Below are 57,671 nucleotides of genomic sequence, written 5' to 3' on the forward strand. Positions count from 1 at the left end.
GTTTTTTCTTTTTCTTCTTTTTATCGAGTGTGTTGTAAACCTCCGCAGGGACAGTACCATGAGTCTGGAACAATCCCAATCCTCCTTCGATGAGGTCGTTGGTAATTTCGCTCGTAACACTTACAACATTAGATATGAGGTTTATCATTCCTTGTGTCTGCTGTTCGTGTTCCCTGTTATTCTGTTGCAGAGCAAAGTCTATTTTAGAATAGCTGAAATTCCTATCTACCTTAGAGCCATTGAAATGATAGCCATTCTTTTCAAAGATGATACCCTGCACTTCTTGCGAGTTACCTTTATACTTAAAGTGGACATCAATATCTTGCTTTTTCAAGTGAGCAAGAAGATCTTTCCAATTCCTGCACCGAGCAATTTCTGCTTTCAATGCCTGATAGATTTCATATTTGGTCTTATCGGGTTCTTTCAAGCGGTGTTCCTTGACTTTCTCCTTGCCATCGGCAAAGTATAAACTGTATTTTGTGGTCAGTTCCTTACAAATCATCTCGCTCCTGAATCTGTCGTTACGGTCAGAGATAGTCTTGCCGTTGTTATCTATCCGATTAAAAGCGATATGAATATGTGGGTGCTCCTTATCGAAATGGCGACCGATAATATACTGCGTATCTTTTATCCCCATCTTCTCCATATACTTACGAGCCGTCTGTACCATGAACTCGTTGCTTAATTTGAAAGAATCCTGCACAGAGAAACTCAGAGAGATATGGCCAACAACCTTACCCACTCGTGGATTAAGTTTCGTCTGATCAATGAAACTTTGGACAATATGGTTGATACTGTCTATTCTCACTCCGGAACTGTCTATAAGTTCCGTTCCTTTCTTCGGGTCAAGGATGTAATTGATTACACCCTTGAAGCCCGAACCTTTCATTATCTTTGCAATCATCTTCGTATCAGATTTAGGATTTCATCAATCTTGCCAATAATGGTTTTATGGAAAGGAGCAACTGAATGAAACCCTTCCGCATTGGCACGATGTGCCAACTGATTGAGATTATTTGCCATTCCACACAGCTTGCGGATGAAGTCTGCTTGCTCTACGGTCAGTCGTTCAATGACATTTCCTTTATCAAGAACTTTTCTTACAAACTCACTCATGGTTACTCCTGCGTTTTTGGCTTTGCCTTTGAGCGTATAGTAATCCTGCGTATTCAGTTTCACCGTGATACGATATTTCTTCTTTTCGGCTACGCCCTTGGTTGGACGACCACCTTTTTTATATTCTGTTTTTATCATACTTGTTTCTTTAATTTGATTTGATGGAGACCAGCGGGATAATCTTCTGCAACGACTGTCAGGAGGTGGAGCAAGTGGTTTTGGTATGCCCAAAACATAAACTTGCTCCCCGAAAAACATATCATGCAAAACAATTCCCGCAATCATAGCTTAATCCCTTTGGCTTTCTTGACTTCTGCTTTCTCTGAATGCTTGGCTTCGGCACACAGATACTCATTTAAGTCCTTGTAGCCATTGTATAAAGTTGAAGCATCCGCAACAGAATTTTTTAATTCCATTGATAATTGCAGATAGGCATTTCTTCCTGCATCGTCATTGTCCAAGAAGCATTGAACGCTGTCATAGCGTGATAATCTTTCTACTGCCTTATGAATATTCGTCACAGAATTGAGTACCAAACAATCCTGTTGCCTTAGACTTGTATTCTGTGGATCCTCTTTCTTTTTCAGTGTCATGAATGAGAGGAAGTCCACGAAACCCTCGAAAAGAAAATATGCTTTCTTTGGCTCGTCGGCATAGAAGTGGCTGATGTCTTTCGGTGCAATGCAGCCTTTAAAGAATGGATTGCGCAATTCATAGCCACCTGCTATGTTGGGAAAGCCTATACCGAAGTAGTGTCTGCTATTGGAATCATAATGAAGTTCCTTACATACAGAGGCAGCCACCTCTATGTCAATACACCTGTCCTGAAGATACCTTGTCAAAGCTGGGTGAGATAAAGGAAGTATTTGTAAATTCTCAAAAGAGCTTGTTCGCTGTCCAGCCTTAATGTCTGCAAATGATGTAGAAAATGTGGACGTACAGTTGGGAACATTATCCTCTATCTTGCGAATGAGATACGACACATCAGAGGATTTGTAGAATAGTTCTGCCAAATCTATGATGTTTCCTCCCTTACCAATACCGAAATCGTACCATAGGTTACGATCGGTGTTTACCTTGAATGAAGCATGGCTCTCCTGACGAAAGGGAGAAAGATACCACAGCTTGTTGCCTTGTTGCTTAGTGGGAGTATATCCCAGACTTGCAAGAAAATCCTGCAACTTTATCGTTTTAATTTCTTGTATGTTCATATTACAACGAAGTTGGATGGTTTGAAAAATTGATGATTTGATGAAAATGCACGTAACCATTTCATAACAAATAAATTACTTGCTCATCATGGTTTCATCACCGGACTTACCAAAAGAAAAATATGTATTTCTCTTTTGGCCAGTATCGTCTTTTCCTATCATCATTTTTTCATACTGATGAGTGGAAAGATGAACCAAATAGGCATTGACAATCAATCTGTTATATATACCTTTCATCATTTCATCAAAATAATGATTAAATGTCTGTGAGTTGTTCTTTGGTTACGGTATAGTACCTGCCTGTGCGCTTGATGGGTGAGTAGTTTCGCAAACTGTTGTAGTCCATCTGGTAGGTGAGATAAGTCAGCGTGTTGGAAGCAGGGGAGAGTTTCCATATATCCTGCACAATCCTGCGGACTTGGCTTTTGTCAGCCTTGCATCCTGTGTTGTTCAGCAAGCACACCATATCATTGATACAGAATGAAAGTTCGGCAACAACCATCTACTCCATTATCTCCAAACAGAGTTCGGACATTTCCAACTCAATCTTATTGCGGTTGCTGCGGATAATGCGCTGCAAGGCTGGCGTAAAGGTCAGCTGGGGCGCAAACCACATACGGCTCTCTTTGTTAGTAGATAATGTGCGGTGCTGTAGGAAATAGAGAAAGGCTGGAATTTCGGCTTTCAACTTTTGTAGAAAGTCAGTATCGTCGCTTTCCAGACGATTTATCTTCCTGACCCAATATCGGGTTTCTCCCACGTCAATGATAACAGGGAGTAACTCGTTATTGGAACATAGCACGAACTTGGCAAAGAAGGAGATTTCATCTCGGTCTTTACCCTTTGCTTCCACCTTATAGGAAAGTGTTGTGCTAAGGTTTTTCAATCTTTCACTATCTTCTCTACGGTTAAGCAATACTTCATCCACCACAATAAGTAGTTTACCTGCCGAGTCTGCGTTAAACTGACTGCGAAAATCCTCGTTGGTATTAAACGTTACATTGTTTTGGAAAACAGCTTTGAGAAAATTAAGGAAAGTACTCTTGCCCGTATTACGTTCCTCTGATACCATTAGGAGAATAGGAAGTTTCTGCACTGGTTGGAGATAGAGCAACTGCAAGTAGTCCATGCCCAACTCATACTGCTCACCGAAGATATGTCTTATCAATGATTCAATATGCAGAAAATCTCCTTCTTTTGGCTGATGCTCTATCGGTTCATAGAGATTTAGGAACTTGTCAACCACTGGTTGGTAGTTGACATGATTAGGAACTGTGCAGAAACCATCGTACTTTGGAACAGTAGCCAGAAAATCCTTGCCATAGTCCTGGCGTAGCGTTTCATTATTCCACACTATACGCTTCTTGGCAAAGCCGCCATTGATGCGTGGTTGATTCACAATCTTGTACAATGTTGTACCAACACGAATGAAATTCTCGTTTTCCATAGCCTTACTTCTGCATTAAAGGTTTGCTACCCATAATATATCTCTGTGCTTCTTGGGCTATTTGCGCAGAAGTCTTGATTGGATTCTGACGCAGCCATGCTTCGAGTTCTGCTTTCTCAAAATAAAGCATCTTACCTTGTGGCTTATAATGAGGAATCAGATTGCCCGATGTGAGTTTGTAGAGATAACTCTTTGAGAGGTTTAAAAATCTGCTGGCTTCTTCAAAACTCAACACATTCTTATTCATGAATACCATTTGTTCGAGTTCTTCAACTCGAGTTTCTAATGTCTTGTTCATATTGAAAACATTTTGAATTAAACAATATGAAGGTGCACCTTCGTTAATTATTTGTTAACGAGGGCAAAATTAGAAACGATAAAAGTAAATGACGTTGAGCAATGTTTGAGGTATCAACCTATGCTCAACCTTTTTTCAGTTGTTTGATGTATTTATCAATGGTTTCCCATCCTTTCGGCTGCTTCATATTGATTTGGTCTGTTGCAGTGGAAAGGTCGGTGCGTGTCAGTGTCGTATCTTTTGTTTTTCCCAAGACAAGTTCATTACGCGCAATCGCAGATTGCCATTCATCAGTAATGAATCCTCGAAGATTAAGACTTTGCATAAGATATGCCAGCTGGCGATTGTTGTTTGATTTCAAAACACCTTTTAGTTTACAAGCAAAAAAGTCTTTGAGTATCTTGGCAGATATGTGGGTCGTGAATAATTGGATTTCGTTGATGCAAGCGGTAAGAATCTCAATTTGCTCATCTGTAAAATCGGATTGGAATGGATTTGTTCCTTTACCAACGATGACAGGTTTCTTTTTCTGCTCACATGGTTCATCGTTTACCAAGACAGAAGAGCGAGACCGATCAGTTTGTACCTCTGTCAATTCAATTCGTTCTATTTCTGCCATGAGATATTTTGCGTATCGTTCATATAGAATTGCATCAACAAGATACGAGAACATCGGCAGGACATCATTATATAAGGTGTGTGTCTCAATGTATTTCGCATATTCAAACGAAGATACAGAGAATGAGGCATATTTCTGTTTTTGTTCTTTGGTCAGTGATTCAAAGAAGGAGCTTTCCCACAAAAAGTCATCATCGTTGTAATATTCCTCTACACATGCAAGAGCAGGAAAATTCAGATAAATAGAAGAAAGTTCATCAGTTACTCTGATATATTCTTTTTGCAAAATCTCTTTGAACTGTATATTGTTGATGCAACCTTTCTTCCTCAGAATATTTCCAATGAGCACATTGTAGGTTTGAGTAATGCAATAGCTTAATATTCGTTGAATACTGTCAAGCTGTATCTTTAGATTGTCATTTTCCATTTTTGCAATTTTCTAAGATAGGTATTGTTTACAAAGATAGGGCATTCGTTGGAGAAAAAGCCAAGAAAGGGAATGAAACAGAATAAAAGGGAAGAATTGTTGTTAATTAAATATAAATCTAAGTGGCGATAAACTATAAAAATACAGCTTTCAAATGGTTTTGTTAGAAAGTACACTTTTAGTACATGCCGAAAAAGAAAAATCCCTTGCAAATCAGTAATTTACAAGGGATTTGTAGTACCCAGACCCGGGATCGAACCGGGATGGATTGCTCCACTGGTGTTTGAGACCAGCGCGTCTACCGATTCCGCCATCTGGGCATAACGCTTTTTCAAAGTTGTTGCAAAGGTACAACTATTTTCTGAACTGCCAAATATTTAGAGAATAAAAGTGTTCTTTTTGTGTAAGGTTTCCATAAAAAAGCAAAAAGACTTTGATTTTACGTTTTTAATATCTAACTTCGTTAAATAAATAAGGAACTTACAATGAACAAGACCTTAACCAACTTTTACTGTGTGATTCTTGCTGGTGGAAAAGGGCGCCGACTCTGGCCATGCAGTCGAGAACATTTTCCCAAACAGTTCATCGATTTCTTTGGCGTGGGATGCACACAGCTTCAACAGGCCTTTGAACGTTTTGTGAAGATTCTTCCCAAGGAGAATATTTACATCAACACTAACGAAACATATCTTGACTTAGTTCACGCACAGTTGCCAGAAGTGGCTGATGACCATATCATGGCTGAGCCTATCTATCGTAACACAGCACCAAGCGTAGCCTGGGCCACCCACCGCATTGCCCACATCAATAAAGATGCTTGCCTGATAGCTGTACCTTCCGACCAAACCGTTCTCAATGAAGATGTGTTCCGAAGCGATTTATTGGAAGCTCTTGAGTTTGTGAGTGACAACGATTGTCTGCTCACCATGGGCGTCAGGCCCACACGTTCTGAACCGGGATATGGCTATGTGCAGTTAGGCGAACACAGTGGAATTGATGATATTTTCAAAGTTCAGTCGTTCATAGAAAAGCCCAAACGCGAATTTGCACACATGCTCATGGAGAGCGGAGAATGGTATTGGAATACGGGCATCTTTCTTTCCAATGTTCATTTCCTCAAAGAAAGTCTCAGTAATCAGCTCCCCCCTGTGCTGCGAACTTTCGATGACAGTAACCCCGAATGGACCATTACTGCTGAAGAAGCCTTCATGAAAGAAAACTTTCCTTCCTATCCCAACCTCTCCATCGACTTCAGCATACTCGAAAAGTCCGACCATGTCTATCTGAAGAAATGCGACTTCGGATGGGCCGATATGGGTACATGGCATGACATCTACGAGGCCTCTCAGAAAGGAGATGACGACAATGTAATCATCAATTCCGATGTCTATATAGAGAACTCCCACAACAACATCATCAAAATCCCTAAAGATCGTTTAGCGGTCATCAACGGGCTGGATGGCTACATCGTCGCCGAAGAAGGCAATGTACTGCTGATTTGCAAAAAAGAAGACTCCTCGGCACTTATCCGCAAGTATGTGGCCGAAGTTCAGATGAAGAAAGGAAACGATTTTGTTTAATATCACGCCATTACGCTTTATTAATAAATAATCGATGCTAAGAAATTTCTTCAGCGATATCGTGTTCCGCATGATAAGCCTGTTGTTCCTCCACACGGGAGCTATTCTGCAGTGTACTTTTATTTGACAACGTACAGATCGCCAAGGCCGTTAGAATTGTTTACATACTAAAGTTATTCAGAACAAGCGTATGTGTAATGTGCTCAAGAAGACGCTGTCTACTACTCCCCTCTCCTTGGAGAGGGGTTGGGGGTGAGGCTTCTCTTCACCGGATACCACACTGCTACCCAGCCCACAACAATCACTGTGAGGAAAATCAGCGCCACATCATCATAATGAACGCTGACAGGATAGGCGTTAATAACAAAACTCCCACTGCTACTGCCGAGCGATACAAGCCCATATTGCTGTTGCAACCAACAGAGTAGCAACCCCAATCCAATACCGATAATTGCCCCGAAAGCCGAAATCAAACGGCCTTCGAACAAGAAAATCTGTGAAATCTGACGGTCATTGGCACCGAGATTACGCAGTGTAACCACGTCTTCTTTCTTGTCGATAATCAACATCGAGAGTGAACCGATGATGTTGAAGCATGCCACAATAAGAATGAATGTAAGGAAGATATAGGCGATATATTTCTCAATCTGCATGATCTTGAAGGTGTCGGCCTGCTGCTCAAAGCGGTCCATCACCTTATATTTTGTACCTCCAATCTCCTGCATTTCCTTCTTCACGGCATCAAGGTCGCTACCATCTTTGAGTCTGAACTCAAGCGAGGAAAGACGTCCTTGCTGCCCGAAGAGGTTGCGGGCAAAGGCTATCGGTGCAATGATATAGTTCTTGTCGTACTTGCTTTGATTGACCGAGAACACCACACCAGGCGACAACAGTGAGTCAACAACAAAGGCTTCGCTTGGATTAGTGGCGTCAAACTGCCCCTCTTTCTGTGGAGCATAGATGCGAAGATAGTCTCCAAAGCGTGCACCTGTGCCCAAAGCAGCAGCCAATCTGATGCCCATGATGCCGTATTGCAGGTTGCCTGCGTGCAGACTATACGTACCGTCGCCAAACAAGATGTCTTTAATGTGGGTCAACTGATCGAAGTTATCGTCGACACCTTTAACGATAACCATCGCCTGATGGTCTTGATAGATAGCCAAAGCCTGGTCTTCCACACTCTCTGTCGCCACATCAACCTCGGGCAAAGCCTTCATCTTCGCTAATAAAGGGTCGTCACTCGGGGCGGTTTTACCCTGCGTAGGCACCACTTCGAGCTGTGGATCGAAGTTTGTGAAGAACGTAGCAACGAGGTCGTGAAATCCATTGAAGACGCTAAGCACTATCACGAGTGCCATTGTAGCCACAGCAACTCCAATCACCGAGATAACAGATATCACGTTGATAGCATTCGTACTCTTCTTCGAAAAGAGATAGCGTCTGGCAACATATAAAGGGAAATTCATAAAAGAAAAACTCGCTTAACCTCCTCTTATACCCTTAGTTTACTTTTTCAGCAATTCATCTATCCTCTCAATATAATCCAAACTGTCGTCTATGAAGAAGCGAAGTTCAGGAATGATGCGCAGTTGATTGTGGACACGGCGCCCCAGTTCATAGCGTATCGTCTTCATGTTGGCCGTGACATTCCTGACGATTTCTTCGCCCTTCTCACTTGGAAAGACACTTAGGTAAGCCGTACAGATGCTCAAATCGGGACTGATTTTCACACGCGTAACACTCACCATAACGCCATGCATCATACGAGTTTGCTCCTGAAAGATTATTGCCAATTCTTTCTGAAGGAGTCTTGATATACGATTTTGTCTTGTTTCTTGCATAATATCATGTATTTTTTCCTGTTATATGGAAATTGTTGACAGGCCGCTACGACAGTTTGATTTCATACTGACAAAGGCCGTTATATCTTCTGCAAAGATAATTATTTTTCTGTTCACTCCATGTTTATCCCTCAAGTTTTTGCATGTAACGCATGAAATAGAAACTATAAGAACAAAGATTAAAGAGGATTTTAAGGTGAGGAAAAACAATCATGTTGCATTGCTTTTTTGTAAACTTTCATACACATAAAAACAGCCTTTGAAAAATCATCAAATAGAAAATCAAAAGCAAGAAAATGGAGTAAAAAAGAGGATTTCATTGACAATGCGATCCAATATTCAGCAGATTGCACTGCAATTTGCGTCATTTCACACGCTCAGATGCATCATAATACCGTGCGACATGACGCAAAATAGGCCGTAAAATGCGTCAAAATACAGCGTTTTTCTATGTCGAAATTACAGTCGATTACATTCAAATTGTCTTATCTCTTTGATTATCAGAGATATCCTTAAAGGGCTCAAAACTCGGCTGTTTGCGTCCTGCTGTTTTTTATTTTCCAGCAAGGCCACTCTTAAAAGGGTGTTTGTAATAAAAACAGATGCTTTTAGTCAGTGAGAAACCATAATATTTACATCCTTTAATTCCTACGCCTTTGCGTGCCATTTTCATGGGAAAAACAAAGGTTCGAGCATTGTGTGTTCTCTGTAGAAAAGGATAATAAATAGCTTCTCGAAATAAAACTGAACAGAAAAACACAATGCTGAAAGGTGGATTGCAATATATGATGCAGTTCGATTTGAACCTTATTCTATACCATTTCCCCAGAAATTATCTTCGGATTCCCCAGAAATCATCTTCGGGAAAAATTGTATAGAGGCTGCAAGGATTTGTGGGTAGCCTTACAGTTTCTCGCCGTAGCACAAGTCGCCGGCGTCACCAAATCCGGGAACGATGTATTTGTGTTCGTTCATTCCAGGGTCTACGGCTGCACACCAAATCGTGGTCTTATCCTCGGGGAAGGTTTTCTTGATATGGTCAATGCCTTCAGGAGAGGCGATGACACAGCATACATGGATTTGCTTCGGCGTGCCTTTGGTGAGGAAAGCCTTATAGCCTAATTCCATACTTCCACCCGTGGCAAGCATCGGGTCGGCAATGATGAGCGTCTTTCCATCGATATTCGGTGTGGCAAGGTATTCGACATGAATGCCAACCTCATGGTGCTCGGCATCCTTATATTCGCGATAAGCGCTCACGAAAGCATTGCCGGCATGGTCGAAAATGTTGAGGAAACCATTGTGAAATGGCAGGCCGGCACGGAAAATTGTGGCAAGAACAATCTTGTCGGTAGGCACGTTAATGCGTGAAACACCTAATGGAGTTGTGACATCCTTGGCTTCATAACTGAGCGTCTTCGATATTTCGAAAGCCTCGAATTCGCCAATGCGCATAATGTTGTTTCTGAAAAGAAGACGGTTTTTCTGATAGTCAACATCTCTCATTTCGGCCAGATACTGATTGATGATGCTGTTTTGCTCGGAGAAATTTACAATTTTCATAGATCGTATTAAATGATTTGTGCAAAGTTATGTAATTCTCTCCGCTTTTGCAAAGTGAGTTTTGCAAATGTGTTTTCAGGGCTGCTTTTTTTTATATCTTTAACCTAAAAAGGATGCAAAAGCGCTTATTTTTCGAGATTGAATGTTGGCATATATTCTTTTTTTCTTTAACTTTGCGGTGATAAAATTCAAAGATAAAATCATTCACAAACTTAATTTCATAACTTAAATACATTTTAGAAATGGCAAAGTTTGACAAGTCTGTACTTGAAAAGTACGGTATCACAGGTACTACAGAAGTACTTTACAATCCTTCTTATGAAGTGTTGTTCAACGAAGAGACCAAAGAAGGTCTCGAAGGTTTTGAGGTAGGTCAGGAAACAGAGCTTGGCGCAATCAACGTTAAGACAGGTATCTACACAGGTCGTTCTCCTAAGGACAAGTTCATCGTTGATGATGAGACTTCTCACGATACAGTATGGTGGGACTCTGAAGAATACCACAACGACAACCATCGTGCAACTAAAGAAGCATGGGCTGCTGTTAAGGAAATCGCAAAGAAAGAACTTTCCAACAAGCGCTTGTTCGTGGTTGATGGTTTCTGCGGTACACACAAAGACACCCGCATGAAAATCCGTTTCATCGTTGAAGTTGCATGGCAGGCTCACTTCGTTACGAACATGTTTATCCGTCCGAAGAATGAGGCTGACTTCGATCAGGAGCCTGACTTCATCGTTTACAATGCTTCCAAGGCAAAGGTTGAGAACTACAAGGAACTCGGTCTGCACTCTGAGACAGCTGTTGTCTTCAATGTAACTTCAAAGGAACAGGTAATCATCAACACCTGGTATGGCGGCGAAATGAAGAAGGGTATGTTCTCTATGATGAACTACTTCTTGCCATTGAAGGGCATGGCTTCTATGCACTGCTCTGCCAACACCGACATGAACGGTGAGAACACCGCTATCTTCTTCGGTCTCTCAGGTACCGGTAAGACTACGCTTTCAACTGATCCTAAGCGTAAACTCATCGGTGACGACGAGCACGGATGGGATGACAAGGGCGTCTTCAACTTTGAAGGTGGCTGCTATGCAAAGGTTATCAACCTCGACAAGGAGTCTGAACCAGACATCTATGGTGCTATCACCCGCGACGCTCTTCTTGAGAACGTAACCGTTGACAAGAATGGCAAGATTGACTTCTGTGATAAGAGCATCACCGAGAACACTCGTGTTTCTTATCCTATCTACCACATCAAGAACATTCAGCGTCCTGAGTCTCAAGGCCCAGCTGCTAAGCAGGTTATCTTCCTTTCAGCTGATGCTTTCGGCGTATTGCCTCCAGTATCCATCTTGAACGCAGAGCAGACGAAGTACTACTTCCTCTCTGGTTTCACAGCAAAGTTGGCTGGTACAGAGCGTGGTATCACAGAACCTACACCGACATTCTCTGCTTGTTTCGGTCAGGCTTTCCTCGAACTGCATCCAACAAAGTATGCTGAGGAATTGGTGAAGAAGATGGAAAAGAGTGGCGCTAAGGCTTACTTGGTTAATACTGGCTGGAATGGTACGGGCAAACGTATCTCTATCCGCGACACACGTGGTATCATTGATGCCATCTTGAACCACTCAATTGACAACGCTCCTACAAAGACTATTCCTTATTTCAACTTTGTAGTTCCAACGAAGTTGGAGGGTGTGGCAACTGAAATCCTCGATCCTCGCGACACTTACAAGAATGCTTCTGAGTGGGAAGAGAAAGCTAAGGATTTGGCTGCCCGCTTCATCAAGAACTTCAAGAAGTATGAAAGCAACGCAGCAGGTAAGGCACTCGTTGCTGCAGGTCCACAGCTGTAAGATTAAAGTTGAAAGCCTCTTTTGCTCTTCCATAGAAGAAGAAGCAAGAAAGCTGACTATATTTGACCTTGCAATGGTTCATCCATTGCAAGGTCTTTTTCGTATCAAGGGGGATCTCTTTCCTACCTAACCCAATAGAAGGTGATTGGAAATCATTGAATAAAAAAAGTGCCAGACAATAATCTTGTCTGGCACTATGTATTTTTAGAAAGTAGAGGTCGTGTCCCTACTCCTATTTCATAATGAAGATGAAAGAGAGAAAGAGACTGACCTATAAGGATGAAACTTTAGAATACGAACTGCAAACGGGCCTGGACTTCGTGGAAGTTCTTGTCGTGAGGCAGGAAGTCTTTGGTGAGATGATGATAGGTATAGTCGACCATCACCTGTGCAAACTTGTTGAAACTATAGTTCAAGCCAAGGGTATAAGAACGCACTGTGCCACCGCCAACACTGGTAGATTTGTAAGGCCAGTCGGCCATATAGCCGTCCGGATAGTACTGGTTGCGGCCTGCAGAGTAGTATTCTCCCTTCACGATATCGTTCAGACCAGTGTAGTTGAAACGGCCGACAATCTCGAGTGAGCGGCCACTCAATCCCCGAAGTACACCCTCGTTCTTGTCGTAGCTGTAAGGATTGCCAAAGACCATATAGCCTGCTTCGATATATCCCCCATGGAAGTTGTTGGCGCGGAGAGGATTGGCTGCAATCCAAGCATCAAGTGTTCCCCAGGTGTCAATGTTGTTGTTGCTCGCATCAAAGAGTGTCTTTGAGTCGCGTTTCTTCGTAACGTGCTTGTACATATACTCACCACGGACGAACATCTTCTGGTTGTGATAGAGTGCTTCCACACCTGCATCAAGCACATTCTCGGCCCAAGGCAGTTCGCAAGAGACAAACTGTTCGTCTTCATCAACAAAAGTTTCCATGGTCTGTCCGAGTTTCAATGTCTTCTTCAGCACATTGTTTTCAGTGACACCGCCACCCACATGCTGATAGCGAATGTTACCACCTACGGCTAAAGTCTGGTTCTCATCGATGACAGGACGATAGAGATAGCGTCCTGCAAGCACGAGTCCATTGTAGCCTGCGTCAATCTTGTTATATTGGTTTTCGGTAAATACACCCTGATAGGCAAAGAAGTGATCATTGGTATATTTATAGGTGATACCAAGCTCACGGCCTTCACCGAGTGCATTGGCTGCACCGGCACGCGAGATGAAATGATAGCTGCCGAGTGACGTGTTGCGTGCCATTGAACCTGCGGGGTCGTTATAATAGCCACCTTTTATGGCGTGACGACCACCGTTATTATCGTCCTTTGCATACTGCAGGAAGATGTTTTTCTGGCTGAACTTACCGCCCCCGAAGCCGAAGTCAGCATAGAAATACCAGTTTTGGTAGGTCAACGAGGTGCGGATACGTGCGTCGGTGATAGCTGCTCCGCTCTGCATTGGGGTGAAGTCTGTATGATAATAGGCAGCATCGGCCATGAAGCGAGCTCCTACTGTGAAATGAAGGTCTTCGGTCTTATTGTCGATAGTAACGGTCGGTTTAGAGTCGAAGTCCTGTGCGTTTGCTGACAATGCAGTGAAAGCCAGCAGAGGCATCAATATATATTTCTTCATATTCGTTTCTTACTTTGATTGTTTGATGGTATTGTTGTTCCTGTTTAATAGCCTAAAGCATCGAGTACAGCATCGGCATTCGGAACCTTTGAAGGTGCCTGCGAGTTGTCGTAAAGCTGTCCGGGGTGGAAAGGATTAGTGAGTTTCGCATTGCAACGGAAGCCGTTTTCAATCATATAATGGAGTGAAATCTCAGAGCGATTGGTGAAATACCCGTCCATATAGACCGGATGTGTGTCGGGTTCCTTGAATGTTGTATAAGCAGTGGGCTGCACAGTCACATTGAGCAGATCGTCAAATTCTGTTGGGTTCTTTCCCCAGAAGTTTACGTAATAGCCCATGTTGCGCTTCATCTGTGCATCCGAATCAAACGAATAAGGATGGTTAAGCATGCCCGCCTTGCGAATCATATAGGCCTGCCAGGGCTTATTCATTTCGGGATAGTTGTTTGGTGCGCCCGAAATTGCCGGCCCGATGATGTGTGCACCATTGTCTTCGGCATACTTGATGAAGTCTGCATAGCCTGTAGGAGTGTCGTAAGCAATATCAGTTGCATAAGGAGGCTTACTTATCCAAAGCAGGAAACACATAGGCACTTTTCCCTTGAACACACCGTAAGCGCGATGCAAGGCATCGAAAGAGAAGGTCTGAAGAACAACCTTTCCATTGGTGTTGCCCACGTTAACCTTACCGCCTACATAGAATTGATTGCCGGCACTCTCAGGTTTAGTGATAATGTTCCAACCCCACTCATCAAGAATGTTATAAACGCGAATCTCGATATCTTTAGGGTTAAGCCACGACTCCTTGAATTCAGGATAGATGCCAGGACGGTTGCCGTTGTCGGCCGGGTCATTCATATAAGCCGCAGAACCGTTCTTGTCACCGAAGCTATATTCAACGAAGTCCATGTATTTGGCAGCCTTACTGCCCACTACACTTGGCTCATCACATTTCACAGCAGCCTTGGCCGCTTTGTATATTTCGCCCAAGGTCATGTTCTGATATTCCGCTTTGACCTTGTACGTAAGCACGCGACGGCCATTGGCATCACGTTTGAGTTTCTTACCCATGGCATAGTTAATCTGATCCTGCAAAGCAGAAACATACAGACCATCTGAATACTGGATAGAAGGAACTCCGTTGGCATCGTATATCACTTTGCCGTTATGCTTTGCCGCAAATGAAGCACGTTCCTGTTCAGGTGTAGCGTCATTGAACCACTTACCGGCATCAAGCATCAGCAATTCTGCATAATAATAAGATAAGGTGTAGTTCGAACGGAAGTCCTTCTTGTCGCGCTGATACTGCTCTTCAATATCCTGCTCCGTGAAATGCTGAGTGCCGTCGGCATTGCGGAAGCTGCGATAGAAGTCCTTACGGATAGTCGGAACCTCATCAGAGAACACGTCTTCGATGTTTGTAGTGCGCTTCAAATTCTCATCATGGTTGGCAAGTACCACTCCGTCCTTTGTGGCCTGCAGGTCACTTTCCAAATAGTCTGCGCCCATGTTTCGTGCCCATCGCCACGCAGCTTCGGTCTCTTCAGGAGCCCAATAGGTGGAACCACGGTGTGCCATACAAGCATAAAGAGGCACATAGTCACGAACTTTAGCCATCTCCGGAGAAATCTGCTGCACTGCAATACGCTTTGCATCTGTGTTCTCATTGGTGAACTCCTGCTCATCAGAACAAGAGGACAGGACTGATACGGCTGCTACTCCCAAGAGTCCTAATCTGTAAAGAGTCTTCATCTTTCTTTTGGTTTTAGTTGTTTATTGTTTATGATAATGTCAAATTTACTTGTCTTCTTTCTGTGTTTTCTTTGCTAAATACTGTTCCTCACGATAGGTCAAGCCCATGAAAAGGATAGAGAACAGACAGGCAACTATCAGAAGAATGAATGTCCAATTCCACCCGGCAGCCTCTGCCACATAGCCAATAACGATGTTGGCCAGCAGTGCCGTACCGAGCACATAGCCCATGAAGCCCGTCAATCCGGCTGCTGTGCCAGCTGCATTCTTGGGTGCAAGGTCAAGCGCTTGTACGCCAATAAGCATCACGGGGCCGTAAATCAGGAAGCCGATGGCAATCAGACAGCCGATAACTACATTCACATTGTCAATGTTCTGCCAATAGACTACGATTGCAACTGCCACGAGAATCATGAAAAGAATCGTGGGTAAAGCACGGCGACCATGGAACACTTTATCTGAAAGCCAACCGCAAATGATGGTTCCGGGAATAGCTGCCATCTCATAGGCAAAGTAGGCCCAACCTGCACTCTTGATGTCGATGCCGCGCTCGGTAAGGATAGTCGGTGCCCAATCTAAACAGCCATAGCGCACCATATAGACGAAAGCGTTGGCAAAAGCTATGTACCAAAGGAACTTATTACTCAATACAATCTTGAAGATTTCCTTTGTAGAGAGCACTTCTTCAGCTTTTTCAGAGTAGTTCTTTGAAGCCGAACCACTCCATTTCTCAATGGAAGGCAGACCGCAAGACTGTGGTGTATCGCGTATCATACTATAGGCTAACAAGGCTATCAGAATAGCCACAGCAGCTGGGAATGCATAAGTTCCGATAAGGAAATAACGCTCTTGGTCAGCACCATAGAAGCAGGAACCGAACCAAAGTGCACCATAAACGGCCATCGGTCCTACCAATGCACCGCCCACATTATGGGCACAGTTCCAGAAAGACATCCAAGTGCCGCGCTCTTTAATCGAGAACCAGTGAGTCATCACACGTCCGCAAGGGGGCCAGCCCATACCATTAAACCAACCGACAAGGAAGTTAAGCACAGCCATCAGCAGGATAGCAAGCGACTTGTGATCGGCACCTATCCATTGAATTGGTACAATCATAAAGAGCATTGAAACTGCTGCCATGATCAAACCCAATGGCAGGAACGTGCGTGCATTACTGCGATCGGAGATGCTCGCCATAATAAATTTCGAGAAACCATAGGCGATAGCATTCATCGAAAGCACGATACCAAGCTCTCCTTTGTCAAATCCAAAGTTGGCAAGCATTGGGATTGCCATTGAAAAGTTCTTGCGAACAACGTAGAATCCGGCATATCCAATGAATATACCTAAAAAGACTTGCCAACGCAGCTTCTTGTATCTGGCGTCAGCTTCCGGGCCTGTCTGCTCTGCTTTATAGGCCGGTGGGGTTAATAGTTTCCACATAATCGATTTTTATTGTTTTTGGTTTTATTGCTTTGTACTCACTGTCAGCCGACAACACCTTCAGGGAATTCATCACCCCTTAACGGCAAGTCATCTGCACATTAGCTGTTCATGTCAGAGCCGTTTGCTTTATTTGTTTTTGCCAAGTATTATCTAAGTCAGACAGTTTCTTTTCTCACAGCATGATGGTTTCATTTCGGAATAATCTTAAAGACTTTCGCTTACACAAATAAGTACATATGTTTCATATGAAAACAAAGATAAAGTATTTATATTAATAACATGTAATTCCTTAACATTTTTTATGAAGTTATTCAGTAAAACGCGTTCTTTCTTCCTTCAAGATACCATAGGAAAGGGCTGAACAACAGTTGACAAACCTCTTTGAAGCAATAAACAAACTCTGGATTTCTGCATAAAATATGCTGCGTACACCTATCTTAAGGAAATCAAAATGGTGTTATTGCTCTTCTTATAACACCTATAAACAAAAAATGTGTAAATATTCGTTGCAAATATTTACACATTATCTTTGTGAAGCTTTCAATTCAAAACTAAAGTCATTCTCACTTCAAATCCGTGCTTTCTTTCAGCAATCAGCAACGCATTGACTAACAAGATGTTACGAGAAAAGCGCTTAGTTACAATGTAAAATCACGTAGAACGGCATTGTCATCTGCGTCAAATGACCACGCAACTTGCGTCAGATGAGCCTGCAACTTGCGTCATATTACCGTGCATTTTGAGTCAAATGACCGCGCTTGTCCAGTCATTTCATCTTGGCTTTCCGCGCCATTTCAAACAGGCTTTGAGGCAAATGGCAATAGCCTGTGGGGTTTTTGTCGAGATAATCCTGATGATATTCCTCGGCCGTATAGAAGTTCTTCAACGGTAACACCTCCACTCTGAGCGGCTGCTTGAAATGTTTTTGCTGTTCCTTCATCACTGCTTCGATGGTTGGAAGATCGCTTTTGTCGACATAATAAATCCCCGTTCGGTATTGTGTTCCGCGGTCGTTTCCCTGCTTGTTCAGTGAAGTGGGGTCAATAGCCTTAAAATAAAGGTCGAGCAAGAACGTCAGACTCACTACTGTCGGGTCGTATTCCACATGCACAGCCTCGGCAAACCCCGTTGCATCTGTACACACCTCTTTATATGTAGGATGAGTAGTGTTACCGTTGGCATAGCCTACTTGCGTAGCCTTCACACCCTCTATCTGCTTCAGGAAATGCTCTGTTCCCCAGAAACAACCGCCGGCAAGATAGATGTTTCGCAACGGATGGAGCAACTTCAGATAGGCACCATAGCCTGCTTTTTCCATTTCCTGCTCAGGAATGAAGCGCAAAGCACCGCTGTTGATGCAATAACGTTGACCGCCTTTTTCGCGTGGGCCATCGTTGAACACATGCCCCAAATGGGCATTGCCAAGTTTACTCTTCACCTCCGTACGCGTCATTCCATGCGATAGATCCGTATGTTCGGCTATCAAATCATCGCTGATAGGCCGCGAGAAGGCAGGCCACCCACAGCCTGAATCATATTTGTCAGAAGACAGAAACAAGGGTTGTCCCGTGGTGATATCCACATAAATTCCCGGTCTGAACTCGTGATCGTAGGCATTGATAAAGGGGCGTTCGGTTGCAGCCTCTTGCGTAATGGCATACTGTTCGGCTGTGAGCATCTTACGAAGCTTTGCTTCATCTGGTCTCACGTATTGGTTGGTGTCATCAATTTTCATAGACTTCGTTTTATGATCTGTTGGGTTCTGCCCATTGCTTTGGCAGGAAAAGAACGTCAAGGCAAATATTAGGAAAAGGAAAAAGCTTGGCTTCATTATTTTATGTATTAGTGGGTGGATACTTCTAAACATTGCAATTTATTCGTTATGGACTTGCCTTTGAAAACGTAATAAAAAACAACTACAATACATTAAAAGTAATACGTCTGCCTAATCCGGCAAAGATACGAAACAAAGTTGAAAGTTGTATGTCGGTATGTCCGTTTTCGATACGTGAAATATAACTCTTTTTTGTCCCGATACGATTAGCTAATTCTTCCTGTGTAAGACCGGCTTTGCGTCGTTCCTCCTTAAGTTGTTCAGCAAGACAAAAGGCTTGAGCCCTACTTTCAAATAAGTCTCGCTCCTGTGTACCCTCATGTCCATACTCTTCATTCAATAGTTCATCAAACGATGTACAACTCATAATCCTCTCTTTTTTCCCCTTTTCCATCTTATTACTCCTTTTTATCTTTGAAATATTCTTTCCTTAATCGCTCTGCCATTTTAATCTCCTTGGCCGGAGTTTTCTGTGTTTTCTTTTGGAAACCTTGGAATAACACAACGATAGAATCTACATCCATGCAGCAAAACACCCTGTATATATTCCCACCATATTCAGTACGTATCTCATAAAGACCCTCTGAACCTTCTATGTTTCTAAAGAACTTTGAAGGGATAATCTTCATAGTTTCAACCATATATAAGGAATAGTTAATCTTATCTCGCACCCCTTTTGATTGTGCAATATAAAAATCCTTGAAATATGATTTATATAATTTGATGCTCCGTATCTTATCCAAAATGTTGATAGCTTATGTGGCAAAGATAAGTAATTAAATCACAAATCCCAAATATTTTCTTATAAATTCACATTTCAAAACAGCATTTTCCTTACAAATTCCCACATCACAATACCCGCTGTAGTGCTGACGTTGAGACTGTGCTTCGTACCGAATTGTGGGATTTCCAGGCAACCGTCGCTCATGTCTATAACCTGTTGTTTGACGCCTTTCACCTCGTTTCCCATGATGACGGCATAGCCCTTGGAAGTCAACGGTTTATCAATTGTAAGTTCTTGCAGCATCGTACTGCCCTCCACTTGCTCTATGCTATAGACAAAGTAGCCGTCATGATGCAATGCTTCCACGGCCTCTTCTGTGCGTTCGAAGTATTTCCAAGCCACACTATCCTCGCCTCCAAGTGCCGTTTTATGAATTTCGGCATTCGGCGGAGTGGCAGTAATTCCACAGAGATAGACAGCCTCTATGCGGAAAGCATCACCCGAACGAAACACACTCCCCACGTTATACAGACTGCGCACATCATCCAGAACAACTACCAACGGCAGCTTTTCGGCCTCTTTGAACTCGTCGATTGAGAGGCGTTTCATCTCTATTGTGCGTAGCTTCCTCATGCGTTTGCGTAAACCAAGGCATAGGCCTTGATGCGTTTTACCATTGCCAAAAGACCGTTACTGCGCGTTGGACTGAGGTGTTCGCGTAAACCAATACGGTCGATGAAATACAGGTCGGCATCGAGGATTTCCTTTGCCTTGTGCCCGCTGAGCACCTGTATCAGCAATGCAATGATACCCTTCACAATGAGTGCATCGCTATCCGCCGTGAAGAAAAGTCGCCCTTCTTTCACGTCACATTGTATCCAAACACGACTCTGGCAGCCGTCTATCAGGTTGCTGTCATTCTTATGTTGCTCATCAAGTGCATCTAATTCGCTGCCCAAGTCAATGAGCATCTGGTATTTATCCATCCAATCGGTGAAGTCATTGAACTCTTCAATCACTTCATCTTGAGCTTCGTTGATTGTCATAATATATAACTCTCTCCTCCGATCCCTTCCCGAAAAGGGAGGGAGTGATATGCTTAGGAAGGAGAAAAACGTTTATTTGTTTATTTAATTGCTTTAATGTTTCCTATTTACAACTTTCACAAGCGTAAGTCAATCTATCCCTTTTTCTTTCAGGAGAGTAGGTAGAGAGAATCCCACCGGGATTGTTATGCTTGCGCAGTCTGTATTAATTTATAAATCTTATCACTCGGCCTGACTTTCCCCGTGACAGGAATTGAAACTCTTGTACCTTGTTCTGCTTTCTCTACAGGCAGTAGATCGTAGCGGATTTCATCGGCCGTGAGATACATTACTCCCGTTGTAGGCCCTGTGATAAGCAGCTTGTCGCCTTTCTTGAAATCGGTAGCTTCAACGGCAACTTCAGCCACACCAAGTTTTGAGAAGTATTTCATGATCTTGCCGATGAGCACTTTCTTCTCGGTAGCTGCACTGCCATAGTTTCGGTTCCACTCACCAAGTCTCTTCCCTTGATAGTATCCATCCCAGAAGCCTCGATTGAAAACCGTAGACAACCGCTCATCCCATTCGTCTTTCTTTGCTTCTGTACATGTGCCATTGAGCACTGACTCAATAGCCTCTTTGTAACATCTGACAACGGTATACACGTATTCCGGGCCACGCGCACGCCCCTCTATCTTGAACACTCTGACGCCCGCTTCCATCATTTTATCTATGAATCGCACCGTCTTCAAGTCCTTAGGACTCATGATATACTTATTGTCTATCTCCAATTGATTGCCTGTTTCGTTATCCGTTACGGTGTAGGAGCGACGGCATATCTGTACACATTCTCCGCGATTAGCCGACCGATTGGCGTCAGCAAGACTCAAATAGCACTTCCCGCTCACGGCCATACACAGCGCACCATGACAGAACATCTCTATCCGAACCTGCTTTCCCATTGGCCCACAGATGTTCTCTTGCACAATAGCTTCATGGATTTTCTTCACCTGTTCCATGTTAAGTTCGCGGGCAAGCACACTGACATCAGCAAACTTACTGTAGAACTTCAGCGCCTCGATGTTCGATATATTGAGTTGTGTCGACAGATGAACTTCCTCGCCTACCTCGTTGCAATAGGTCATAACAGCCACGTCACTGGCAATCACAGCACTGATACCTGCGTCCTTTGCTGCATCGATAATCTCGCGCATCGTGGCCAGATCATCGTCATAAATCACCGTGTTGACGGTCAGATAAGTCTTGATGCCGTGAGCATTACACGTGGAGGCAATCTCTCTCAAATCGTCTATCGTAAAGTGATTGGCCGAATGGGAGCGCATATTCAACTTGCCGATACCGAAATAAACGGAGTCAGCACTGGCCTGAATTGCAGCAGAAAGACTCTCACGTGAGCCTACCGGAGCCATTACTTCAAAATCAGTTATTTTCCCTTTCATGCCTGCAAAATTAATCATTTTCTTCGTAACTTTGCAGCATATGAAGAAAATAGTTGGTTATATAATATGTAGCGTGCTGCTGTTCTCGACCTGTTCGCAACCGAAGAAAACGCAAAAGCGAAATCCATTCGTCACGGAGATATGTCTCAAGACAACGCCCGTGAAAGACCAGGGACGCAGCAGTCTGTGCTGGCTGTATGCCATGTTAGCTACCATTGAGACCAATCATCTCATGCAGGGCGACTCGGTCAACCTCAGCACCGATTATGTTGCACGCCAGCTTCTCATGGAAAGTGCACGCCGTTATTACCTCTCACGCGGCACAACTCCAATCAATATGCGTGGCATGGGCACGCGACTGCTCACGCTGATCCAAACCTACGGAGCGGTTCCTTTCGATGCCTATCACGCCTATCATCCTGTAAACTACAACGTCGTTGCACGCAAACTGCAACTCGCTTCGCGCTCAACCACCAACTTTAACCACCTTGACAGTCGCGCGAACAGCATTCTCGACGAGGCTGTCGGCTATCTGCCGGGACCGAAAGTCTACATGCTCGGCGCCGCATATACGCCTTTGGAATTTGCCCACAGCGTATGCCAGGAGGATGAATATCAGGCTATCACGAGTTTCACCCATCATCCTTTCGGCAGTCATTTCGTGCTCGAAGTGCCCGACAATGTGAACAACGACCGCGTACTTAACGTGCCCTTAGACGCGATGATGCAGTTCGTCGTCACCCGACTGCGCAACGGAAGAGCTGTGTTTTGGGAGGGCGACGTCTCTTCTCCGGGCTTCGATGCGGCCTCGGGAATAGCAAAAATAGCATTGAGAAACGTCACACAACAGCAGCGCCAGCGTGCTTTCGAGCAACGACAGACCACCGATGACCACGCACTTGCACTCATCGGAATTGCTCACGACCGTCAAGGTCAGCGCTATTTCATTGCGAAAAACTCCTGGGGTACAGCCAACCGCTTCCATGGTTTCCTTTATCTCAGCGAGGATTATCTTCGAATGAACACGGTGCTGATTGTAGGATGAGCTCCCAAGAACTCTTTTTGCAAATTGGCAGATGACATGATTTCAAGTAGCACTTAAACCTGTTTCTCGCATTAACTCCTACCGTTTCACGTGCTCATCTCTACCATTTCATGTGCTCATTTCTATCACTTTACAACCCCATCTCTATCACTTTGCAGGCTCATTCCTATGTAATTACAAGGCTGTTTGCAATTAGATATGAAAAAAGGAAAGGCCCGAACGAACCTTTCCCTACGGCAAAGATAATGATTTTCAGGGGCGAATGCAAATTCAACAGGAAAGAAGTTTACAGATGATTACAGTTTTCTTCTTGCGCTGTTGCTATCAACAAAGGGCAGAGATGATTTCAAATGAGGAGTGTTATTTACGGATGATGCATGAAATACAAACATCTTATGCAGTGCTGTTTCATGAATTTTCCATATCTTTGCAACAGCTTTTAACAACTAAAACCCTGATGAACGACTAATGACAGATGTGACATAAAACCTAATATAACCTGATTATGAATATTAAAATTTTAGCATTTGCAATGACAATGAGCATTACTGCAACGGCACAAACACCGAAATTATCGAAGAACAACATCGACGAGGTGCTGCATGCCATGACTCTTGAAGAGAAAGCTTCACTGCTTATCGGTGGTGAATACGATTTCTGGTCGACCACAGCTGTGGCAGGAAACTCCTCACGTACAGTGCCCGGGGCAGCCGGTTCGACTATCGCTATCCCACGGCTTGGTATTCCTGAGACCATTCTTACCGATGGGCCGGCAGGTGTCCGCATTAATCCTACGCGTCCGGAAACCGACAAAACATTCTATGCAACAGGCTTTCCTGTAGGCTCATGTCTGGCTGCAACCTGGAACACCGAGCTTGCGTCAAGAGTCGGAAAGGCTATCGGCAACGAGGTGAAAGCGTATAATTGTGACGTGATTCTCGGCCCGGGAATGAACATTCACCGCAATCCTTTGTGCGGAAGAAACTTTGAATACTACAGCGAAGACCCACTCTTGACGGGGAAGATTGCTGTAGGCTACGTCAATGGAGTGCAGAGTGAGGGTGCAGGTGTAAGCATCAAGCACTTTGCCGTGAATTCCCAGGAGACCAACCGAACGGGAGTTGACGAGCAACTGTCACAGCGTGCAGCCCGCGAAATCTATCTGCGTGGATTTGAAATTGCCGTGCGCGAAAGTCATCCTTGGACGGTAATGTCGTCGTATAATCGCATCAACGGCGTATTCGTTCAAGCCAACTACGACCTCTTGACGAAGATACTTCGCGATGACTGGGGCTTCAAAGGCATCGTCATGACCGACTGGTGTGGCAAGCGAGAGCAGGCAGGGCTCTACACCATTGATGAGGTTAAGGCGGGCAACGACCTTATGGAACCGGGCTGTAAAGAGCAGGTTGATGATATTGTTGCAGGCGTGAAGAGTGGCAAGCTGCGTATGGAAGATGTGGATAAGTGCGTGCGCCGCATCCTTGAATACATTGTGCTGACCCCTCATTTCAATGGCTATAAGGGCAATAATGCCCCTGATTTGAAAGCACATGCAGTCGTTAGCCGCGAAGTGGCAGAAGAAGGTATGGTACTTTTGAAGAACAATGGCGTGCTGCCTTTAGGCGCCAAGGGCAGTCTCCCGAAGCGTGTGTCGCTCTATGGCACGGGTTCCTACAACTTCCTTTCAGGCGGTGTAGGCTCCGGTTGCGTTCATACACCTTATATTATAGACCTCGTCCAGGGGCTGAAGAATGTCGGTATCGAAGCTACCGCCGACCTGACAGAGATTTATAAGAAGTATATTGACTATGCAAAACTAAAGTTTGAAGCCGACCGTTCGGGTTATCGTTGGTTTGAAGCACCGTTGATGGGCGACCAGAAGATGCCCGAGATAGATATTACTCAGGAACTTCTCAAGAAGCAATTGAAGCAGTCTGACATGGCCGTTATCACCATTTCGCGTCAGGCCGGAGAGGGAATTGACCGCAAGATTGACGGCGAATTCAACCTCACTCCGCAGGAAATGAAGATGATACAAGACGTAACGGCGGCCTATCATGCCGAAAACAAGCCCGTCATTGTAGTCATCAACTCGGGTTCGGTGATGGAAACTACCAGTTGGAGTGCCTATCCCGATGCCATTCTTTTGGCTTGGCAACCGGGAGAAGAGGGTGGAAATGCCGTGGCAGATATACTGACAGGAAAGGTTTGTCCATCGGGACGCCTCTCTATGACATGGCCTCTTGCAGCCACAGATCACCCTTCAACGAAGAACTTCCCGCAGGACATAGACCTTTTCACCTATGAAAATCTCGGTGCAGGTGGTGCTCCAATCCCTACACGCGACGTCACCAAGCACGAAGAAGACATTTGGGTTGGCTATCGTTTCTTCGACACCAACCGTCGCCAGGTGGCTTATCCCTTTGGCTTTGGTCTTAGCTATACGACCTTTAATTTCAGTGCTCCTACGGTGAAACGCAGCGGTGATAAGATTACGGTTTCAGTGACTGTGAAGAACACCGGAAGCGTAGCCGGAAAGGAAGTTGCCCAAGTTTATGTGGCAGCTCCAAAGGGAAAACTTGAAAAACCGACTAAGGAACTCAAGGCGTTTGGTAAGACGCGCATGCTGAAGCCTGGCGAAACACAGACTTTGCAGATGACGCTCGCTGTGCGTGACCTTGCAAGTTACGATGAAAAGAGCAGTCAGTGGTTGGCCGATGCAGGCACTTATACGTTCCTTGTAGGCAGCAATGTCGAGGCTGTCAAGGGCAAGGCGACACTCACTTTGCCACAATATACAGAGAAGACCAGTAACGCTTTGGCGATGAAGAAATAGAAATCTGCTGTTGATTTCAAACAGAAGGCAATCCTTCACTCCGCATTTTCCTGAGCAATGAGACAGGGAATGCGAGGTGAAGGATTTTCAGTTTCGTAGTAAAATCAATAAAAAAATGATAAAAAGTGAACAAAGATACATTATTTATATTACCTTTGCATTATTCTTAGGCTATATAGTCAGTTTGCTGACTGATGCTTATCAGTTCGCCTGTTGGTTTACAAGGACGAATATTTATTAACAAATTTACTTATACATGAAACTTAGAAATTTATTGGTTGCAGCTCTGTTGATGCTTGCCGGAATGGTTCAAGCACAGCCGCAGATGACGATTCCAGTAGACAAGGACGTGAGAATAGGTAAGCTTTCGAATGGTCTTACCTACTACATCCGCCACAACAACTGGCCCGAAAACCGTGCAAACTTCTACATTGCACAGAAAGTTGGCTCTATTCAAGAGGAAGAAAGCCAGCGAGGTCTGGCTCACTTCTTGGAGCACATGGCTTTCAATGGCTCGGATCACTTTAAGGGAAACAACCTCATTGAATGGTGCCGTGCCAACGGAATTGCATTCGGTGTCGACTTGAATGCCTATACCAGCATCGACCAGACCGTCTACAACATCAACAATGTGCCTACACAGCGCCCGGGAGCTATTGACACCTGTCTCATCATTCTGCGCGACTGGTCAACCGGTCTGACGCTCGATCAGAAAGAAATCGACAACGAACGTGGTGTTATCCATGAGGAATGGCGTCTGCGTACGAGTGCTTCAAGCCGCATGTTCGAACGCAATCTGCCCGCACTCTACCCCGGAAGCAAGTATGGTTTGCGTTATCCTATCGGTTTGATGAGCGTCGTAGACAACTTCAAGCGCAAGGAACTTGTCGACTATTATCACAAGTGGTATCACCCTGATCACCAAGGACTGATCATCGTTGGTAATGTTGATGTAGACAAGGTAGAAGCACAGATCAAAAAGCTTTTCGGCGATATCAAGAACCCCGAAAACGAGGCTCCGATTGTTGATGAGCAAGTACCTGACAATGCAGAACCTATCGTTGTCATCGACAAGGATAAGGAAGAGCAAAGCTCAAGTGTAGAAGTGATGTTCAAACATGACGTGTTCCCCGACTCCCTGAAGAACACTATCAACTATCTTATCTATGACTATGTGAACGATGCCATAGCCAATATGCTCAACAAACGCTATACAGAAGCAGCTCAGAAGGCCGATTGCCCATTTGTGAACGCCATGGCTTACGATGGAAACTATATCTTTGCAAAGACCAAGGATGCCTTCTCTATCGATGCTTCTCCAAAGGATATGAGCAAGACTGCAGACGCTTTGAAGGCCGCTTTGATTGAGGCTCGTCGCGCTGCAGAGTTTGGTTTTACCGCAACGGAATACAGTAGGTTCCAGCAGGACTATCTAAGTGGACTCGAAAAGCAGTACAGCAATAAGGACAAACGCTATAATGCGCAGTTCTATCGTGAGTGTCTTGGCAACTTCCTCACTAATGAACCGATGCCTGGAATAGAATATACTTACCAGACGATGAAGCAACTTGTGCCGATGATTCCACTTGAAGCTGTCAATCAGCAGATAAAGGAATTGGTTCCGGCCAACGACAGTAACATGGTCATTATCAACTTCAACAACGAGAAAGAAGGTAATGTTTATCCCACAAAACAGCAGTTGCTTGATGCTGTGAAGGCTGCACGCACGGAACAGATCACGGCATATGTTGACAATGTTAAGAACGAACCGCTCATCAAACAAATGCCCAAGGCAGGCAAGATAAAGAAAGAGACCAAGAGCAAGAAGTTTGATTACACCACATTGGAACTCTCCAACGGTGTGAAAGTCATTCTGAAGAAGACCGACTTCAAGAAAGATCAGGTGCTCTTGAATGGCAATGGAGGCTGTGGTTCGACCGCCTATGGCCTGCAAGACTTTGCAAACTTCAACACATTCGATGATGTTATCGGCATCAGCGGCCTTGGAGATTTCACAAGTACTGAGCTTCAAAAGGCCCTCGCAGGTAAGATTGCAAATGCTAATCTGACCATGGGCGAGCGCAAGATGGGCATCAATGGCAATGCCACTCCAAAGGATGTAGAAACCATGTTGCAAATGGTTTACCTCTATTTCACCAACATCAAGAAAGACAATGACGCCTTCAACAACCTCATGCAGCAGTATGAAGTGTCGCTGAAGAACCGTGAGCTCTCTCCCGAAACAGCTTTCAGCGACTCTCTGACGGCTACACTCTACGGCCATAATCCACGTGTTGCACCGCTGCTTCTTAAGGATTTGAAGAATGTCAACTATGACCGTATCCTGCAAATGGCCAAAGAACGCACCGCAAGTGCACGCGGTTGGGAGTTCACCATCATTGGTAACTTCGACGAAGCAACCATTCGTCCTCTCATCTGTCAATATCTCGGTGCGCTGCCTGCAAAGGCAAACAACGTGGCTTCAAAGCGTATGAACAAGATGGTTACCGGCCAGATTGAGAACATCTTCAAGCGTAAGATGGAGACGCCGAAAGCCAATGCTTACATGGTATGGCACAACGAAACCCTGCCTTACACCCTTGAAAAGAGCATCCAGATGGATATGGCCGGTCAGGTGCTTTCCATGATCTATCTGAAGCAAATCCGTGAGGAAGCCAGTGCAGCTTACTCTTGTGGTGCCTATGCCGGTGCTTCTTTGGCCGATGACGGCTATAAGGTTTACAACATGATTGGCGTTTGTCCGATGAAGCCCGAGAAGCGAGAAATCGCCTTGAAGATTATGACCGACGAGGCCAACAAGCTTGCAACAGCCTGTGATGCAGAGATGTTGAGTAAGGTAAAAGCCTTGATGTTGAAGCAGATTGACGACAAGGCAAAGACCAACAGCTTCTGGAATAACACCATTTATCAGTTTGATAAGCTCGGCATTGATACCTATACCGACTACAAGAAGTTAGTAGAGGCACAGACACCACAAAGTATCTCTGCTTTCGTTAAGGATTTCTTAGCTTCTGGAAGCAAGATAACTGTTGTGATGTTACCCCAGGAATAAGAACTCGTTACATTCATACATCAAAAAGCCGGATGCCATTGCGTCCGGCTTTTTTTAGTGTATAATCTTTCATTCTTCAGGTAATGTGGAACTCATACACATCAAAATCAAAGCTGAAGTCTAAGATAGGAACATTGAATACCAACTGTATGCGAAAAGGTTACAAATGAACTCAAATAGTACTTAAAAAGTATTTAGAATGAACAATATGTAAGATTAAACGCTTACCTTTGCGACCAATTTAATGTTAGCCATTCCGATAATCGCACTTCAACACCTTTTTTATAGCGTTATATAATACAAGGTAATCGGGGGATAACACTCTTTTATAGCAACTCACTAAACATTAACAAAAGGAAAATGAAAAGAATGAATTTATCAAAATGGACGATTTCGCTGCTTTGTGTATGCTTTATTTCACTTACTTCGTGTGATAAGACAGATTTTGATGCAAAAGAACGACAGGAAATGAAGCGCAAGGAAAGCGAGAAAAAGAAACAAGAAGAGGAAAAGAAAAAGCAGGAAGAAGAGAAGAAGAAAAAGGAAGAGGAAGAAAAGAAGAAGCAGGAGGAGGAGAAAAAGAAGCAAGAAGAAGAGAAAAAGAAAAAGGAAGAAGAAGAGAAAAAGAGACGAGAAGAGGAGGAAAGAAAGAAGACTCAGCTTATTCTTGACCCTTCCACACTGACGCTCTCACCTATAGAAGCAAAGAATGTCTATATAAAAAATGGTACAGCTCCATACGAAGTGAATGCGTTGGATAAAAAGATTGCCTTGATAACTCTTCATAATGACAGAAATTTCTTTGTCGTTACAGGAGGCTATAGCGGTGAAACAGAGATTGTTGTCACTGATAAAAACAAGAAGACTGCAAAGATTACAGTAAAGGTTAAAGGACAAAAGCTGTCGGCACTTAAATTCAGTAAGGCCAGCGTTGGCCTCTCTGTTGGGCAGATGGAGAAAGTAAACATCCAGTCAGGAGCCTATCCCTATAAGGCAAGTGCAGAGGACAACAATATCGTAAAGGTAGATGTTTCAGACGCTACTATTACAATCAAGGCTTTGAAAATTGGCACAACCGTCATTAATGTGTCTGACAGAGACGGAAGAAAGGGGCGTATTTCTGTCACCGTAACAAAGTAAAGAAAAACATATAGCATTCTAAAGCATGTATAAAGTAAACTGTGTCAGGTTACTTTACACTATTTCTTGTTGGGCAATCTCAGTCAGTTTATCGTGTAATATGACTGAGATTGCCTTGCTTTTTGAGTCATATTGCGCAGTAATTTGATGCAAATCTCAACGCGTTTCAGCGGTATCTTTCTCATTTTTCAATTCAAAGGTCATAACGATTAGCTTATCAATGCATTCAATACTGCTAAAACATAGCACATATTTTAACTGAAGACTGCTTTTCTTCTGAATTTCGTAGTCGTCAATTGAGGCTTATCTTATTCTGCACATGGCGTGCTTCGATTAATAAACTGCAGAACTTTCCGCCTTTCAATTGATAGTGCTTACTGCCGATAACAAGTTCTTTTTCGTTGTGGATAACTGTTTTGTTCAGCGTGATTTGACCGCCGTCGTTGATTTTGAAATGCAGATAGCTGTTGTCTTCCTTACCTTTCCACCTTATTGTCCGAGCCATATAGATGAGCAATTTATCGGTAAGTTTGTTGTTCTTATCCAGCGAACAGAGGAAAAATCGCCCTTCCCCAATCTGATCTCTGCCACAGATTATGAACACACGATAGCCATCTACCGTTAGCAGTTGAGCCACATGGCAGTCCATAAGGTCTGTTTCGCTATCCACACAAGACTCCAGGAACGGCATAAGCGCCTTGTCGGGAACTGCTGTTCCGCCCATGTCCATGATAAAATCATAGCTGTATTCCAAGGGCAGAGGCAGCATGGGGAGCTGATAAAGCAGGTCTTCCACACTTCCATGTTTGGCAGAAAAGCCCTTTATTCCTAAGCAATTCGCCACATAGTCCTCATATTTTCCCTCGTCATAACGCAATATAATCGGCGCTTCGGGGTCGAAAGTCACATCTTTCAACAGTCTGTTTTTCGTGTCAAGCAGCAGCCATCCCTGTGTGCTTTCACTGTTTGCACCATGCTCTTTCGCATACAAACGAATGGAGTAAACACCATTCTGCCGCTTTTCTTCTATTTCCGCACACATCGTCTTCCTATTGAAAAGCGTCTTGAAATTTGCACATGAGAGAACCAATTGCCTCAGCTTTTCGTCACATGAAAGATGCTTTGTTGCGTTATCATTACTTTTTGCCACGGCAACAGCAGCGTATTTGCACGGCTGTCCCACACCAGAAATACCCACCATAAGTAGTGAAAGAAAAATTATTTTCCTCATTCTATCGCTTATAAAAAGTTTATTTTATTCTTCAATAGCTATTCCCGATAAGCCACTCTTGGGCCTATTGTCGCTTTTTGAAAGCCTGTTTTCTATTTCAACCTATACAAGTCGCCTTGCTTGTTAATCCGATAAACTTCGATTTCCGTATTCTTCCCCTCTTTAATCTTGACGTAAATAGTGCCGTCAGAGAACATGGCGAAGTCTTCTGTCACGTCATTATAAGAGCAGAAAGCATCTATCTGGAGGTTGTTGTCTTCGTCGATTTTCCCATTTTTATAGACATATATCAGAAACTCATCGTCCTCATTGTAGTTATAGCAGGCAAAGATTGGGAAGCCGTTCACATAGTATAGTCTTTCCAAAAAGAAGTTCTCATTGTTGATAGTTATTTGATTTCTGTGCCGGTCAGCCATTATCAGCACTTCATTATAGGGGCGGATGTTATACTTTTTGGCACGTTCACTGCTTCCTTCCTTCTTGAAATCCATATACATATCGCCCATGGTATAGATGAGTTTGGCCGTAGCCAGAGGCGTTCCTTGGTCTTTCCGTCGAATATATTTATAGATAGCGGCCATTCCCTTGTGGTAAAGCACGAGATAGTCGCCTGTGTAGATATATTCCAAATGCTCGCTATAAATATTGCGCTTTGACGATTTAATCTGCAGGACGGGTACGTTCTTGGCGAAGTGAATGCCTCGATTGGCGAAATAATCATAGAGGGAAGAGAAGCAAGGCGACTGCTCTTGCTTCGTCTGCAGACTGCGTTTCGCGCGCCTTACGCTTATCTTTTTTCCGTTAAGAGAGAGCAGGGTGTCGCCCGAAAGCTGTATTTTCATATTTTGAAACACCTCTCGTGTCGTTTCTTCCCATTGCATATTGGGATTGAAATCCGTAATAAATTCCCAGCTATCCTTAGGCTGATAGGTCTTGGCAGCATAGGTGGCATGCACGCTTTCCCATTGCTTTGCAGTCATTGGGCGCTGTTGTTGCTGCATTGCCTCTGTCGACATCGTTCCTAAGATGCAGTTTTCTCCGAAGCCGTTCAGCAGGGAGAACAAGCTCACAAGGAGTAGAATAACTCTCTTTCTCATTGTGTTCAGTTAATAGATTATGGTGTTTATGGCTGCAAATATAAGCATCATTTCTCTATTCTGCAAGCAGATGAGAGAGAAAAGAAGCTTCTCTGCTGACCTCTCCCCAAGGAAGAACGAGGAAAACGAAGCCTCTCCCCCAACCCCTCCCCGAAGAGGGAGGGGAGTAAAATGCCTTGAAGATAGAGTTCAAATAGAATATAATTGGAGGACATATCACTCCCCTCTCCTTGGAGAACCAAGGGTCGCTGTTCGTTGAGTGAACTCAACGAGGAAAGCAAAGGGCTGGGAGAGAGGCTTCTTTTTTATTTATTTTCTTCCTCATTTTTAACACTTTTCTCTACGACCAAATAGAAATGAAAACGTGCTTTTCATGCTTGTGTGAAGTCATCTTATGGCTTCGGCGCCCTTACTTCTATCATCTTGCACTGCAATCTGACGCTGATCACATTGCTATTTGCATCAGATGGCGTCGTAAAATGAAGCAAGTTATGTATTGATTTGACGCAAATTGCAACGTTTTTCGACATGATTTTATCTCATATTTCACGTTGATTTTTATAACCACCTGATTGTCAATGCATTGCAATCTGTTAGAAAACGGCGTTTATTTTGGGTGAGAACGACTTCCATTTTGGATTTACAAAGCATTGAAGAACAATTGTAAATATTCATGACAGATGTTAACACATCTTTCGTTTCCAGCAATCATGCCTTGGAAGATAGGGCATAAGAGAAAATGATATGTACGGAAAACTATTGCGAAGCATGCTCGATGACACGATATTTTAATTTTTTAAAAGGAAAGATATACAGTCTTCTATTTTCTTAAAAAAGGCTTATTTGAGCCGTATTTGAGCAGATTTTGCTATATTTGCAAACTCAAGCAAAACAGAATAAAACTATGAAAAGAATTACATCAATGGCCATCTTGCTGATGATAGTCATTATAGCAAGTGCACAGATTCAGTCTCCTGTGAAGTTTTCATCACAGCTGAAGACCAATAAGTCGGCCGAAGCCGAGATTGTTTTCACAGCAAAGATTGCCGCGGGATGGCATGTCTATTCAACGCGGTTAGGTGCAGAAGGGCCTACATCGGCATCGTTCACAGCCTCCAAGTTGGACGGTGTTGAACTCGTTGGAAAGCTCCAGGCCCACGGAAAGGAAATCTCTGCCTACGACAAAAACTTTGAAGCGACACTGCGTTATTTTGAACATAGCGTGACATTCACGCAGAAAGTAAGGTTCACCAAGCCCAACTATGTGTTGAAAGGTTACTTGGAATATGGTGCTTGCAGCGACCAGACATGCATGGCTCCGACGAGTGTTGATATCGACAAATCGGGCAAGAGTCCGGCTGTGGCAGCAGGAAAAGACGCAAAAGCTGAAGCAGGAAAGGATGTTCCTTCCGGCGAGCTGTTGGCTGCTATGACGACGGCTGCCGCACAGGGAAACCAGGATGCGCAGGAAGGTTTGGCGAAATTGCAGGCCGACAACATGGACAAGGCACAGCAAGACAGTGCTGCCCTCGCGAGTGCTGCAGTTACTTCGTCGCTCACCAAGGCTGAAAAAGACGCGTTGTGGAAGCCTGTTATCAAAGAAATTCATGAGCAGAACGGGGGCGACGGCGTTGAAAATCAGAGCTGGGGTTACATCTTTCTCATGGGTTTCCTTGGCGGATTGCTCGCTTTGTTCACTCCTTGTGTGTGGCCAATCATACCGATGACCGTGAGTTTCTTCCTCAAACGGGCTAAAGACGACAGGCGAAAAGGCATCCGTGATGCCATCACCTACGGCATTTCTATCATCGTCATCTATCTCATCTTGGGTTTAGCCGTGACGCGTATCTTTGGTGCTTCGGCTTTGAATGCATGGTCTACGAAGCCTTTCTTCAATATCATCTTCTTCTTGATGTTGGTGGTTTTCGCCCTCAGTTTCTTCGGATGGTTTGAGATAAAGCTGCCCGAGAAATGGGGAAATGCCGTTGACACCAAGGCTTCTTCCACCACCGGACTGCTCTCTATCTTCCTCATGGCCTTCACACTGACGTTGGTAAGCTTCTCATGTACAGGCCCGATTATCGGCTTCCTGCTTGTGGCCTCCACGACATCCGGCTCACTTCTCGGCCCGGCTTTCGGCATGTTAGGCTTTGCAGTGGCTTTGGCTTTGCCGTTTACACTGTTTGCCATGTTCCCAAGTTGGCTGAAGAGCGCCCCGAAGTCGGGCTCATGGATGAACACAATCAAGATAGTTCTCGGCTTCATTGAACTGGCCTTCTCGCTCAAGTTCTTCAGTACTGCCGACATGACATCGCATTGGAACCTGCTCAGTCGTGAGGCTTTCTTGGCCATATGGATTGTAATCTTTGCAGCATTAGGCCTCTATCTCATCGGAAAACTTAAGTTCCAGAGCGATACAGTGGGTGGAGATGTCCGGAAACCGATGCCTGTGCCCTGCATCATGTTGGGTCTTTGCTCGCTTGCTTTCTCGGTTTACATGGTGCCGGGACTGTGGGGTGCGCCCGTAAAAGCCGTGAGTGCATTCGCTCCTCCGATAGAAACGCAGGACTTCAACCTTAACACCAAGGTGGTAAAGGCACACTACACAGACTATGAAACAGGTATGGCGGCAGCGAAAGCCATGAATAAACCCGTGCTGATTGACTTCACCGGATATGGCTGTACGAACTGCCGTAAGATGGAATCTGCCGTTTGGACCGACCCGCGTGTCATGGAAATGTTGGAGAAAGACTATGTGCTCATCTCATTGTATGTGGATGACAACAAGCGGCTTCCACAGGAAATAGAAATCATGGAGAATGGACAGAAGCGTACACTCCGCACGGTTGCCGACAAATGGAGTTATCTGCAACGCAGCAAGTTCGGCGCTAATACGCAGCCGTTCTATGTGCCGGTAGACAACGACGGCAATCCTCTTGTGGGCAGTTATTCATACAATGAAGACATTCCTGCCTACATAAAATTCCTGCAGAAAGGTCTTAAAGCTTATCAAAAGAAGAAATAAACCTTATTGAAATGCTTGACAAAGAAGTGCGAAACGAGATTATCGACCTCGTCAACCGCGAGGTCGTACCGGCTGTGGGCTGTACGGAACCGATGGCAGTAGCCCTCTGTACGGCCCGCGCTACAGAGCTGTTGGGGTGTAAACCCGAGGAAATCAAAGTGCTACTCAGTGCAAATATCCTGAAAAATGCTATGGGAGTAGGTATTCCCGGCACAGGAATGATAGGCCTTCCTATTGCTATTGCACTCGGCAGTTTGATAGGCAAGAGCGAATATCAGCTTGAAGTTATCAAGGATCTTACCCCCGAATGGCTCGAAGCCGGCAAGCAGTTTGTGGCCGAAGACCGCATCTGTATTCAGCTGAAGAGCGACATCTGCGAGAAGCTTTACGTGGAAGTGACTTGCAAAAGCGAGGGACATCAGGCCACAGCCATTATCTCCGGAGCGCACACCCACTTTGTCTATGAGGCGCAAGACGACAGGATTTTGTTCGACAAACGACAGGCATGCAGTAAAGAAGCTGCTAAAAACGACATTCAACTCAACATGAAGCTTGTGTGGGAATTCGCTACAACGAGTCCGGTTGAAGAAATGAAATTCATTCTCAAAACCAAGGAATACAATCTCCGTGCAGCCCGAGAAAGCATCAAAGGAAACTATGGTCACTGCCTTGGAAAGACCATGGACCGCCCTCTAAGCCATGGAATTTTCGGCAACAGCATCTTTTCTCATATCATCGCTACCACGGCTTCGGCCTGCGATGCACGTATGGGGGGCGCGATGATTCCCGTGATGAGCAACTCGGGGTCGGGCAATCAAGGCATCTGTGCCACTAATCCCGTGGCTGTTTATGCCGAAGAAAACGAGAACACGGAAGAGGAATTAATCTGTGCCTTGATGTTGAGTCACCTCACCGCTATCTATATCAAGCAGAGCCTCGGCAAGCTAAGTGCACTCTGTGGCTGCGTAGTTGCGAGCATAGGAAGCAGCTGCGGAATAACTTACCTCATGGGAGGGAACTTCCAAGACGTGTGTCATGCGGTGAAAAACATGATTGCCAACCTCACCGGGATGATATGCGACGGTGCTAAACCCAGCTGTTCTTTGAAGATATGTTCGGGCGTCAGCACGGCCCTTTTGAGTGCGTTGTTGGCACGAGAAGGCCGACATGTCACCGCTGCTGAAGGCATTATCGACGAATGTGTGGACCAAAGCATCCGGAATTTAACAAGCATCGGCAAGGAAGCCATGTGCGCAACAGACGACATGGTGCTTCGGATTATGACGAATAAGCGGGGCTGTTGAAATTGAAGACTATAGTAACCATTTCCAAACAGGCATCACTTCAATTGTTCCAAAAGCATCTGTAATGGAGTCAGTTTCGTCGTTTGTCAAAATCAACCTACGTTTACAGGCAAGCACATTAGGGATTTATTACAGCATGACAATGGCGTGTTGGGAGTATTTCAGACACAATGTCTGTCTGTTTATAGAACTGGTATGGTGCATCAAGGGGCTTATTATCAATGTGCAATGGTCTCTTATGCAGATCTATTATAAGCATTTAAGGGGGGCTTATATGCTTGTTGTCGACAGGACATGTATACATGAAAGTCTGAAAGGAGTAAAGACTAAGTGATTTGATAACTGTGATATTGATTTCATAGTTGCCTTATGCTTTATGAGAGAAAGGAGCTATAGAGATTGCAAATAAACTCGTCAGGTATTATATGGCGAAGGGAGCCAGCTTTGATGATTTTGCAGATAGGAAGACCATGGGCATACAGAAGAAAATCAATAGCAGGACAGTGGAAAATAAAACTTCCATTCCCTAAAGATGCTGTTTCTTGGTGGTGAGCAGAGGTGCAGAATGGTATGAAGCGGTATAGTGGATGAAATAAAAAGGCAAAACGTTTGCATGTTACAAGGAATTTTTGTAATTTTGCAGCGTTCAGAGGAATGAGGGACTCCGCAGAGAGTTCCTCATTTTATTTTAATAAAACATATATGATTGACAAAAACGTCGTAAAGAAATTAGTAGATGAGTGGCTGGCAGACAAGGAGTACTTTCTTGTGGGCATAGATATCAGCCCGGATGACAAGATTGTTGTTGAGATCGACCACGCTGATGGCGTTTGGATTGAAGACTGTGTGGCGTTGAGCAAGTATATTGAAGACCGTCTCAGTCGTGACGAAGAAGACTATGAATTAGAGGTCGGCTCGGCCGGATTGGGTCAGCCTTTCAAGGTCATGCAGCAATATGTGAACTTCATCGGCAAGGAAGTTGAAGTGATGGATGCTGATGGGAAGAAGTTCCAGGGCGTGCTGAAGAGTGTTGACGGCAACGACTTTACGGTGACTGTGAATGAGAAAGTCAAGGTGGAGGGGAAGAAACGTCCGCAGAAAATGGATGTAGACCATGCTTTCAAAATGGATAATGTGAAATATACTAAATACTTAATAAGTTTCAAATAAAGGCTATGGCAGCAAGAAAAAATGAAGAAGAGCAGATCAGTATGATCGATACTTTCCGTGAGTTTAAGGATACGAAGAATATCGACCGTACGACATTGGTAAGCGTTTTGGAGGAGAGTTTCCGCAATGTGCTTGCCAAGATCTTCGGCAGTGACGAGAATTTCGACGTTATCGTGAACCCCGATAAAGGCGACTTTGAGATTTATCGCAACCGCGTTGTAGTGGCTGACGGTGAAGTTGAAGACGAGAACAAGCAGATTGCATTGGGAGAAGCGCTCAAGATTGAACCCGATTATGAAATTGGTGAGGAAGTCTCCGAACAGGTGAACTTTGCCAAGTTTGGCCGTCGTGCAATCTTAAATCTTCGTCAGACGTTGGCTTCAAAGATATTGGAATTGGAGCATGATACGCTCTATAATAAATACAAGGATCGCGTAGGACAGATTGTTTCGGGTGAGGTTTATCAGATTTGGAAGCGTGAGGTGCTTGTCGTTGACGATGAGAACAACGAACTGATTCTTCCTAAGAGTGAGCAGATTCCTGCTGATGTCTATCGCAAGGGCGAGACTATTCGTGCCGTTATTCTGCGTGTAGACAACGAGAACAACAATCCGAAGATTATCCTTTCGCGTACAAGTCCGATGTTCCTTGAACGTCTGCTTGAGGCTGAGGTGCCGGAAATCAATGACGGACTGATTGCCATTCGCAAGATTGCCCGCATGCCGGGAGAACGTGCCAAGATAGCTGTTGAGAGCTTTGATGACCGCATAGATCCGGTTGGTGCATGTGTGGGTGTGAAAGGAAGTCGCGTGCATGGCATTGTCCGCGAGCTTTGCAATGAAAACCTCGACGTAGTGAACTACACGACAAACATCAATCTCTTCATTCAAAGAGCATTGAGTCCGGCTCGTGTGAGCAGTATCAATATCGATGAGGAAAACCACAAGGCAGAGGTTTATCTGCAGCCCGAAGAAGTCAGTCTGGCTATCGGACGCGGTGGTTTGAATATCAAGTTGGCCTCTATGTTGACCGAATACACCATTGATGTGTTCCGTGAAGTGCCAGAGGGAGAAGCCGATGAGGATATCTACTTGGATGAATTCTCCGATGAAATCGACCAATGGGTGATTGATGCCATTAAGAGTATTGGGCTTGATACAGCCAAGGCTGTGCTCAATGCACCGCGTGAAATGCTCATTGAAAAAGCCGATCTTGAAGAAGAGACCGTGGATCATGTCATCAATGTGCTGCGTGCTGAGTTTGAGCAGTAAGTGGATTGAGAGATGAGACACCGTCGGATAAAAGAAACACCTGATAAGAAAAAAGAAGTAAAATAAATACATGAGCATCAGATTAAACAAAGCATTACGTGAGTTAAACATAGGACGTCAAACGGCAGTTGACTTCCTTACAAAGAAAGCAGAACTGGGAGAAGTGAAGGACGACTTGAGTTTTAAGCTCAATGAAGCCCAGTATCAGGCACTCGTTGAGGCGTTCAAACAGGATGCCGCTGTGCGCAATGAGGCTGAAAAGCTGTTCCAGAAGAAACCCAAAGAGAAGAAGCGTACGCCAGAGGCGAAGGACAATCGTGCTGAAAGCTTACTTGAATCGTCTAACCAGCAGGTGTATAAACCCATGGGAAAGATTGATCTCGACAGCATTGGTAAAGCTCCTTCGGCTAAAAAGTCTGCTGCTCCGGAAGAGAAAAAGGCTCCAGAAGTGAAGGCTGCTGCCGTCAGCCCAGAGCCGGAGAAGAAAGTCAAGGCTCCGAAACCTGTAGCTCCGAAGTCTGAACCAAAGGTGGAGAAACCAGTTGAAGCCCCCAAGGAAGCGGCTGTAGAAAAGCCTGTTGCAGAGGAGAAAGACGGTGATGCAATCTTCACTTTGAAGAGTGAGAAGAAGATACTCAACAGTCCAAAGGTGAATGTGTTGGGCAAGATTGACCTCGATGCACTTAATCAGAGTACACGTCCGAAGAAGAAGTCGAAAGAAGAAAAACGCAAGGAGCGTGAAGAAAAGGCTGCTACGCAGCATGGTGGTGAGCGGAAGAAGCGTGTCCGTATTAATAAGGAACGCGTAGATATCAATGCCGAAGCCAAGCAGAATAATGGCAGTAACAATGGCGCTAATGGCGGAAAGAACAAGAATAAGAAGAACCGCAACAAGCGTAATCAGAAACCTTTAGAGGTAGACGATGAGGCTGTAGCACGTCAAGTGAAGGAAACTTTGGCCCGACTGACAAGTAAGAGCCAGAACAAGAAAGGCGCGAAATATCGTAAAGAGAAGCGCGAAGCTGTGCAGGAGAAGCTTCAGCAGGAAGCCAATGCAGAGCGTAAAGAAGCAAAAATACTGAAACTTACGGAGTTTGTTACCGTCAGCGAGTTGGCCACGATGATGAATATCAGCGTGACACAAGTTATTTCTACGCTGATGAGTGTGGGCATCATGGTTTCCATAAATCAGCGACTTGATGCCGAAACCATTAATATGGTGGCAGATGAATTCGGTTTCAAGACCGAATATGTCAGTGCAGAAGTGCAGGAAGCTGTCAGTGAAGATGTTGACGACGAGAACGATCTTGTACCGCGTGCACCGATTGTAACGGTGATGGGACACGTCGACCACGGTAAGACTTCGCTCCTCGATCATATCCGAAATACCAATGTAATTGCAGGTGAAGCCGGTGGTATTACACAGCATATCGGCGCATACAGCGTTACATTGAAGAATGGGCAGAAGGTGACATTCCTTGATACTCCGGGACACGAAGCCTTTACTGCTATGCGTGCCCGTGGTGCACAGGTGACCGATATCGCCATTATCATCATCGCTGCTGACGATTCCGTGATGCCTACAACCAAGGAGGCTATTGCTCATGCGCAGGCTGCTGGGGTGCCAATGGTGTTTGCAATCAACAAGATAGACAAGCCCGGGGCCAATCCGGACAAGATACGTGAGGACTTGGCTAATATGAACTTGCTTGTAGAAGAATGGGGCGGTAAGTTCCAATGTCAGGAGATCAGTGCAAAGAAAGGTGTCGGTGTAGATGCTCTTCTTGATAAAGTGCTGCTTGAAGCAGAGATGCTTGACCTCAAAGCTAACCCCAACAGAAAGGCTACCGGAACGATTATTGAGTCTTCGCTTGATAAGGGGCGTGGTTTTGTGAGCACGGTCTTAGTGAGCAACGGTACGTTGAAAATCGGTGATATTGTTATTGCAGGTACGAGCTGGGGACGTATTAAAGCCATGTTCAATGAGCGTAACCAGCGCATAGAAAAGGCTGGTCCTGCCGAACCAGCAATTATCCTTGGCTTGAATGGTGCACCTACGGCGGGTGACTTGTTCCATGTCTTGGAGACAGAACAGGAGGCTCGTGAGATCGCTAACAAGCGCGAACAGTTGCAGCGTGAGCAGGGTCTGCGTACGCAAAAGCGCCTTACACTTGGTGATATTTCGCATCGCATTGCCCGCGGGGAGTTCCATGAGCTTAACATTATCGTTAAGGGTGACACCGATGGTTCTATTGAGGCATTGAGCGATTCGTTCATTAAGCTTTCTACAGAAAAGGTTCAGGTGAATGTCATCAGCAAGGCCGTAGGTCAGATTAGTGAGAATGATGTGATGTTAGCCAGTGCTTCTGATGCTGTCATTGTAGGGTTCCAGGTACGTCCTTCATCAGAAGCTCGTAAGTTGGCCGACCGTGAAGGTGTGGAGATTAACACCTATTCAATCATTTATGATGCTATCGACGACATCAAGAGTGCAATGGTTGGTATGCTGGATAAGGTGACAAAAGAAATCGTTACCGGTCAGATTGAAGTACAACAAGTGTTCAAGATATCCAAGGTGGGTACCATTGCCGGTGGTCTTGTCACCGAAGGTAAGGTTCATGCCAAGGATAAGGCCCGTGTGGTTCGCGATGGTATTGTTGTTCGTACGGCCGAGATCAATGCCTTGAAACGTTACAAGGATGATGTCAAGGAAGTACCTATGGGTATGGAATGTGGCTTGAGTCTTGTCAACTATAATGATATCATGGAGGGTGATATTATTGAAACCTTTACAGAAATTGAGGTAGAACAGAAGTTGTAATAGCAGCAGAGAGGCCATTTCATGAATAGGGTGGCTTTCTCTTTGCTTATATATAATAAGGTAGTGACACTCTCCGGTAATGACAGAGTGTCACTATTGTAGTTAATAACAAATGTGACCAAAGGAGAAATGGTACATTATTTGTTGTGGCTATTCCATGAATACAGATATTTGTAAAATGGCAGAAAGAGAGAAAAACGAGTTTGTAAAGCAGGTGGCCGAAAAGAAATATGAGTTCGGTTTCACTACTGATGTGCAGACTGATATCATAGAGAAAGGACTCAATAAAGACATTGTGCGCCTGATTTCAAAGAAGAAAGAAGAGCCCGATTGGTTGCTTGAATTTCGCTTGAAAGCCTACGAATACTGGAAAGATCTCAAGCAACCTGCGTGGGGACATGTACATCTTCCCGAGATAGACTATCAGGGAATATCCTATTATGCAGACCCATTAGCGAAGAAACCTAAGAATAAAGAGATTGATCCGGAACTCGAAAAGACTTTCGATAAATTGGGCATTCCATTGGAAGAGCGCTTGGCTCTGAGTGGGACGGCAGTTGATGCAATCATGGATTCCGTGTCTGTGAAGACCACGTTCAAGGAAAAATTGCGCGAGAAAGGCATCATTTTCTGTAGTATAGGAGAGGCTGTTAAGGAGCATTCTGATTTAGTCAAGGAGTATTTGGGCAGTGTAGTGCCTTATCGTGACAACTATTTTGCAGCCCTTAACAGTGCAGTGTTCAGTGACGGTTCGTTTGTTTATATCCCCAAAGGGGTGCGTTGTCCGATGGAACTTAGCAGTTATTTCCGTATCAATGCCCGTAATACGGGGCAGTTTGAACGTACATTGATTGTGGCCGAAGATAATGCTTATGTGAGTTATCTCGAGGGATGTACAGCGCCGATGCGTGATGAAAACCAACTGCATGCAGCCATCGTAGAAATCATTGTGAAGGATAATGCCGAGGTAAAGTACTCTACTGTGCAAAACTGGTATCCTGGAGATGAACATGGAAAGGGTGGAGTCTTGAACTTAGTTACTAAGCGTGGCGACCTGCGTGGCGTCAATTCGAAGTTGAGTTGGACACAGGTTGAGACCGGTTCGGCAATCACATGGAAGTATCCTTCCTGCATCTTACGGGGTGACAACTCCACAGCTGAGTTCTATAGTGTTGCTGTAACCAATCATTATCAAGAGGCCGACACTGGTACAAAGATGATACATATGGGGAAAAACACCAAGTCTACCATCATCTCTAAAGGCATTTCGGCCGGTCATAGCCAGAATTCTTACCGCGGACTTGTACGTGCAACCGCCAATGCTGATAATGCCCGAAACTACAGCTCGTGCGATTCTCTGTTGTTAGGCAGCGACTGTGGTGCCCATACCTTCCCTTATATGGATATCCATAACGATAGTGCAGTGGTGGAGCATGAAGCCACAACTTCCAAGATATCAGAAGACCAACTCTTCTATTGCAACCAGCGTGGCATACCAACAGAGCAGGCTGTAGGCTTGATTGTCAATGGGTATGCCAAGGAAGTGCTTAATAAACTGCCGATGGAATTTGCTGTTGAGGCTCAGAAGTTGTTAAGTGTGAGCCTTGAAGGAACGGTAGGATAAACAGAAATTAAAAACAATTTTTGACGAAAGAAAAATGTTAGAAGTAAGAAACTTGCATGCCACGATAGCTGGCAAAGAAATATTAAAGGGCATCAACCTCACGATTAACGATGGCGAAATCCATGCTATCATGGGACCGAATGGTTCGGGTAAGTCAACCTTGAGTGCCGTATTGACGGGTAATCCGCTGTATACGGTGACTGAAGGTGAAGCGCTTTTCAATGGTCAGGATCTGTTGCAGATGAAACCGGAAGACCGCGCTTGCGCCGGTTTGTTCCTCTCGTTCCAATATCCGGTAGAGATACCCGGAGTGTCAATGACCAACTTTATGCGTGCCGCTATCAATGCAAAGCGCGAGTATGAAGGCAAGGAACCATTGAATGCTGCCGATTTTCTGAAGCTGATGCGTGAGAAACGGAAGCTTGTCGACTTGGATAGTAAGTTGGCACATCGTTCAGTTAATGAGGGTTTCTCCGGTGGTGAGAAGAAACGAAATGAAATATTTCAAATGGCTATGTTACAGCCGAAGCTCAGTATTCTCGATGAAACAGACTCCGGACTTGATGTTGATGCCATGCGAATTGTGGCCGATGGTGTCAATAAAATGCACACAGAAAAGACCTCGGCTATCGTGATTACCCATTACGAACGCCTTTTGGATATGATCAAACCGAATTTTGTCCATGTGCTTTATAAGGGGCGTATCGTCAAGACTGCAGGTGCAGAGTTAGCCAAAGAAATTGAACAGCACGGCTATGATTGGATTAAGGAAGAGGCCGATGCCTTGTATGGCGAATAACAAAGGAGGAGAATCATGAACAGTGAACAGCAATATATCGACCTCTACACAGAGGTTTCGGAGATGATTAAAAGTCATTCGGCCGAACCTCTTAACGCTGTGCGCGACCGTGCTTTTGCCGATTTCAAGGCGCAAGGGTTCCCTACACGCAAGGTAGAACGCTATAAGTATACCGACATGGCAGCTTTATTTGCGCCTGATTATGGGCTGAATCTCAATCGTTTAGCTATTCCGGTGAACCCTTACGACGCATTCAAATGTGACGTACCAAACCTTAGTACGTCTCTTTATTTTATTGTTAATGACAGCTTCTACAGCCAGAAACTGCCGCAGGTTCAACTTCCCGCAGGTGTCATTGTTGACTCTTTGGGGCATATAGCGGCAGAAAAGCCCGATTTCATCGCTAAATATTATGCTCAGATTGCCGCCACTCATGAGGATGCTGTCACGGCTTTGAACACGATGTTGGCACAGGACGGTCTTTTCGTTTATGTTCCCAAGAATGTCAAAGTCGACCGTACCATTCAAATTATCAATATCCTTCGTGCCGACGTTGATCTCATGGTAAACCGTCGTGTGCTTGTCGTCATGGAGCAAGGTGCCGAGGCAAAACTCCTTTTCTGTGATCATGCAACAGACGACCGCAAGTTTCTTTCCACGCAGGTCATTGAGGCTTACGTGGGTGATAATGCGAGTTTAGAACTCAATTGCCTTGAAGAAACCCATTTGAAGAATGTCCGTGTGAGCAATGTTTATATAGAGCAGCAAGCTAACAGCCGTGTCAATCATAATGTAATCACATTGCATAATGGGGTCACTCGCAACCGTCTTGACCTCGTTTTCAAAGGCGAGGGGGCAGAATGTCACTGTAATGGCTGCGTAGTTGCCGACAAACAGCAACATGTTGACAATAACACACTCATTGATCATCAGGTACCTCATTGCACAAGTAATGAACTTTACAAGTATGTGCTTGATGAAAATGCCGTGGGAGCCTTTGCCGGACGCGTGCTCGTCCGACACGATGCACAGAAGACTATCAGTCAGGAAACCAATCAAAACCTTTGTGTGACAAAGACTGCCCGCATGTACACGCAACCTATGCTTGAGATTTATGCCGACGATGTGAAGTGTGCACATGGCTCAACGGTAGGCCAGTTGAATGATGCTGCGCTGTTCTATATGCAGCAACGCGGTATCAGTCTGAAAGAAGCTAAGCTGCTTTTGGAGTTCGCCTTCATTAATGAGGTGATTGATAAAATGGAACTTGAACCATTGCGTGACCGTCTTCATCATCTTGTCGAAAAGCGATTTAGGGGTGAATTGAATAAATGCGAGGGGTGTAAGTTGTGTAAGTAGGAGTCGCTTTAATAAGTGCATTATGGATGAATTGAAATGATTTTCAAACTATGCAATATGATTTAAACCAGATAAGAAAAGATTTCCCAATTCTTTCGCGAACGGTTTATGACCGCCCACTCGTTTATCTTGACAATGCGGCTACCACGCAGAAGCCGCTTTGTGTGCTTGATACGATGCGCGAAGAATATCTGAACGTCAATGCCAATGTGCACCGTGGAGTGCATTGGCTCAGTCAGCAGGCCACCGAACTCCATGAGGGAGCCCGCGAGACTGTGCGCAAGTTTCTCAATGCCAAGACAACGAATGAGATTGTTTTCACGCGTGGAACAACCGAAGGACTCAACCTCATAGCCTCCAGTTTCTGTGAGGGTTTCATGCAGGAAGGTGATGAAGTCATTATTTCCACCGTTGAACATCATTCCAATATCGTGCCTTGGCAACTTCAAGCGGCCCGAAAAGGCATTGTACTGAAAGTCATTCCAATGGATGACAACGGCGGTATGGATATTGAAGTCTTCGAGAAAATGATTACGCCGAAGACGAAGATTGTCAGTATCTCTCATGTCAGCAATGTGCTCGGAACAATCAATCCTGTGGAAGATGTCATTCGTATAGCCCATGAACACCATGTTCCTGTCGTTGTGGATGGTGCCCAGAGCACGCCTCATTTTAAGGTCGACATGCAGCAGTTAGATTGCGATTTCTTTGTTTTCAGTGGGCATAAGATCTATGGACCAACGGGTATCGGTGTGTTATATGGCAAGGAAGATTGGTTAGACAAGCTTCCTCCTTATCAAGGTGGAGGAGAGATGATTGAGAATGTCAGCTTTGAAAAGTCTACTTTCGAGCGTCCGCCATTGAAGTTTGAGGCCGGAACGCCCGACTATATTGCTACGACAGGTCTTGCCAAGGCCTTGGAGTATGTCACAGATTTGGGCATGGATGCCATTCAGAAGCATGAGGAAGACCTCACGCGTTATGCTATTATGCAACTTCGACAGATTGAAGGCATGAAACTGTTTGGTGTGACAGAAGATGCCGATTTGACTACTTTACGCCATGATGCCGTTATCAGTTTCCAGCTTCGTGACATTCATCACATGGACATGGGGACATTGCTCGATCGCCTCGGTATTGCTATCCGCACCGGTCATCACTGTGCGCAGCCGCTTATGAATCGCTTGGGCGTGCTCGGAACATCACGTGCAAGTTTTGCACTTTACAACACGAGAGATGAAGTCGATGGGCTCGTTGCAGCTATCAAGCGCATATCTACGATGTTCTAAAGTGCCTTGCGACAGGCGGTGACAGCTCGCAGAAACCACACACAGCAGACTGCACGACCGATAAGATGAGCATCTACAGGCATCACGGTAAACACGAAAGCAAGCTGTGCATTGAGTAACAGAAGAGTCTGGCGCATACTGATTTCACGACCGAGAACAGCTGAATAATAGCTTGCAAACAGGCAGATGGGCTTGCTTAATAACGCTCTTACGCCGTTTAGTCGCTGTTGCAGCGTCTGTTCTGAATGTTCTTTCTCACACTGAAGATAAATGTTCTTTTCCATATTTCTGGTTTTTTAAAATCCATTCTTGATTATGGGTGCAAAGTTAACCCCATGTGTGGAAGTATCTTTTCATATGTAGTTTCAGACTGTTAAAAACGTTAATGCACAACAAATATTAACAAAACCATGCTTCTTTCTCATTTATATGACAATCTTGTTGAGGCTGGATGCGATGAAGCAGGCCGTGGTTGTTTAGCCGGAAGCGTCTATGCTGCAGCGGTCATTCTGCCTCCTGACTATGACAATCCTGCGCTCAACGACAGCAAAAAGCTCTCCGTCAGACAGCGGTATGCCTTGCGTGAGCAGATAGAGCACGATGCTTTAGCCTGGGCTGTGGGTGTTGCTACGCCCGAAGAAATTGATGAAATCAATATTCTTCATGCCAGTTTCTTGGCCATGCACCGTGCTTTAGACCAATTGAAGATACGTCCCGAGGCTGTCATTGTTGACGGGAACCACTTCGACCCTTATGTTGTTGGCAAAGGATTGCCCAATGCCGGCAAGCAACTTCCCTACACTTGTGTCATCAAAGGCGATGGAAAATATCAGAATATAGCGGCAGCCAGCATTCTTGCCAAGACTTATCGCGACGATTATATGACGGAACAAGCTAAGCTTTATCCTTTCTATGACTGGGAAAAGAATAAGGGTTATCCCACGAAAAAGCATTATGCGGGAATAGCTGAACATGGAATTTGTGAGTTGCATAGGAGGAGTTATAATACCCATCCCAGCCCTCCCGAAGGGAGGGAGCACGAACTTGAGGAAGGGAAATTGATATTTAAGTAGTCTCTCTACTTTTCTTTCATGTAATGGAAAGTTTGAAACGACATATTATTCTCAAGCAATATCACCCCTCCCGGCCTCCCGAAGGGGAGGGGTCTTAACTCCAATCAATACATCAACCCCAAGTAACAACTCCTCCCCCCTCGGGGAGATTGGGAGGGGTTTTAACTCCAATCAATACATCAACCCCAAGCAACAACTCCTCCCCCCTCTGAGAGATTGGGAGGGGTCTTAACTCCAATCAATACATCGACCTCAAGTAACAACTCCTCCCCTTCGGGGAGGTTGGGTGGGGTTTTAACTTTATGAAGAAACTTGGTAACGAGCTTACGCTCATTCTTTTGATGACCGACGGTACGGATTATACCGCTAATGATTTGTGCGAACATTTGGAATGTACGCGCCGCAACCTTTATTATTATCTGCAGTTCCTGCGTGATTATGGCTTTAAGGTTGTCAGAAATGGAAACTGTTATCGCCTTGATCCTCACTCGCCATTCTTTCGACGCATCACGTCATCGGTCAACTTCACTGGTGCTGAAGCCGCTTTGTTGCATCAGCTTGCCGATGGAGTTGATGCAAGGAATCCTGCAATTGCGTCTGTCAAGAGTAAGTTGGAACGCTTCTATGACTTGCGTCTCTTCACAGATGCACGCTATAGGAAAAAACAGATGCGCAATCTTGATGACTTGACGACAGCAATCAACAATCAACGCATAGTCTGTCTGCACCGCTACTCCTCGCCTCATAGTCATTCATTCAGTGACCGTGTGGTCGAACCTTTCCTCTTTTTAAGTGATCATCAGGATGTGCGTTGTTATGAATTAGCTTCAGGTATGAACAAGACTTTCAAGTTGGCACGCATTGGAAGCGTGGAGGTTTACGATGCTCCTTGGATACATTCCGACAAACATAAGCGTGTTTTCACGGATATGTTTGGCTTTACTGGCGAAGAACGCTACCGTATCCGTCTGCGCATGGGACAGCTTTCTTACAATCTCATGCTTGAAGAATACCCCATTTCATCGACATTTTTCATGCCCGAAGACGATTACCATTGGCTCCTCGAAACTGATGTTATGAGTTATCTGGGCATTGGCCGTTTCATCCTTGGACTCTATGATGATATTGAAGTGCTTGGAGATGATGGGCTTCTCCGTTATATTGAGGAGAAGAGAAAACTGTGACTTGCAGAAAATATCAAGGCTGTTAACATGCAAACGAATTCCTTTTATTCGATATTCTCAAATATTCTGAGATATACCGCGAAGCGGTTAGGAGTCTTCCTACTTGCATTTTAGGCCTCCTCGTCGCAAGCGACATCTAAGAATATCTAAGAAAATCTTAGAAGATATAAAGGCTGTTGCTGCCTCACATCCTAAGAGGCAGAATATATGTTAATTCCTTTCAACAAACTTTACAATTCCCTTGAATAGATTGAAGAATTCAGAATGAAAGTCTTCCTCATTCGAAATGTGCGCCGTATTTTAACGAATTACAAAGCATTGACAATCAGACGATTACAGATTTCAAAACAAATTGCAGGCTAATCTCACATAAAGAAATGCTGCCATTTGCATCAAATCACCTCCTAATTTGCACCATTTCATCGCGTTTTCTAACGCAAATAGTAGTGCCATCTGCGTCAAGTTGCAACGCATGATGAATGGAATTGCAATGCAAGGGGATTGACGTGGGAGCATTGAAGCTATAAAATGGCTTTGCACAAGCATGGAACTCGGATTTTTATTTCTCTTTGGGTATTGATAAAAGTGTTAAAAACGACAAAGAAATTTGACATTAAAAGCCTTTCTCTCAGATGCTCTGTGCACGGCTCCTTAGGCTTGAAAGCAGGGTGAGTGTAAGGAGGAATGCAAATGCTTTCATGCAGTTTATGCCTAAGGTTGTTTGTGGTTGAGTTGTGCAGGCTGTACGGGCATGTAGCTTACGCCCGTGAAATTATATTTCAAAGGCATCTTGGAAAATTGTTGGAAGTAGCGGAGTGCGTAGTCACGACATTCTTTTGCATTTGCCAACTGCAGGGCAAGAAGACGGTTGACATGTTCCCAACGTTCCTGATCAATCTGAGGGCGCAATTCGTTCCACAGCTTCTGATAAGATACCACCTGCTCTATCCCTCGATAATATAAGGCACAAAGTTCATCCCAGAGCATGTCGCCATTGTGCAGTTTGTAGTCCCAGGGCACATGATGAAACCACAACAGATATTCATCGGGGCATGTGGCAAGGTTGTCATAGAGGCTTCGGTAAGGTTCACGATATTGCGAAACGGCATTCGTTCCCTTGGAGGAGCGGTCGAAACCGATGCCGTCTGCGGCAGCCTTATGATAGGGTATAGGGCACCACTCCAATGGATATTCAGCTTTAACCCCGTCTGCTTCGGGACCGTAATGATGCTGGGAAGCGAAGAGATGATGCAGTCCAAGCGGCATCATATAGTCCACGCAGGCCTCTCTGCTCGTAGTCATCATGTCGGCAAGTATGTAGCTGTTGACCTCATTTCCAAAGGTCTGACCAATCCATTCCTGTGCGATGAAATCGGAAGAAAATGAGGGATTCCATGCCAATCGGCCAAAGGCATACCAGTTGGCCTGTGAGAATGGATGCCCACACCAATTGATGTCATCGCCGATGTTGCTCACTCCAGCTATTGCTTTGAGGCTGTCGGGAGCGACGAAGCTAAAGAATTCTTTCCACATTGGAGCCAAGAAGACGAGATGTTTGCCCTGTCCGGTGTATTCTTGAGTTATCTGAAACTCTACCGCTTGCTGTGTTTTCTTCATGTTGTCGAAGATAGGAGCGTAGGGTTCCCGCGGTTGAAAGTCGAGAGGTCCATTCTTGCTTTGCAGGATGACATTGGGTTTGAAAAGACCATCAAGGTCTTTGTATTCGCTGACTGCCTGCATCACGCGGTCTTCTCCCTTATGTTTTGCGCCATAGACGAAGCTGCGCCACATCACAATTCCTCCATGGGGAGCCAACGCATCGGCCAGCATGTTGGCACCTTCTGCATGCGTTCGTCCGTAATCGAGAGGTCCGGGCTGTCCTTCAGCGTTTGCTTTTACGAGGAAACCACCGAAATCCGGTATGCGTTGATAAATCTCATCAGCCTTCTTCTTCCACCATTTTTTGACGGTTTCATCGAGAGGATCGGCGGTTTTTGTGTAGCCGAGAGCCTTCGGACTGCCGAAGTTTACCGAGAGATATACCTTAATTCCATAAGGTCTGAGAATGTTAGCTATCGTGCAAACAGTATCGATATATTGCGTTGTCAGCACTTTGGGAGAGGCATTGACATTATTCAACACACTTCCATTGATGCCGACAGAAGCGTTTGCCCGGGCATATTCGCGGATGCGTTCTGCCCATTCCTGTCCCTTGAGATTGGCCGAAAAGAAGATGCTCTTGCCTGCATATCCGCACTCAATCGTGCCGTCAAGATTGTCCCAATGGTTGAGGATGCGGCGTGAAAACTTGGGAGCCGTGTAGCCACCGAGCCCCGGATATGCCTCTTGAGCTTGCAGTCGGAGTGCTTCGTAGGCACCATAGAGCAGACCAAGTTCGCTGTGTGAGCAGATAGAATCTCCGTTATAGAGGAAGCCGTCATCATCTTTCAGACGCGGGTTGAGGATGAGTTTCAATTCTGGTCCCTGCCAATAACGTTTTAGTTCGTCGACAGCTGTCTGCAGGGTTGCCCCACCTTGTGGCGCAATGATATTGGCTTTGCCGCATGGTTTGTATCTTAACCAAAGCGCATGACCGTCTTCAGCCGGTGAAAGGAGGGGCGACAGCGCCAGCAAGAGAGATAGAATAGTTTGTTTCATGAATAGATATATTTCAATACTGTCGTTTGAACAGCAAGTTGAACTGTTGCTGCAAAAATAGTCAAAACCTGCTGAATAAACGAAGAAAAAAGACGCTTATGACTTCAGTTATATTGTAGTTGGGAACCATGTCCTGTGAAATGCACAACTTGGATGTCATACCATTGATGTGTGGGAAAGAGGGAGCTGTCGTGAAAATAGTAAGTGAATAAAACGCTCTTCGTTGGTTTCCTTTATGGATTTTCACTCTTCTTATGTTTATAAACGAAGACAGGAACGCAGAAAATTGCGTCCCTGTCTTTATTTTTCTTTTATCCATTAGTCTGCATCTTCTCTTCTTATAGCTCATTCTCCGCCTTTGACAAAGCAGTAGAATTTACTGTATAAAGAGAGAAACAAGTTCTTTTCTCCTTTTGAGAGAGAGTGGATAAGTGGCTTTACTTCTTCAATTTCAAGTCGTAGCTGAGTTTTGTTGCAGCCTCTTCAAACTGATTGTTAACCATGCGGAGAACTGAGTCGTTTACAACCTTGAAGTAAGTAGTGTCTTTACCAAGTGCAAACTTATATACAGTTACGTCTTTACCGTCCATTTTCTTGGTGGCAACAACCTTCTTACCGCTATAGTCTTCTGCCGGAGTTTTATCTGTCAAATATTTGATGTGCAGAGAGAAACCATCGGTAGAATCGTTAGCAAGCTTCAGTGTATAAACTGAACCGGCATCTGCACCAGGGATTTCTCCCTCGTAAACAGCACTGTCTGTTGCCATAGTGTCAGTTGCAGCAGAGTCTGTGCCAGCTGCATTTGCAGCAGTCTTACCATTGTTTTGGCATGCAATCATTGCTGCACTGGCAGCAAAAAGCATAATTACGTTTCTTAGATTTTTCATAACTTTCTATGTTTATAAATGATTAATAATCGGGTGCAAATATAGGAAATAACAATAATAGTTATTGCAGATTGTATGATAAATTTAGTTAAACGTTTTACTTTTTCTTATCAGGTATACTCTTTGGGTATGTTAAATCATACCCGAAGACATTGTCTTGAGACTTGTAGCTTAGCGAGGAAGCAGGGCTGTTGCAATGCAGATTTAATTCATTTTAGATTTATTTCAGTTCTCAACTGCCAATTATCAATTTGTCTACTCGTAGCAAACCATTTCGTTAACGCTTTTATACCCCGTTGGGTTTTAATTTGTAACGAAAACGAATAAATTGCAAGTAATTATGTTAAATACGACGACAAAAAGTAACTTTCTGCAGAAAATGTTTGGCGGTATTCTAAACATTCCTTAATTTTGTAACCATAAACATGCTTTTATAAAAGTTAATCAAAGCGGACAGCTACGAGAAAGAAGGATTGTTTCCAAGTTTCTTTTCAACACGAAATAATGTTACAAGGGTTGGAGTACGTGCCTTTCGCGTCACTAAAATCTTCCAAGTGATGTGATATCGGCCTTTTTCTCATTATATATAATAAGGTATAGAGATATACTGCAAAGCAATAAACAAATAATATAAATTAAAGAGAGAGATTTTATGGAAAAAAGACTAATGATGTTTTTGGCAGGCCTTTTCCTCAGCATAGGAATGGCTGTGGCACAAACTCAGGTTTCAGGTACTGTTGTCTCTGGGGATGATGGTGAGCCTGTTATTGGCGCTTCAATCAAGGTTGTGGGCACTAATACGGGTACAGTATCCGATGCAGACGGGAAGTTCTCGCTTTCAGCACCCGCTGGTGCGCGCTTAGAGATTTCTTATATCGGCATGCAAAGCAAGACCGTCAAGGCCTCTCCCAAGATGCATGTCACATTGGAAGCCGAGAATAAGACATTGGATGAAGTGATGGTTGTAGCCTATGGAACGGCAAAGAAATCTTCATTTACAGGTTCTGCTGCTGTCGTAAAGGCAGATGATATTGCAAAGGTGCAGACTACAAACGCCGTTGAAGCGTTGCGTGGTAAGGTTTCCGGTGTGCAGATTACACAGGCTTCAGGTCAACCGGGGACAGCTCCAACGGTTCGTATCCGTGGTATTGGCTCTATCAATGCAGCTCGCTCTCCACTTTATGTTGTAGATGGTACTCCATATGATGGTGATATCAATATCATTGCTCCTACGGATATTGAGAGTATGACCGTATTGAAAGAAGCAGCTGCTGCCGCTCTTTATGGTGCACGTGGTGCCAATGGTGTTGTCATCATCACGACAAAGAATGGCCGTTCCTCTGGCAATGCGACCATTACGGTTGATGCAAAATGGGGTGTAAACTCTCGTCAGGTGCCTGACTATAACTATATTAATGATCCTGCAGGCTATTATGAAACGTGGTACAAGGGACTGTATAATTATGCCCGTGATACCTATGGATATACTGCGGCACAGGCCAACGCATTTGCCAATCAGAACCTGACAGCCAGCAATAGCTACGGTTTAGGGTACAATGTCTACAATGTTCCAGCAGGCCAGAACATGATTGGTATGAATGGAAAGCTCAATCCTAATGCCACTTTAGGGAATGTTATTACAGGTACGGATGGTAAGAAATATCTTCTTACTCCTGATAATTGGCTCGATAATATCTACCGTCATGCACTGCGTCAAGAGTACACTGTGACAGGTGCAGGTAGCACTCAGAAGTCTTCTTTCTATGCTTCTGCCAACTATCTGAATATGAAAGGTATCTCTATTGGTTCGGATTATGCACGTTTCACGGCTCGTTTGAAAGCAGATTATCAGTTTAAGCCATGGCTGAAGTTGGGCGTCAATATGAACTATGCACACTACAATGCGAATCAGTTAGGCTCTGATGGTGAAGCTTCTGCCTCAGGTAATGTCTTCACCGCATCAAGAATAGCTCCTATCTATCCGCTTTTCATTCGTGATGCTCAGGGGAATAAGGTACGTCATGAAGCATCAGGTGGCTGGGCTTATGACTACGGAGAGACAAAGAGTCTTATCGGACTGTCACGTCCTTATTTTGGAAGCAGTAATGCACTTTCTGATGCATTGGTGAACAAAAACTACAATGAAGGCAATACGTTCGGTGCAACCGGTATAGCAGAAATCAATCTTCCCTATGATTTCAAATTCACTTCGACTAACAGTGTTTATGATGATGAATACCGTGCCCAGTCAAGTACGAACCCTTGGTTTGGTCAGTATGCTTCTTCTAACGGTATTGCTAATGTAAGCCATGGTCGTACTTGGACCTACAACTATCAGCAGTTGCTTAACTGGCACCGACAGTTCGGAAAACATGATGTAGAGGCAATGCTTGGACATGAATACTATCACCGTCGCATTACGACGCTTGCCGGTCACAATAACAATATGTTCCTTAACAGTATTGTTGAATTGAGTGCTGCCGTAACGACCAGTTCTATTGCTACTTCTTCTACATCTGAATACAATACTGAAGGCTTCTTTGGACGTGCACAGTATAATTATGACAGCAAATACTTCGGTTCTTTCTCTTATCGTCGTGATGCTTCATCTTACTTCGATCCTGATCATCGCTGGGGAAACTTCTGGTCTTTGGGTGGTGCATGGCTCATTTCAAAAGAGAAGTTCTTCCATGTAAGCTGGGTGGATGAATTGAAATTGAAAGCATCTTATGGTGAGCAAGGAAACGACGACATTGGTTATTACAAATATATCACTACTTATAATATTCAGAATTCAAATGGAAAGCTTGCTCTTTCTCCTCGTCAGTTGGGTAATGCCAAGATATCTTGGGAGAAGAACGGCGAGTTCAATGTCGGTATAGAGTTCTCTTTGCTGAAGAGTCGCCTAACGGGTTCTTTCGAATATTACAATCGTAAGACGACTGATATGCTTTCTTGGTATACCTTGCCAGCTTCATTCGGCTTTACAGGTTATTATGACAATGTTGGTGATATGCGCAATACGGGTGTCGAGTTCGAATTACAGGGCGACATCATCCGCACCAAGGAGCTCACATGGTCGGCTCATTTGAACATGACTGCCAATAAGAACCGTATTGTCAGATTAGCAGCTGACAAGAAGAACTTGGTGGTAGATGGCAAGCAAGGTTACCAGAGTAGCGATTACTTCTATGGTGAGAAACTGCCTATGTACACCTGGTATATGTACAAATATGCAGGCGTTGATCAGACAACGGGTGAAGCACTCTATTATAAGAATGTATATGAGAAAGATGCAAATGGTAAGACTATCTACTATGATGCAAACGGTAAACAGGTTGATCAGTCTGTAAAAGGAGCACGTCCAAAGGTTGTTGGCCAGGAAACTGTTAAGACAACAGGTGAAGCAGACCTGTATCTTTGCGGTGATCCTAACCCCGATGCATTCGGTGGATTTGGTACGAATCTCAGCTGGAAAGGCTTTGACCTTGCCGTAGACTTCACTTATCAATTAGGTGGTAAGGCTTATGATAATGGCTATGCCAGTGCAATGAATTTGAGTCGCGGTAGTGCTATCCATGCTGATATCCTTAATGCCTGGTCGCCTACCAATAAGAATTCGAGCATTCCTCGCTTGAACTTCAATGACAACTACATGGCAGCACAGAGCGATCGCTTCTTGACTTCGGCTTCATATCTCAATTTGCAGAACATCACATTGGGCTATACATTGCCGAAACCTTTTGTTCGTAATCTTGGCTTAGCCAACATCCGCGTCTATGTTACGGGAGATAATGTTTGGTTGTTCTCAAAGCGAAAGGGCTTTGATCCACGCCAGAGCGAAAATGGTTCAATTACGAATGCTTACTATTCGCCTATCCGTTCTGTCTCTGGTGGTGTGAGTGTGACGTTCTAATCATTAACAGAAAAAAGGAAACAAGATGAAAAAAATCAATCAATATATATTGGGTTTAGGACTGGTGGCACTGTCTCTCTCCACTTTTACTTCATGTGAAGAAGAGACAGAACCAACCTCTTATGCGACCACTAAGCAGCTACAACGCTCTTCTGAAGCAACAGAAGCCCTGCTGAGTGCAATTCCGGCATCACTGAATACGGTGTGGGATCGTAGTTATCATTTCAGTTACAGCTATGGTTCGATGATGAAGATCCGAGATGTGATGACGGCAGATGAGGCTCTTTCAGAAAGCGATTACAACCAATATAGGCAATGGATACAGAGTTACTATATTGGAAGGGATTACCTTACTACACAGTTCATCTGGAACAAATTCTATAATATGGTGCTGACGACCAATAATCTTATTGGTGCCGTTAATCCTGAATCAGCAACTACTCAGCAGTTAGGTTTCCTTGGAGTTGCCTATGCTTTCCGTGCAATGTTCTATTTGGATATGGCTCGTATGTATGAGTTCCTGCCGAATGAAAAGTTCCCTGATGGAAAGAACAGCGATGGTAACGTGGTCACCAACCTTACCTGTCCTATTGTGAAGGCAGGAATGAGCAAAGAAGATGCCCGCAAGAACCCTCGTGCCACACGTGAAGATATGAAGAAATTCATTGAGGGTGATTTGAATGATGCCGAGAAATACATCATCAAACTGGCGGATACGCGTGATAAGACTTTGCCTGACTTGGCTTGTATTTATGGTTTGAAAGCTCGTCTGTATATGTGGGTAGAGGACTATGCCAAGGCTGAAGAATATGCTAAGAAAGCTATTGCTACCACCAAAGTTGCACCAGTAAGCAAGGCCGTTGCCCTCAATCCATCGACAGGTTTCAACACGACAACTCCTTGGATGTGGGGCTCCAACCAGACTGCAGACGCTGCAACTGTGAAGACAGGTATCATTAACTGGACTTCATGGATGTCAAATGAAACGATCTTTGGTTATGCAGGTGCAGGTGGGGTGTACTGTATGATAGGCAAAGA

General features: G+C 44.5%; 42 protein-coding genes, 1 tRNA gene and 1 pseudogene (1 of these 44 cut by a window edge). 19 read left to right on the forward strand and 25 right to left on the reverse strand.

Translation table 11 applies throughout. The features are described 5' to 3' along the window. The 8 genes and pseudogenes from HMPREF2983_RS03250 to HMPREF2983_RS03280 form a co-directional block, all read right to left on the reverse strand. Nucleotides 1–904, reverse strand: a 904-nt coding sequence (locus HMPREF2983_RS03250) for a relaxase/mobilization nuclease domain-containing protein (protein WP_070666743.1), incomplete at its 3' end; no start/stop codon positions are given. Further along, complete coding sequence (gene mobC, locus HMPREF2983_RS03255) at nucleotides 901–1,254, reverse strand: plasmid mobilization protein (protein ID WP_070666748.1); 354 nt, start codon at nucleotides 1,252–1,254, stop codon at nucleotides 901–903. The genes mobC and HMPREF2983_RS03250, both read right to left, overlap by 4 nt. 143 nt (nucleotides 1,255–1,397) lie before the next feature. Next, entirely contained in the window at nucleotides 1,398–2,327 is a 930-nt protein-coding gene (locus HMPREF2983_RS03260) for a toprim domain-containing protein (RefSeq protein ID WP_070666751.1), read from the reverse strand. Nucleotides 2,328–2,402: 75 nt separating this feature from the next. Then, a complete protein-coding gene (locus HMPREF2983_RS13930) occupies nucleotides 2,403–2,567 on the reverse strand; it encodes a hypothetical protein (RefSeq protein ID WP_168166196.1) in 165 nt (54 codons plus the stop codon). A 16-nt stretch (nucleotides 2,568–2,583) separates the two neighbouring features. Continuing rightward, nucleotides 2,584–3,774: pseudogene (locus tag HMPREF2983_RS03265) on the reverse strand (primase-helicase family protein). A gap of 4 nt (nucleotides 3,775–3,778) precedes the next feature. Next, nucleotides 3,779–4,072 carry a helix-turn-helix domain-containing protein gene (locus HMPREF2983_RS03270; RefSeq protein WP_070666753.1) on the reverse strand — a complete coding sequence of 98 codons (294 nt, stop codon included), beginning with the start codon at nucleotides 4,070–4,072 and terminating at the stop codon, nucleotides 3,779–3,781. Between the two features lie 124 nt (nucleotides 4,073–4,196). Next, complete coding sequence (locus HMPREF2983_RS03275; protein ID WP_070666756.1) at nucleotides 4,197–5,117, reverse strand: hypothetical protein; 921 nt, start codon at nucleotides 5,115–5,117, stop codon at nucleotides 4,197–4,199. 238 nt (nucleotides 5,118–5,355) lie between these two features. Then, nucleotides 5,356–5,437 (reverse strand) — tRNA-Leu (locus HMPREF2983_RS03280). 165 nt (nucleotides 5,438–5,602) lie between these two features. Here HMPREF2983_RS03280 and HMPREF2983_RS03285 point away from each other — a divergent pair. After that, nucleotides 5,603–6,697 (forward strand): mannose-1-phosphate guanylyltransferase, encoded by a 1,095-nt coding sequence (locus tag HMPREF2983_RS03285; RefSeq protein ID WP_070666758.1) that lies wholly within the window; start codon nucleotides 5,603–5,605, stop codon nucleotides 6,695–6,697. Nucleotides 6,698–6,918: 221 nt separating this feature from the next. On the opposite strand, the gene HMPREF2983_RS03290 is transcribed toward HMPREF2983_RS03285, so the two are convergent. The 3 genes from HMPREF2983_RS03290 to upp form a co-directional block, all read right to left on the reverse strand. Beyond that, on the reverse strand, nucleotides 6,919–8,163 hold the full coding sequence (locus HMPREF2983_RS03290) for an FtsX-like permease family protein (RefSeq protein ID WP_070666760.1): 1,245 nt from the start codon (nucleotides 8,161–8,163) through the stop codon (nucleotides 6,919–6,921). Between the two features lie 39 nt (nucleotides 8,164–8,202). Beyond that, nucleotides 8,203–8,538 (reverse strand): 30S ribosome-binding factor RbfA, encoded by a 336-nt coding sequence (rbfA, locus tag HMPREF2983_RS03295; RefSeq protein WP_004375345.1) that lies wholly within the window; start codon nucleotides 8,536–8,538, stop codon nucleotides 8,203–8,205. A gap of 903 nt (nucleotides 8,539–9,441) precedes the next feature. Beyond that, nucleotides 9,442–10,101: a uracil phosphoribosyltransferase gene (gene upp / locus HMPREF2983_RS03305; RefSeq protein WP_004375342.1), complete on the reverse strand. Its 660-nt coding sequence runs from the start codon at nucleotides 10,099–10,101 to the stop codon at nucleotides 9,442–9,444. Between the two features lie 242 nt (nucleotides 10,102–10,343). On the opposite strand from upp, the gene pckA reads away from it, so the two are divergent. After that, nucleotides 10,344–11,957 (forward strand): phosphoenolpyruvate carboxykinase (ATP), encoded by a 1,614-nt coding sequence (gene pckA, locus HMPREF2983_RS03310; RefSeq protein WP_070666761.1) that lies wholly within the window; start codon nucleotides 10,344–10,346, stop codon nucleotides 11,955–11,957. A 287-nt stretch (nucleotides 11,958–12,244) separates the two neighbouring features. Here pckA and HMPREF2983_RS03315 read toward each other — a convergent pair whose 3' ends face one another. From HMPREF2983_RS03315 to HMPREF2983_RS03355, 9 genes are all read right to left on the reverse strand, one after another. After that, the gene (locus HMPREF2983_RS03315; RefSeq protein ID WP_004375339.1) at nucleotides 12,245–13,585 is read right to left on the reverse strand and encodes a hypothetical protein; all 1,341 of its coding nucleotides are present in this window, start codon (nucleotides 13,583–13,585) and stop codon (nucleotides 12,245–12,247) included. A 44-nt stretch (nucleotides 13,586–13,629) separates the two neighbouring features. Beyond that, nucleotides 13,630–15,339, reverse strand: a complete 1,710-nt coding sequence (locus HMPREF2983_RS03320; protein WP_070666763.1) for a glycerophosphodiester phosphodiesterase family protein — start codon at nucleotides 15,337–15,339, stop codon at nucleotides 13,630–13,632. Between the two features lie 45 nt (nucleotides 15,340–15,384). Further along, a complete protein-coding gene (locus HMPREF2983_RS03325; RefSeq protein WP_070666764.1) occupies nucleotides 15,385–16,782 on the reverse strand; it encodes an MFS transporter in 1,398 nt (465 codons plus the stop codon). Between the two features lie 769 nt (nucleotides 16,783–17,551). Next, nucleotides 17,552–18,616, reverse strand: coding sequence for a bifunctional methionine sulfoxide reductase B/A protein (locus HMPREF2983_RS03330; protein WP_070666766.1), 1,065 nt, complete (start codon nucleotides 18,614–18,616; stop codon nucleotides 17,552–17,554). Between the two features lie 85 nt (nucleotides 18,617–18,701). Next, entirely contained in the window at nucleotides 18,702–19,013 is a 312-nt protein-coding gene (locus HMPREF2983_RS03335; protein WP_070666768.1) for a helix-turn-helix domain-containing protein, read from the reverse strand. A gap of 4 nt (nucleotides 19,014–19,017) precedes the next feature. Further along, nucleotides 19,018–19,362, reverse strand: a complete 345-nt coding sequence (locus HMPREF2983_RS03340; protein WP_070666773.1) for a type II toxin-antitoxin system RelE/ParE family toxin — start codon at nucleotides 19,360–19,362, stop codon at nucleotides 19,018–19,020. 74 nt (nucleotides 19,363–19,436) lie between these two features. Continuing rightward, the gene (locus HMPREF2983_RS03345) at nucleotides 19,437–19,976 is read right to left on the reverse strand and encodes an RNA methyltransferase (RefSeq protein ID WP_004375333.1); all 540 of its coding nucleotides are present in this window, start codon (nucleotides 19,974–19,976) and stop codon (nucleotides 19,437–19,439) included. After that, nucleotides 19,973–20,389: a SufE family protein gene (locus HMPREF2983_RS03350; protein WP_004378263.1), complete on the reverse strand. Its 417-nt coding sequence runs from the start codon at nucleotides 20,387–20,389 to the stop codon at nucleotides 19,973–19,975. The genes HMPREF2983_RS03345 and HMPREF2983_RS03350 overlap by 4 nt, the downstream gene beginning before the upstream one ends. A gap of 185 nt (nucleotides 20,390–20,574) precedes the next feature. Continuing rightward, on the reverse strand, nucleotides 20,575–21,828 hold the full coding sequence (locus HMPREF2983_RS03355; RefSeq protein ID WP_070666775.1) for a peptidase U32 family protein: 1,254 nt from the start codon (nucleotides 21,826–21,828) through the stop codon (nucleotides 20,575–20,577). Between HMPREF2983_RS03355 and HMPREF2983_RS03360 the strand changes: the two genes are divergently transcribed. From HMPREF2983_RS03360 to HMPREF2983_RS03375, 4 genes are all read left to right on the forward strand, one after another. Then, complete coding sequence (locus tag HMPREF2983_RS03360; RefSeq protein ID WP_070666776.1) at nucleotides 21,827–22,873, forward strand: C1 family peptidase; 1,047 nt, start codon at nucleotides 21,827–21,829, stop codon at nucleotides 22,871–22,873. The two genes, HMPREF2983_RS03355 and HMPREF2983_RS03360, sit on opposite strands and share 2 nt — an antisense overlap. A gap of 538 nt (nucleotides 22,874–23,411) precedes the next feature. Then, nucleotides 23,412–25,712, forward strand: a complete 2,301-nt coding sequence (locus HMPREF2983_RS03365) for a glycoside hydrolase family 3 C-terminal domain-containing protein (protein ID WP_246829329.1) — start codon at nucleotides 23,412–23,414, stop codon at nucleotides 25,710–25,712. 256 nt (nucleotides 25,713–25,968) lie between these two features. Then, nucleotides 25,969–28,785, forward strand: a complete 2,817-nt coding sequence (locus HMPREF2983_RS03370; protein ID WP_070666781.1) for a M16 family metallopeptidase — start codon at nucleotides 25,969–25,971, stop codon at nucleotides 28,783–28,785. A 369-nt stretch (nucleotides 28,786–29,154) separates the two neighbouring features. Continuing rightward, entirely contained in the window at nucleotides 29,155–29,925 is a 771-nt protein-coding gene (locus HMPREF2983_RS03375; RefSeq protein ID WP_246829330.1) for a hypothetical protein, read from the forward strand. 292 nt (nucleotides 29,926–30,217) lie between these two features. On the opposite strand, the gene HMPREF2983_RS03380 is transcribed toward HMPREF2983_RS03375, so the two are convergent. After that, the gene (locus tag HMPREF2983_RS03380; RefSeq protein WP_083316660.1) at nucleotides 30,218–31,156 is read right to left on the reverse strand and encodes a hypothetical protein; all 939 of its coding nucleotides are present in this window, start codon (nucleotides 31,154–31,156) and stop codon (nucleotides 30,218–30,220) included. Nucleotides 31,157–31,248: 92 nt separating this feature from the next. After that, nucleotides 31,249–32,253 carry a hypothetical protein gene (locus HMPREF2983_RS03385; RefSeq protein WP_070666785.1) on the reverse strand — a complete coding sequence of 335 codons (1,005 nt, stop codon included), beginning with the start codon at nucleotides 32,251–32,253 and terminating at the stop codon, nucleotides 31,249–31,251. A 904-nt stretch (nucleotides 32,254–33,157) separates the two neighbouring features. On the opposite strand from HMPREF2983_RS03385, the gene HMPREF2983_RS03395 reads away from it, so the two are divergent. The 9 genes from HMPREF2983_RS03395 to HMPREF2983_RS03440 all read left to right on the forward strand — a co-directional run bounded on the left by HMPREF2983_RS03395 (nucleotide 33,158) and on the right by HMPREF2983_RS03440 (nucleotide 46,915). Then, on the forward strand, nucleotides 33,158–35,278 hold the full coding sequence (locus tag HMPREF2983_RS03395) for a protein-disulfide reductase DsbD family protein (RefSeq protein ID WP_070666789.1): 2,121 nt from the start codon (nucleotides 33,158–33,160) through the stop codon (nucleotides 35,276–35,278). Nucleotides 35,279–35,289: 11 nt separating this feature from the next. Beyond that, the gene (locus tag HMPREF2983_RS03400) at nucleotides 35,290–36,582 is read left to right on the forward strand and encodes an L-cysteine desulfidase family protein (RefSeq protein WP_070666791.1); all 1,293 of its coding nucleotides are present in this window, start codon (nucleotides 35,290–35,292) and stop codon (nucleotides 36,580–36,582) included. 702 nt (nucleotides 36,583–37,284) lie between these two features. Beyond that, a complete protein-coding gene (rimP, locus tag HMPREF2983_RS03410) occupies nucleotides 37,285–37,752 on the forward strand; it encodes a ribosome assembly cofactor RimP (protein ID WP_004373570.1) in 468 nt (155 codons plus the stop codon). 5 nt (nucleotides 37,753–37,757) lie between these two features. Next, nucleotides 37,758–39,023 carry a transcription termination factor NusA gene (gene nusA, locus HMPREF2983_RS03415; RefSeq protein WP_004373571.1) on the forward strand — a complete coding sequence of 422 codons (1,266 nt, stop codon included), beginning with the start codon at nucleotides 37,758–37,760 and terminating at the stop codon, nucleotides 39,021–39,023. A 70-nt stretch (nucleotides 39,024–39,093) separates the two neighbouring features. Then, nucleotides 39,094–41,844, forward strand: a complete 2,751-nt coding sequence (gene infB / locus HMPREF2983_RS03420) for a translation initiation factor IF-2 (RefSeq protein WP_070666795.1) — start codon at nucleotides 39,094–39,096, stop codon at nucleotides 41,842–41,844. Nucleotides 41,845–42,022: 178 nt separating this feature from the next. Continuing rightward, nucleotides 42,023–43,468 carry a Fe-S cluster assembly protein SufB gene (gene sufB / locus HMPREF2983_RS03425; RefSeq protein WP_070666796.1) on the forward strand — a complete coding sequence of 482 codons (1,446 nt, stop codon included), beginning with the start codon at nucleotides 42,023–42,025 and terminating at the stop codon, nucleotides 43,466–43,468. Nucleotides 43,469–43,502: 34 nt separating this feature from the next. Then, complete coding sequence (gene sufC, locus HMPREF2983_RS03430) at nucleotides 43,503–44,267, forward strand: Fe-S cluster assembly ATPase SufC (RefSeq protein WP_004373577.1); 765 nt, start codon at nucleotides 43,503–43,505, stop codon at nucleotides 44,265–44,267. Nucleotides 44,268–44,282: 15 nt separating this feature from the next. Then, entirely contained in the window at nucleotides 44,283–45,626 is a 1,344-nt protein-coding gene (gene sufD / locus HMPREF2983_RS03435; protein WP_070666799.1) for a Fe-S cluster assembly protein SufD, read from the forward strand. A gap of 50 nt (nucleotides 45,627–45,676) precedes the next feature. Beyond that, on the forward strand, nucleotides 45,677–46,915 hold the full coding sequence (locus tag HMPREF2983_RS03440; protein WP_070666801.1) for an aminotransferase class V-fold PLP-dependent enzyme: 1,239 nt from the start codon (nucleotides 45,677–45,679) through the stop codon (nucleotides 46,913–46,915). On the opposite strand, the gene HMPREF2983_RS03445 is transcribed toward HMPREF2983_RS03440, so the two are convergent. Next, on the reverse strand, nucleotides 46,912–47,199 hold the full coding sequence (locus HMPREF2983_RS03445) for an ATP-binding protein (protein WP_070666803.1): 288 nt from the start codon (nucleotides 47,197–47,199) through the stop codon (nucleotides 46,912–46,914). The two genes, HMPREF2983_RS03440 and HMPREF2983_RS03445, sit on opposite strands and share 4 nt — an antisense overlap. A gap of 126 nt (nucleotides 47,200–47,325) precedes the next feature. Between HMPREF2983_RS03445 and HMPREF2983_RS03450 the strand changes: the two genes are divergently transcribed. Together HMPREF2983_RS03450 and HMPREF2983_RS03455 are read left to right on the forward strand one after the other, a co-directional pair. Then, nucleotides 47,326–47,988 (forward strand): ribonuclease HII, encoded by a 663-nt coding sequence (locus HMPREF2983_RS03450; RefSeq protein ID WP_070666805.1) that lies wholly within the window; start codon nucleotides 47,326–47,328, stop codon nucleotides 47,986–47,988. Between the two features lie 302 nt (nucleotides 47,989–48,290). After that, nucleotides 48,291–49,172 carry a helix-turn-helix transcriptional regulator gene (locus tag HMPREF2983_RS03455; RefSeq protein ID WP_018920566.1) on the forward strand — a complete coding sequence of 294 codons (882 nt, stop codon included), beginning with the start codon at nucleotides 48,291–48,293 and terminating at the stop codon, nucleotides 49,170–49,172. A 711-nt stretch (nucleotides 49,173–49,883) separates the two neighbouring features. Here HMPREF2983_RS03455 and HMPREF2983_RS03460 read toward each other — a convergent pair. Both HMPREF2983_RS03460 and HMPREF2983_RS03465 read right to left on the reverse strand, forming a co-directional pair. Continuing rightward, nucleotides 49,884–51,830 (reverse strand): alpha-glucuronidase, encoded by a 1,947-nt coding sequence (locus HMPREF2983_RS03460; protein WP_070666807.1) that lies wholly within the window; start codon nucleotides 51,828–51,830, stop codon nucleotides 49,884–49,886. 437 nt (nucleotides 51,831–52,267) lie between these two features. Continuing rightward, nucleotides 52,268–52,717: a copper resistance protein NlpE N-terminal domain-containing protein gene (locus tag HMPREF2983_RS03465; RefSeq protein WP_025879625.1), complete on the reverse strand. Its 450-nt coding sequence runs from the start codon at nucleotides 52,715–52,717 to the stop codon at nucleotides 52,268–52,270. A 652-nt stretch (nucleotides 52,718–53,369) separates the two neighbouring features. Here HMPREF2983_RS03465 and HMPREF2983_RS03470 point away from each other — a divergent pair. Next, entirely contained in the window at nucleotides 53,370–56,633 is a 3,264-nt protein-coding gene (locus HMPREF2983_RS03470) for a SusC/RagA family TonB-linked outer membrane protein (protein WP_246829331.1), read from the forward strand. Between the two features lie 25 nt (nucleotides 56,634–56,658). Beyond that, nucleotides 56,659–57,671, forward strand: the 5' portion of a protein-coding gene (locus HMPREF2983_RS03475; RefSeq protein ID WP_070666811.1) for a RagB/SusD family nutrient uptake outer membrane protein. It continues 598 nt past the right edge of the window; 1,013 of the gene's 1,611 nt are visible here — the first part of the coding sequence; its start codon is at nucleotides 56,659–56,661; its stop codon lies beyond the right edge, outside the window.

The sequence above is a fragment of the Prevotella sp. HMSC077E09 genome (assembly GCF_001814685.1).
GTDB lineage: Bacteria > Bacteroidota > Bacteroidia > Bacteroidales > Bacteroidaceae > Prevotella > Prevotella oris.

Excerpts from the sequence above, each read along its gene's own strand:
- mobC (WP_070666748.1), bottom strand. The coding sequence starts at position 1,254 with ATGATAAAAACAGAATATAAAAAAGGTGGTCGTCCAACCAAGGGCGTA.
- HMPREF2983_RS03260 (WP_070666751.1), bottom strand. The coding sequence starts at position 2,327 with ATGAACATACAAGAAATTAAAACGATAAAGTTGCAGGATTTTCTTGCA.
- HMPREF2983_RS13930 (WP_168166196.1), bottom strand. The coding sequence starts at position 2,567 with ATGATGAAAGGTATATATAACAGATTGATTGTCAATGCCTATTTGGTT.
- HMPREF2983_RS03270 (WP_070666753.1), bottom strand. The coding sequence starts at position 4,072 with ATGAACAAGACATTAGAAACTCGAGTTGAAGAACTCGAACAAATGGTA.
- HMPREF2983_RS03275 (WP_070666756.1), bottom strand. The coding sequence starts at position 5,117 with ATGGAAAATGACAATCTAAAGATACAGCTTGACAGTATTCAACGAATA.
- HMPREF2983_RS03285 (WP_070666758.1), top strand. The coding sequence starts at position 5,603 with ATGAACAAGACCTTAACCAACTTTTACTGTGTGATTCTTGCTGGTGGA.
- HMPREF2983_RS03290 (WP_070666760.1), bottom strand. The coding sequence starts at position 8,163 with ATGAATTTCCCTTTATATGTTGCCAGACGCTATCTCTTTTCGAAGAAG.
- rbfA (WP_004375345.1), bottom strand. The coding sequence starts at position 8,538 with ATGCAAGAAACAAGACAAAATCGTATATCAAGACTCCTTCAGAAAGAA.
- upp (WP_004375342.1), bottom strand. The coding sequence starts at position 10,101 with ATGAAAATTGTAAATTTCTCCGAGCAAAACAGCATCATCAATCAGTAT.
- pckA (WP_070666761.1), top strand. The coding sequence starts at position 10,344 with ATGGCAAAGTTTGACAAGTCTGTACTTGAAAAGTACGGTATCACAGGT.
- HMPREF2983_RS03315 (WP_004375339.1), bottom strand. The coding sequence starts at position 13,585 with ATGAAGAAATATATATTGATGCCTCTGCTGGCTTTCACTGCATTGTCA.
- HMPREF2983_RS03320 (WP_070666763.1), bottom strand. The coding sequence starts at position 15,339 with ATGAAGACTCTTTACAGATTAGGACTCTTGGGAGTAGCAGCCGTATCA.
- HMPREF2983_RS03325 (WP_070666764.1), bottom strand. The coding sequence starts at position 16,782 with ATGTGGAAACTATTAACCCCACCGGCCTATAAAGCAGAGCAGACAGGC.
- HMPREF2983_RS03330 (WP_070666766.1), bottom strand. The coding sequence starts at position 18,616 with ATGAAGCCAAGCTTTTTCCTTTTCCTAATATTTGCCTTGACGTTCTTT.
- HMPREF2983_RS03335 (WP_070666768.1), bottom strand. The coding sequence starts at position 19,013 with ATGGAAAAGGGGAAAAAAGAGAGGATTATGAGTTGTACATCGTTTGAT.
- HMPREF2983_RS03345 (WP_004375333.1), bottom strand. The coding sequence starts at position 19,976 with ATGAGGAAGCTACGCACAATAGAGATGAAACGCCTCTCAATCGACGAG.
- HMPREF2983_RS03350 (WP_004378263.1), bottom strand. The coding sequence starts at position 20,389 with ATGACAATCAACGAAGCTCAAGATGAAGTGATTGAAGAGTTCAATGAC.
- HMPREF2983_RS03360 (WP_070666776.1), top strand. The coding sequence starts at position 21,827 with ATGCCTGCAAAATTAATCATTTTCTTCGTAACTTTGCAGCATATGAAG.
- HMPREF2983_RS03355 (WP_070666775.1), bottom strand. The coding sequence starts at position 21,828 with ATGAAAGGGAAAATAACTGATTTTGAAGTAATGGCTCCGGTAGGCTCA.
- HMPREF2983_RS03365 (WP_246829329.1), top strand. The coding sequence starts at position 23,412 with ATGAGCATTACTGCAACGGCACAAACACCGAAATTATCGAAGAACAAC.
- HMPREF2983_RS03370 (WP_070666781.1), top strand. The coding sequence starts at position 25,969 with ATGAAACTTAGAAATTTATTGGTTGCAGCTCTGTTGATGCTTGCCGGA.
- HMPREF2983_RS03375 (WP_246829330.1), top strand. The coding sequence starts at position 29,155 with ATGAATTTATCAAAATGGACGATTTCGCTGCTTTGTGTATGCTTTATT.
- HMPREF2983_RS03380 (WP_083316660.1), bottom strand. The coding sequence starts at position 31,156 with ATGAGGAAAATAATTTTTCTTTCACTACTTATGGTGGGTATTTCTGGT.
- HMPREF2983_RS03385 (WP_070666785.1), bottom strand. The coding sequence starts at position 32,253 with ATGAGAAAGAGAGTTATTCTACTCCTTGTGAGCTTGTTCTCCCTGCTG.
- HMPREF2983_RS03395 (WP_070666789.1), top strand. The coding sequence starts at position 33,158 with ATGAAAAGAATTACATCAATGGCCATCTTGCTGATGATAGTCATTATA.
- HMPREF2983_RS03400 (WP_070666791.1), top strand. The coding sequence starts at position 35,290 with ATGCTTGACAAAGAAGTGCGAAACGAGATTATCGACCTCGTCAACCGC.
- rimP (WP_004373570.1), top strand. The coding sequence starts at position 37,285 with ATGATTGACAAAAACGTCGTAAAGAAATTAGTAGATGAGTGGCTGGCA.
- nusA (WP_004373571.1), top strand. The coding sequence starts at position 37,758 with ATGGCAGCAAGAAAAAATGAAGAAGAGCAGATCAGTATGATCGATACT.
- infB (WP_070666795.1), top strand. The coding sequence starts at position 39,094 with ATGAGCATCAGATTAAACAAAGCATTACGTGAGTTAAACATAGGACGT.
- sufB (WP_070666796.1), top strand. The coding sequence starts at position 42,023 with ATGGCAGAAAGAGAGAAAAACGAGTTTGTAAAGCAGGTGGCCGAAAAG.
- sufC (WP_004373577.1), top strand. The coding sequence starts at position 43,503 with ATGTTAGAAGTAAGAAACTTGCATGCCACGATAGCTGGCAAAGAAATA.
- sufD (WP_070666799.1), top strand. The coding sequence starts at position 44,283 with ATGAACAGTGAACAGCAATATATCGACCTCTACACAGAGGTTTCGGAG.
- HMPREF2983_RS03440 (WP_070666801.1), top strand. The coding sequence starts at position 45,677 with ATGCAATATGATTTAAACCAGATAAGAAAAGATTTCCCAATTCTTTCG.
- HMPREF2983_RS03445 (WP_070666803.1), bottom strand. The coding sequence starts at position 47,199 with ATGGAAAAGAACATTTATCTTCAGTGTGAGAAAGAACATTCAGAACAG.
- HMPREF2983_RS03450 (WP_070666805.1), top strand. The coding sequence starts at position 47,326 with ATGCTTCTTTCTCATTTATATGACAATCTTGTTGAGGCTGGATGCGAT.
- HMPREF2983_RS03455 (WP_018920566.1), top strand. The coding sequence starts at position 48,291 with ATGAAGAAACTTGGTAACGAGCTTACGCTCATTCTTTTGATGACCGAC.
- HMPREF2983_RS03460 (WP_070666807.1), bottom strand. The coding sequence starts at position 51,830 with ATGAAACAAACTATTCTATCTCTCTTGCTGGCGCTGTCGCCCCTCCTT.
- HMPREF2983_RS03465 (WP_025879625.1), bottom strand. The coding sequence starts at position 52,717 with ATGAAAAATCTAAGAAACGTAATTATGCTTTTTGCTGCCAGTGCAGCA.
- HMPREF2983_RS03470 (WP_246829331.1), top strand. The coding sequence starts at position 53,370 with ATGGAAAAAAGACTAATGATGTTTTTGGCAGGCCTTTTCCTCAGCATA.